This is a genomic window from Mesorhizobium sp. M6A.T.Cr.TU.016.01.1.1, assembly GCF_003952585.1.
Taxonomy (GTDB): domain Bacteria; phylum Pseudomonadota; class Alphaproteobacteria; order Rhizobiales; family Rhizobiaceae; genus Mesorhizobium; species Mesorhizobium mediterraneum.
The window spans coordinates 912949-968374 of sequence record NZ_CP034452.1 but is presented as its reverse complement, the minus strand read 5'-3'; the positions used below and the strand labels follow the sequence as shown (position 1 = coordinate 968374).

Sequence of the window (55426 nt, the reverse complement as noted above, 5' to 3'; positions counted from 1 at the left end):
GCCCGGCAGTGGCCGGGCCGGGCCTCAGCCGAAACGCTTCCGGCCGCACCATCAGCCGGGTCTTCTGGCCATGGCTGAAGTCCTGATCGATCCTGACGCCGGAGACGACCGAGCCATCGGCCAGGCGGATCGTGGCGGAGCCGTTGACGGTTTCAAGATGCTCAGCCGGCAGGAAATTGGAATTTCCGATGAAGCTGGCCACGAATTCGCTCGCAGGTCTCAGATAGAGGTCCTCACCGGTGCCGATCTGCTCGATGCGCCCGTCCCGAAACAGGGCGATGCGATCCGAAAGATGCAGGGCCTCGTCCTGATCGTGGGTGACGTAAAGGATCGTTACGCCGGTTTCGCGGTGGATGCGTCGTATCTCGGCCTGGATTTCCTCGCGCAGCTTCTTGTCGAGCGCCGAAAGCGGCTCGTCCATCAGAAGGATCGGCGGATCGTAGGCCAGCGCCCGGGCAAGCGCCACGCGCTGCTGCTGTCCACCGGATAGCGCGCCGGGATATCGGCCGCCGAAACTCTCGAGCCGGACCAGCGACAGCATCTCGGCGACTTTTCGGTTCACCTCGGCGTCCGGCCGGCGGCGCACGCGCAACGGAAAGGCAACGTTCTCGGCGACGGTGAGATGCTGGAACAGCGTGTAGCGCTGGAACACCATGCCGATATTGCGCTTGTGCGACGGCACCGACAGCAGCGACCTGCCTTCGAGAAGAACGTCGCCGGATGTCGGCTGCTGAAAGCCGGCGACCGCGTAGAGCGTCGTCGATTTGCCGGAGCCGGAAGGGCCGAGGAAGGTCAGGAACTCGCCCTTGGGTATATCGATCGTGACATCGTGCACGGCGACGAAGCTGCCGAATGTCTTGCGCAGGTAGCGAATGGAGAGAAACGGTTCGGTCATTTCGACAGTTTCCGCCGAATGAGTGCGGTTACGATCATCAGGCTCAAGGTCAGAAGTACCAGAAGGCTGGAGGCGGCGGCGATGACCGGGCTGAGATCCTGGCGCAGGCTGCCCCAGATCTTGACCGGCAAGGTCTGCAAGGTGGGGCTGGCCATGAAGATCGCGACCACCACCTCGTCCCACGAGGCGAGGAAGGCAAAGATCGCCGCCGAAAAAATCCCGATCTTGATCGCCGGCAAGGTGACCCGGAGTTTTGCCTCGAATGGGCTTGCGCCGCAGACGATCGCCGCATCCTCGATGGATTTGTCAAAACCTTCGAGTGCCGCGGTGATGGGAATGATGGCGAAGGGGAGTGCCAGGACTGTGTGTGCGATGACGAAGCCTGCCGTGGTGCCGCCGAGCCCGATCCGCAGGAAGAATGCATAGATGGCGATGGCGAAGACCACGACCGGCAGCACCATTGGCGTCAGCAGCAGGCCGCGAAGCGTGTTGCGCCCGCGAAACTGTCCCCTGACCAGGGCGAAAGAAGCCAGGAGCCCGATGACGACGGCAAGAATCGCGACCATGGTGGCAATGTGCGCGCTGGTCAGCGCTGCTTCGAGCCAGGCCGGATCGGCGAAGAGCTCCTCATACCATTTCAGCGTCCAGCCGGGCGGCGGAAAAGCCAGCCACCGCGACGATCCGAACGACAAAAGCACGATGAAGACCACCGGCAGCAGCAGAAACGCGGCAACCAGGCCGGTGAAACCCAGAAGTGCTGCGCGCAGCCAGCCCAGCCGGTCGTAGTCGAGCAGCATCTCAGATGCCTCCTGTCATGCGCTTGGCGCCGACGAGGCGCAGTTGCAGCGCGTAGAGGGCCATGGTCACCAAAAGCAGGATGAAAGCCGCCGCGCTTCCGAGCCCCCAGTTGAGCAAGGATTGGATCATCTGGGCGATCATTGCGGCGAGCATCATGTTGGAGGTGCCGCCGAGCAGCGTCGGCGTCACGAAATAGCCGAGCGACATGACGAAAACCATCAGGCCGCCTGCAGCGATTCCGGGAAGCGACAATGGCAGCAGGATGCGGCGGAAGGCGTCGAAGGGGCTCGCACCGCACAGGGCGGCGGCGCGCAGCGTCATCGGATCAATGGCGCGCAGGGTTCCGACCAGTGGCAGTATCATGAAGGGCAGCATGATGTAGACCATGCCGATGGTGACGCCGGTCAGGTTGTTGATCAGCGGCAGCGGCTCGCTGATCAGGCCAATATCCATCAGCGTCCGGTTGATGACGCCGGTGCGTTGAAGCAGCACCATCCAGGCATAGGTGCGGGTGAGCAGATTGGTCCACATCGACAGGATGATGATGCCGAAGACGATCGAGCCGAGGGCAGGCGGCATGATCGCCAGCATCCAGGCGACCGGAAACGCCACGATCACGGTGACGGCGGTGACGACGGTGGCGACCAGAAAGGTGTTGAAGAAGACCCGCGCATAAGTGCCGTCGCCAAACAGGATGGCGTAGTTCTGCAGGCCCGGTACGGGCTCGGTCACGCTGCGCAACAGCAACGCGACGACCGGCACCACGAAGAACAGGGTGATGAGGGTCAGCGCCGGCAAGGCGCCGCCGACGCCGTTTGGCCTTCGGAGGATTGGCTGTCGATGAAGCAAATTGCCCGACATGGCGATGATCCCGGCAGCTCAGGCGGGACGCCTAGCGGCGCCCCGCCGGTTCATGGGTGAGGTCGGCGGCTATTTGGCCTGCCAGGCGTACCAACGCTCCGCGATCGCGTCGCGGTTTTCAGCCCAGTAGTTCATGTCGAGGTTGATCTGCCCGTCGACATAGGCGTCCGGCAATGACTTGACGACATCGGCCGGCATTTCGGCCTTGGCTGCCGTGTTGATCGGCGCGTAGCCGCTTGCTTCAGCAAACATTGCCTGGCTTTTCGCGCTTGTCGCTGTGGCCAGGAATTTCATCGCGCTAGCCTTGTTCTTCGAGCCCTTGGGGATGACGAGCACGTCGGCGGCAGTCATGTTCTGTTTCCAGGATGCCCCTACATCGGCGCCGTCCTGCTGGAGGGCGAAGACACGCCCGTTCCAGAGTTGCCCGAAGGCTGCCTCACCGGAGGCGATCAGCTGTTGCGACTGCGCGCCGCTGTCCCACCAGACGATTTCCGACTTGATCGTATCGAGTTTCTTGAACGCCCGGTCGAGGTCGAGGGGATAGAGCTTGTCTGCCGGCACGCCGTCGGCCAGCAATGCGATCTCGACGACGCCTGGCGCCGACCATTTATAGAACGTGCGCTTGCCGGGAAATTTCGTCAGGTCGAACATGTCGGCCCAGCTGGTTGGCTCGCCCGACACCACCCCTTTGTTCCAGGCAAGAACGAAGGAATAGTAGAAGCTGCCGACCGCATGCTCGGTGGTGAAGCGAGGATCGAGATCGGCTTTCGGCACGACATTGAAATCGATCGGCTCCAGCAGGCCATCCTTAGCCGCCTTGATGGCGAAATCCATTTCGACATCGACGACATCCCAGGCAACGCTGCCGCCTTCCACCATGGCCTTCAGCTTGCCGTAGTCCGTCGGGCCGTCCTGCAGGACCTTGATGCCGGAATTGGCTTCGAACGGAGCAGCCCAGGATTTGGTCTGCGCCTCCTGGGTGGTTCCGCCCCAGCTGGTGAACACCATTTCATCGGCCCGTGCGGCGGTGGCTGCCAAGAGCCCGGCCAAAATGCCGGTCAAAATCAGTTTCATGTCATTCTCCTCTGTTGGTTGTTTTTGGTTTCTTGTTGTTATGAAATTGCGCGATCGCGGCGCTGCCCTCATCGCATGACGAACGGATCCGGGATCGGCTCGTCGGATATCCGTATCCAGACGGATTTCGAGCGCGTGTAATCGCGGATGGCGTCGAGCCCGCCCTCACGGCCGAGCCCCGACTGACCGTATCCGCCGAACGGCACGAGCGGCGAAACGGCGCGGTATGTGTTGACCCAGACGACACCGGCATGGATGTCGCGCGCCATGCGGTGCGCCTTGGCGAGATTGGTGGTGAACACGCCCGAGGCCAGGCCGAACGGCGTATCGTTGGCAAGCGCCAGGGCTTCGGCTTCCGTGTCGAAGGTGAGAACGCTGAGCACCGGACCGAACAATTCCTCCCGCACGCAGGGCAGCGCTGTATCCTCGGTGTCGATAATGGTCGGTGCGTAGTAGAAGCCGCGCGGATGCTCGTCGGGCCGTTTTCCGCCGGTGATCAACGTCCCGCCACTGGCGAGGCTCTCGGCAACGATCCTCTCGATCCATTCCCGCTGACGTAGTGTTGCCAGTGGTCCCATTTCGGTGGCCGGATCCTGCGGATCACCGATTTTGATGGCCTCGGCCTTGTGCTTCAGCCTGTCGAGGAACTCGGCCTTTATCGAACGCTCGACCAGCAGCCGGGAGCCGGCGACACAGCTTTGTCCAGACGCCGCGAAAATCCCGGCCACGACCGCGTTTGCCGCACTGTCCAGGTCTGCGTCGGCGAAAACGACAACCGGGCTTTTCCCGCCCAGCTCCAGCGTCGTGTAGGCGAGATTTTCCGCCGTGTTGCGGATAATCGCGCGAGCGGTCGAAGGTCCGCCGGTGAAGGCGACGCGTGAAACCAGCGGATGACTTGTCAGGCGCCGGCCGCAATCGTGCCCGAACCCGGCCAGTATGTTGACGCTTCCGGCGGGAAATCCGGCCTCGTGAACGAGTTCGGCGAAGGCCAGCAACGGCGCTGGGCCGTCTTCCGAGGCTTTCAAGACGACCGTGCAGCCGGCCGCCAGTGCCGGACCGAGCTTGACGGCCGAAAGGAAGAGCTGCGAATTCCACGGCACGACGGCAGCGACGACGCCGATCGGCTCGCGCCTGATGGTGACGTCCATATCGGCCTTGTCGATAGGCAGATGCGAGCCTTCATGCTTGTCGGCAAGCCCGCCATAGTAGCGGTAATAGTCGCCGACATAGGCGATCTGGGCGCGGGTCTCGCGGATGATCTTGCCGGTATCGCGCGTCTCCAGTTCCGCCAGGCGGCCGGCATTGGCGACGACCAGGTCGCCGAGGCGCGCCAGCAGCTTGCCTCGCGCCGTCGCCGTCAGCGATGCCCACGCGGCGGAGTGCAAAGTCCGGTGCGCCGCTTCGACGGCGCGGTCGACATCGGCTTCGGTTGCAGCGGGCATCGTCGCCCAGGGCGCTCCGGTGGACGGATCGATGCTTTCGAAGGTGGCCGTCGGCGTATCGAACGCTCCATCTATGAAGTTGCTGAATGCCACAAGGGTCATTGCGGCCTCCCATGCCCGAACGCCGGCATCACCTTGTCGACAAACAGCTGCAGCGACTTCTTCTTGCGTTCGTGCGGTAGGCCGCTGTCGATCCAGATCGAATATTGGTCGTAGCCGAGCGCCTCGTATGCCTTCAGCCGGGCGATCACCTCTTCGGCTTCGCCGATAACCAGGTTCTGTCGCATTTTGTCGGGCGCGTATTGCGGCATGGCCGCGATCTCGTCGCCGGTGAGCGCTTCCAATATGCCTTGGCGAACAGGCTTCTTGTTCTGGAACCACGCGCCGAACTGGCAGTAGAACAGCGACAGGTCCTTCGTCAGCTGCTCTGCATCGGCGGCGTCTTCGGCAACGAATGTGTGCATCAGCAGCATGATCTCGGGGCGGGCGATGTCCGGATGCGCCGCGCACGCCGCGTTGAAGCGCTCCATCAGGCTGGTTACCTCATCATCGCCCGAGGCGAGCGGCGTCACCTGGACGTTGCAGCCGTTGGACACGGCGAAGTCGTGCGAGTTCGGATCGCGCGCCGCCACCCAGATCGGCGGGTGCGGTTTTTGCACCGGCTTGGGCGACGAGGTGGTCGAGGGAAACGACCAGAACTCCCCGGACATCTCGAAGTCGCCCTCCCAGAGGCCCTTGATAGCGGGGATGATCTCGCGCATGCGCTGGCCCGCGCCCCAGGCATCGAGCCCCGGGAACAGGCGCTGGTATTCGTAGCTGTAGGCGCCGCGCGCGATGCCGATGTCGAGCCGGCCAGCCGTGACGACATCGGTCATTGCTGCCTCGCCGGCGAGCTTGATCGGATGCCAGAACGGCGCGATGACCGTTCCTGTGCCGAGCCGGATGCGCTTCGTCCTGGCGCCGAGATAGGCGATGTTGATGAACGGGTTTGGCGAGATGGTGAACTCCATGCCGTGGTGCTCGCCGATCCAGGCCGCCTCGAAGCCTGCCGCCTCGGCCATCAGGACCAGTTCCTCAAGCTCGTCGATGAGCTCGGCATGCGGCTTTGCCGGGTCCGAGCGTTCCATATGGACGAAGAGCGAGAACTTCATACCTGTTCACCCCGAAGTGTTCATGGATACCGGCTTGGCGAGCGGACGGACTTCACCTTCGACCTCGTTGCCGACATAGACTCCAAACGCATCCTCCCGACATTCAAGAACATAGCGGGCGAGCATAGAGCGCACAGCAGCGTCGGCGATGTTCAGTCCGGCAATCCTGTCGATGTCGACGAGCCGGACCTGGCGATTGCTGGAGTGGGGCGCGTCCACCGTGCCGCGGTAGTAGACATGCGTTCGCGATGGGTTTGCGGCGTCGTCCCAGACCGCAAACAGGAATCCGAGATGAGCCTCGATGGCTTTCGCAGCGAGGCATCCCTTGAGGCTTCGCGTGTCGCCGGGCGTTCCGAGCCCTCGGCCCGCCGGCAGTTCGAAAAAGCCGTCGACGGTTTCGAAAAACAGCACGCGGCCTTCGTCTTCGAGGATAGCGCCGACCTCCATGTCCGGAGGCGCGGCCGCCAGAGCTTCCTGGCTGAGACCGGGCGAGACATACGCCCCACGGCAATAGCCGAGGGGCTGCGATGAATTGTGGGAGAATTCGCGAACGCGGCCGATGAGGATCGAATGGTCGCCGGCGTCGACCAACTGCTCCATGTCACAGTCAAACGTCGCCACCGATCCAGCGAGCAGCGGGCTGCCGGTCGGGCCGAAGCGCCACTCGACAGCCGAGAACTTGTCCTGCGATTTCGAAGCGAAGACGCCAGACGCGGCTCGCTGTTCCTCCGAGAGCACGTTGACGGCAAAGCACTTCGAGGTCGAAAACACCGGATGGCCCAGCGCTTTCTTGGCGATGCAGACCAGCACAAGCGGCGGATCGAGCGAAACGGATGTAAACGAATTGGCGGTGAAGCCTCGAGGCTCTCCTTCCGGCCCGATTGCGGTGACGATGGTAACGCCGGTCAGGAAGGAACCGAGCGCCCGCCTGAATTCGCCCGCGTCGAAGGCTGTGTCTATCGCCGGTCGCGCCGGTGTGCTTGCGCCGTCGTTGCTCTCGAGAAAATCGACAATGCGCCGTGTGACCGTGTCAGGCGAGGCTACGGCCATCATATGTCTTTCGCCCTCCAGAACGGCGCAGCGACCGCGCGGCGCGAGGCGGGCCATCGCCGCCGACATCGCAGGCGAGGAATTCCTGTCCTGCGAGCCGGTCATGAACAGAGTCGGCATCGCTAGACCGGAAAGGCGATCGCCATGCGCCGCATCCGCATGGGCGAAAAGTCGATATGTGCGCGCATAGCCTTCCGGGTTGACGCTCTGCAGTGCCGCGCGCGTTGTCCTCGCCGCCTCGGCCAGGCTGTCGGGGACGGGGTTGCCGAACCAGCGCGCGATCGTTACGTCCGTCCCTGACGGGTTTTCCGCGCCATTCAATTCGGCGGCGCGCTCGCGCACTGCCTGCGCAAGGTCCGCCGGGCGGCGAAAGACCGCGTTGAGCGACACCATGCGGCGGACCCGTTCTGGTGCGTTGAGAGCGATTTCCTGCCCGACCAGCGCCCCCATTGAATGGCCAACGACCGAGACGGCATCCAGGCCAAGGTGATCAAGAAGCCGGATTGCCTGTCCTGCATAGTCGGCAAGGCTGGCGTCCTCGGGCGGTAGCGGCGACCGGCCATGCCCCAGCATGTCGATCGCGATCACATCCCATCTGTCCCGCATCAGCTCGATCTGGGGCCCCCAGATCGCCGCGTTCATGCCGACGCCGTGGATGAGGAGGACCGGCGCGCCGGATCCGGCCCGGATGAAGCCGGTGCCGTTAGGCGCCGTTTCGCGATGCCAGGCAGGCTCCGTCAGCTCAGCCATGCAGGTCGCCGACCTCCTTGAGATCCTGGTAGCGGTCGCCGATGCGATGATGCGGTCGTCCGCCGATCGAGGCGCCAAGCGCTACCACCAGCTCGTCCGGCGCCGGCGCGTCGCCGATCTGGAAATGCACAGTCAGGTAGTGCGAACGTCGGCCTTCATCGTGCTTGTCCATGAGCGGGATCATGATCGGCGTGTTCGGCCCGCCACGCATGTTGGTGAAGGCGAGATAGGTCTTGGCGCCGACGGCACGCCGATAGTGGTTGCCGAAATGCAGCGTGTGGATGAGCGCCGAGGCATGCTCGATCTCGCCCGACGTGCCGCAGATTGCGGCCTTGCCGTAGCCTTCGATGGCTTCGCCCGATCCCGCGACTGCGAGGATTTCGCGGGTGAGCATCTCTCCCAAAACCGGCGCATAGGCGCGGATCTCGGGAGAAAGGTCCTCAGTGAAACCGCGCTCGGCCCAAGGATTGTCGAGCACCGCCGCCACGCCGATCAGGCGCAGCGGCCGGGGGGCCACCTTGCCGCCTTCAATCAGCGTGTTCTCGACATAGGTGACGATCTTTCGGATGGCCGGCTTCATCGAATCCTCGGTGGTCGTCGGCCGAGGCATCCGGAAAAGCTCCCTTCCGCCTCGGTCATCTTATGGTATACCATACTATTGAAGACCAAATCCCTTGTCAACGGATCGTCGAATCTGTTTGTTTGCGGATGCTGGGAGTAGATGAATTGGCCGACGACACACTGAGGATCGAACGATCCACCAAGACGCTGAGAACGCTGGCGCTGGAGCGCATGCGCGACGCGATCATGGGGTTTCACTTCCAGCCCGGCGAACGGCTGGTCGAGCGGCCGCTTTGCGACCAGCTCGGCGTCAGTCGCTCGGTGGTGCGCGAAGTTCTGCGGCAGTTGGAGACTGAGGGCCTTGTTCAGATGATACCAGGCCACGGACCCGCGGTGGCCAGGCCGGATCTCAGCCGCACCGATGAGATTTATGAACTCCGCGCTTTGATGGAGGGCATCGCGGCGCGCGCCTGCGCGCTGACGGCGACTGAGGACCAGATCGCCGCGCTTGAGCGCGCATTCGATGTGCTGCTCACGGCGTGGGCCTCAGCCAATCCGATCGAGGTGATGCGGGCGACGACAAAATTCTATGAAGTGCTTTTCGATTCCGCCGACAAGCGCATCGCCTGGGAGATCGTCCAGGGTCTGAACGTCCGCATCAACCAGCTGCGCTCCATGACAATCGCTTCGGTGGACCGCCGCGATGCCGCAATTGCCGAAATGACCGACATCATGAACGCCATCAAGTCGCGCAACGGCGATGACGCCGAAGCCGCGGCCCGGCGACATGTGGAGCAGGCGTGGCGAATTGCGCAACAGACCCTTCGCAACAGCTGAAGCAAAACTTCACATTACGGAATCGCCCGTCGCCCTCGCACTGACGCACTGCAGGCAATTCCAACGCGCATCCCGATGATATAGCAGCAATGGCGTTGTTTCTGACGGCTGACGATAGCGCACTCTGGCTTTGCTGGTGTGGATGCCATTTCGAGCGTATTCTCTTCCTTAGGGAACAAGCCAGGTCGACTTCGATTGGCGGTCGCTTGCGCTCGGCTGCCCCGCTCGGGAGGAGCCTCTGATTGCGATGGCGCGCTTTGCTCACCTCGCCCTTCTCGCCGTTGCCTTGGGATTTTTGCCTGGAATTGCACTGGCTGGGGAGCCTTTCGTCCCGAGCTGGATCAAGAACGATCCTGCAGCCGAGACAGTGGCCATAGAGATTGTTGCCGATTGGAACCAAGTCGAGCGGTATCGCAGGGACAACATCCGGACCGACATTATCGACTTCAACGGTTACTGGGGCGGCAATCTTACCATCGTCGTACCAGCAGAATGGTCGGTAAAGATCGAGTTCATCAATGGCTCCTCGTCTTTCCGGCACAGCCTGATGCTGACCAGGGTCTACGCTCAGTCAGAGATGCCCGTGAAGTTGACGGCCGAGGATGCGATCTGGGGGGGGGTACACCGATCCGCCAGAGGGGATTAAAATCAATGAGAGGAGGCAACTCAACTTTGTTGCGCAGCAGGCCGGGAGCTATTTCCTCGCCTGCGGGAGGCAAACGCATCTGATGGACGGACATTGGATCGGTTTCGAGGTGAGAGACAGCATCGAGCAGGCCGTGGCAATCATAGACGAAAACAGATTTCCGCAGGAGCAGCCCCCAGGACGGCCTTAGGGGCTACGCGAGCAAGCCAGCGCCATGGCTTGGTCGTGGAGATCAATGCAAACCCAGGGCGGCTTACCGGAAATTCGAAAGTCTGGCGTGCCCGAGCAGCTGCCTTTGCTCGCCTAGCCACCAGCGGGCAATGCTTTCGCCACTATTTCAGCTGCCCTATGCCACAAGGGCAATTCTGTACGGCTTGGTCGTTCTGGGCGCTGTCATGGCGCTGCGCGAACGGCGGCTGCAATGAGAAAGGACAACACGATGAGCGCGACGGCAATGAGTAAAGGGGCACCGTCATCGGCGGACGATTTTCTGACCGGGTTGAAGGGGCAGCGCGTGCTGGTGACGGCAGGCGCCGGCGGTATAGGCTTTGCCATTGCCGACACGTTGTCGCGGCTCGGCGCGCGCATCGTCGTTTGCGACGTCTCCGACGAGGCGCTGGCCGCTGCTCCGGACAGGATAGCGCTCGTCGCCGCGGTCAAGGCCGATGTCTCGCGCGAAGACGACGTCGACCGGCTGTTCGAGACCGTCAAGGAAAAGCTCGGCGGCCTCGACGCGCTGATCAACAATGCCGGCGTTGCCGGGCCGACCGGTGGCGTCGATGAGATCGATCCGGCGGAGTGGCGGCGCTGCATCGACATCTGCCTGACCGGCCAGTTCCTCTGCGCCCGACGTGCCGTGCCGCTGATCAAGGCGGCGGGCGGCGGCTCGATCGTCTCGATGTCGTCGGCGGCCGGCCGCTACGGCTACGCTTTCCGCACACCCTATTCGGCGGCCAAGTTTGGCGTCATCGGTTTCACGCAGAGCCTCGCCAAGGAACTCGGGCCGCACGGCATAAGGGTCAACGCCATCCTGCCCGGCATCATCGAGGGACCACGCATCGACAAGGTCATCGCCGACCGGGCCAAGCAGCTCGGTGTGTCGAATGAGGCGATGACGGAGCGCTATCTCCAGAACATCTCGCTGCGCCGCATGACCAGCCCTTATGACGTCGCCTCGATGGTCGCCTTCCTGCTGTCCAATGCGGGGATCAACATTTCCGGCCAGTCGCTCGGCGTCGACGGCAACGTCGAAACGCTTTGAGGAACCGATCATGACAAAGGTCGCAATTGTCGGCAGCGGGTTCATCGGACGGGCCTGGGCGATCAGCTTCGCCCGCGCCGGCCACGATGTGCGGATGTGGGATCAGTCGCCGGCCGCGGCGGGCGGTGCGCATGATTACGTCGCCGGCGTGCTGGGTGACCTCGCCGCGAACGATCTGCTGCGCGGACAGGCAATCGATGCCGTGCGTGGCCGCATCGCCGTCGTTGCGGAGCTGGAAGAGGCGCTGGCCGATGCGGTCCATATCCAGGAGAACACGCCCGAAAGCCTCGACGTGAAGCGCGAGGTGTTCTCTCTGATTGATGCGTTGGCCGGTCCGCAAGCGGTGATCGCCAGTTCCACCTCGGCGCTGCTGCCGTCGAAATTCACCGATCATCTGCAAGGGCGGCACCGCTGCCTGGTCGTGCATCCGATCAATCCGCCCTATCTCATTCCGGCTGCGGAAGTCGTGCCGGCGCCATGGACCTCGCCCGAAACGGTCGAAAGGACCCGCGCCTTACTCGTCGCCGCAGGCCACGCGCCGCTGGTGATGAAGCACGAGCTCGACGGCTTCATCATGAACCGCCTGCAGGGCGCGCTGCTGGAGGAGACTTTTCGCCTTGTCGCCGACGGCTATGCCAGCGTCGAGGACGTCGATATCGGCATTCGCGACGGGCTGGCGCTACGCTGGTCGTTCATGGGTCCGTTCGAGACGATCGACCTCAATGCACCGGGCGGCGTGCGCGACTATGTCGAGCGCTATCAGACGATCTATGCCAACATTTTTCCGCAGACGCTGCGCCGCGTCGACTGGGCCGGCGAGGTCATCGAGACAGTAGAGGCCGACCGCCGCAAGCGGCTGCCGCGGGAAGAGCTCGGCGAACGGCAGGTGTGGCGCGACCGCCGGCTGATGGCGCTGGCGGCGCACAAGAGAAAATCGGATCAGGAGTTCGGACGATGACGGAAACGAACCGCAAGCCCAGCGCTCAGCAGGCCAAGGGCAAGGTTATCATCACTTGTGCAGTGACGGGGGCGATCCACACGCCGACCATGTCGCCCTATCTGCCGATCACGCCGGACCAGATCGCGTCCGAGGCGATCGCGGCGGCAGAGGCGGGTGCCGCGATCCTGCACCTGCATGCCCGCGACCCTGAGACCGGCAAGCCCGACCAGACGCCGGAGGCGTTCGCGCGTTTCCTGCCGCGCGTCAAGCAAGGCACCAACGCCGCCATCAACATCACCACTGGCGGCAGCCCCTACATGAAGGTCGAGGAGCGCGTGCGCCCAGCCGCTGAGTTCAAGCCGGAAGTCGCGTCGCTCAACATGGGCTCGATCAATTTCGGGCTCTATCACCTCGCGGACAAATACGAGACCTTCAAGTTCGACTGGGAAAAGTCGCATCTGGAAGCGACGCGCGACCTGGTCTTCCGCAATTCGTTCAAAGACATCGAATACATTCTTGCGACCTGCTACGACAACGGCACGCGCTTCGAGTTCGAGTGCTACGACATTGCCCATCTCTACAATCTCTCGCACTTTGCCGACCGTGGGCTGGTGAAGCCACCGTTCTTCGTGCAGTCGGTATTCGGGCTGCTCGGCGGCATCGGCACGCATCCTGAAGACGTCGCCCATATGAAGCGCACCGCCGACCGGCTGTTCGGCGACCAGTTCCGCTGGTCGGTGCTCGGTGCCGGCGCCAGCCAGCTTCGCATTGCCGCGCAGTCGGCGGCCCTTGGCGGCAACATCAGGGTTGGCCTGGAGGACAGCCTATGGGCCGGCAAGGGTAAGCTTGCCAAATCGAACGTCGAACAGGTGGTGCTTGCCCGCAAGATCATCGAAGGCCTCGGCATGGAGGTGGCGACGCCCGACGAGGCGCGCGAGATCCTGTCATTGAAGGGCGGCGACAAGGTCGCGTTCTGAGGCGGATCGCGAGATCTGGGCTTATGACTATGACATCGCGACTGGTGCTGCCAGCAACCGGCGCACTTTCGCCCGCGTCGACACCGGCCGGGGTGGCGCTGCGGCAGCCTGTTCGCAATAACCGGCCTTGGCATCAAAGGCGTTGCGGAACCACGCTTCGCCGGATGACGGCGGCGGCAAAAGGGGATAGAGGCGAATAAGGAAACGAGCGCTTGCTCGATTCCTAGACCATGGCGGCCACCTCGTTTCATCGCTGAGAGTTTGCCCATGAATTTCGATATTCCCGCTCGCACGGAAGATTACCGCGTCCGCATTGCCGACTTCGTCGAGCGTGAGATCCTGCCGCTCGAAGCCGACAAGACGTCCTATGACGCGCATGGAAATATCGCCTTGCCGCTGCTGGAGGGGCTTCGCGCCAAGGCGCGGATGGCGGGCCTGTGGTGCCTGCAACTCAAGCCCGAAACCGGCGGCGCCGGTCTCGGCAAGATGGACATGGCGGTCTGCTACGAGGAGATGAACCGGTCGATTTTCGGACCCGTGGTGTTCAATTCGGCAGCGCCCGACGATGGCAACATGATGGTTCTGGAGGCGCTCGGCACGCCAGCGCAAAAGGAAAAATGGCTGAAGCCGATTGTCGAGGGCAAGGTGCGCTCGGCCTTTGCCATGACCGAACCGCACCCCGGCGGCGGCTCGGATCCTTCGATGATCATGACGCGTGCGGAGCGGCGCGGCGACAAATATGTCGTGACCGGCCGCAAATGGTTCATCACCGGCGCTGAGGAGGCCAGCCATTTCATTTTGATCGCGCGAACCTCGGACGACCCGCGCCATGGTCTGTCGGCCCTGATGTTCCACAAGGACCAGCCAGGCTGGCGTATCATGCGCCGCATCGAGATCATGGGCCCGGAGGAGCATGGCGGGCATTGCGAGCTGGAGTTCGATGGGCTCGAAATCCCTGTCGAAGACATGCTGGTCGGCGAGGGTAGGGGCATGAAGGTGACGCAGGTGCGGCTCGGCCCAGCGCGGCTTACCCACTGCATGCGCTGGCTCGGACTGTCCAAGCGCTGCGTTGAGATCGCGCGCGCCTACGCTGCCGAGCGCCATGGTTTCGGCCAGCGCCTCGCCGACCGTGAAAGCGTTCAGCTGAAGCTCGGCGATCTCGCCATGCGCATCGAGATCGGCCGCATCCTGGTGATGAAGGCTGCGTGGGAGCTGGACCGCGGCGGCTTTGCCCGCAAGGAAGTGTCGATGGCCAAAGTGCAGGTCGCCAATGTGCTGCATGACGCGGCCGATGTGGCGATCCAGATCAATGGCGCGCGTGGCTATTCCAAGGACACGGTGCTCGAATGGATCTACCGCTATGCGCGCCAGGCGCGGCTGGTCGACGGTGCCGATGAGGTCCACAAGATGGTGCTGAACCGTTTCCTCAACGAGGAAGAGAAGGGCTTCTGGCGCTGGACTGTCGAAGGCGACGCATAAGCGACGCGCTGGCGTCTCCGGAGGAAAAGATGGCGCAGCCGTTGAATGCGGATTTCGATCCTGCGGCATTGAAGGGCTTTCTTGCGAACCGCTTCGGCGATGCCGCAATGACGCTGGAGCGGATCGGCGGCGGACAGTCCAACCCAACCTACTTCGTCGATTATGGTGCGCATCGCATGGTGCTGCGCAAGAAGCCGGCCGGGCCGATCCTGCGCGGGGCGCATGCCGTCGACCGCGAGTTCCGCGTGCTTGAGGCGCTCGCACCGACCGATGTGCCGGTGCCCGGGCCGGTGCTCTATCATGACGGTGTCGAGCCGCTCGGCACGCCCTTCTACCTGATGGAGCGGCTTGATGGTCGCGTCTTCCACGACTGTTCGCTGCCCTGCCTTTCGCCCGCGCAGCGACGCGGCATCTATTTCGGCATGGCCGAAGCGATGGCCAAATTGCATGCTGTCCGTCCCGACGAGGTCGGTCTCGGCGACTACGGCCGGCCCGGCAACTATTTCGAGCGCCAGATTGGCCGCTGGACCAAGCAGCTCAGGGAATCGCCGAGTGACAGAATTCCGGCACTCGAAGCGGTCGCCGACTGGCTGCCGCAGCACCTGCCCGCGGATGATGGGCGCGTGGCGATCGCCCATGGCGACTTCCGCCTCGGAAATCTGCTGTTCCATCCCGACAAGCCGGAGGTGATCGGCATTCTCGATTGGGAGCTGTCGACGATCGGCCATCCGCTCGCCGATCTCGGCTTTTGCTCGATGACCTGGCATTCGACCCCGGACGAGTATGGCGGCATCCTCGGCCTCGATCATACTGCACTCGGCATCCCCAGCCAGCGCGAGTTCCTCGACCATTATTTCGCGCATGCCGTGCCCACTGCGCCCCTGGAACGCTTCCACCTGGTTTTTTCGCTGTTCCGTTTCGCGGTGATCTTCGTCGGCATCGCCGATCGGGCGCGGGCAGGCAGCGCGGCGTCGGCCGATGCCGCCGGGAAATGGCCTCTCGCCGGCCGCTTTGCCGTGCGTGCCCAAGAGATCATCCAAGGAGCGAGACCGTGGAGTGGCTCCTGAGGGGAGCGTTCGCGCCTGGTCCTTTCCCTACCCCGCGGCGTCAGCAATCCAGTCCGAGAGGCTTCGCGAAAAGCTTCGCGGCACCATGAGTTCGCACGCGGTCTCGCCGGTGCGCAGGAAAAGCACGGGCACATGATGCAAGGATGTCAGCACGGCGCGGCCCGGGGCGGCAATCGGCGCGTGCCAGTCGACGGCGATGCATTTGGAGAGGATCCGCGCGACGTCGGCCCCAGCCATTGTGAAACGCACGCGACCCTCGCCGAGAGAAACCGAACAGCCGAAGTCCGGATCGATGGCAAGCGAAGGTGCCTGTGCGCCGTCGTCAAGTGCCAGCCAGAGACGGCGAGGGGCAACGCGGATGACAAGGAAACCCTTGTGGCGAACAGTCTCTCCAACCGAGGCAGGAAGCTTGGTGCCGAGCGACGTCGAGAGGCTCGATTCGAATTGCCCCAGCGTGCCGTCCCAGCCCTCGACCTGGATGAGCGGGCAATCGGCCACGGACAGGCTGAAATCCGGGCTAGCCATGTAGCCGCTCTCCCTGCGGATCGAGAAATACCGGCGAGACGATGCGGGCGCGCACCGTTTCGGTCTTCATCGGATAGACGGCCACGATCTCGCTTCCTTCGCTAGCGACATCGCCAGCAAGCAAGGCCAGCCCGACATAGCGACCGCGTTCAGGGCTGAAGGTGACGGAGGTCACGCGGCCGCGCCCGTGGCCGTAAGGTTTCTCACCCAGCAGGAACAGGATGGCGCCACCGCGAAGGCGTTTCCCCTCCTCGATGCATTCCAGTCCGACCAGGCGCTGCCGGTCGGGCGCCTGGAAGGCAGGGCGCCGCCGAAGGACGTCGCCGACGAAGCCGGTGCGCTTGCCGGCCATGCGGCCGAGGCCGAGATCGTCGAGCGTCGTGCGCCCATCGATTTCAGGTCCGGCGACATGGCCCTTTTCGACGCGCAGCGCGCCGAGTGCTTCGACGCCGTAAGGCTTCAGGTCAAATGCTCTGCCTGCTTCGAGCAGGCGGCTCCACAGCTGTTCACCGGCGGTTGCGCCGACATAGATTTCGTAGGCGCGCTCGCCGGAATAACTGAGACGCAGGATGCGGAGCGCATGGCCTTGCCATTCGCTTTCGAGCAATCCCATATGCGCAAGCGCTGCGTCGGAAACGTCGAGAGCGGGAAACGCCACACTCAGAATTGCGCGGCTTTTCGGTCCGGCAACCGACATCGCCGCCCATTCGTCGCTCACCGAGGTGACGGCGACGCGCAAATCCGGCCAGGCCGTATCGAGCAGGAATTCCAGACGCGACAGCACGTCGGCGGCCTTGGCGGTCGAGGTGGTCATGAAGAACCGGCTCTCCGCCAGCCGCGTCGTGGTGCCGTCGTCGAAGACGATGCCGTCGTCGCGCAGCATAACGCCGTAGCGGGCACGGCCGACCGGCAGTTTGGCAAAGCCGTTGGCGTAGACGCGGTCGAGGAAAATCGCCGCATCCGGGCCCTGGACGTCGATCTTGCCGAGGGTGGAGATGTCCATCAGGCCCGCAGCCTGGCGCACATTCCGCATTTCGGCGACATAGGCTTCGTTCACGTCGCGTCCGGATTGCCCGTAGAAATAGGGCCGCATCCAGAGCCCGACCTCCAGCATCTCGGCGCCGTTCGCCATGTGCCAGTCGTGCATCGGCGTGCGCCGGATCGGCTTGAAATGATGGCCGATGGCGCGTCCGGCAAGCGCACCGATGGCGACCGGCGTGTAGGGCGGCCGAAAGGTCGTGGCGCCGGTCTCGGGGATCGTTGCGCTGCGCAGAGCCGCCATCGCGGCAAGCGCCGGAAAATTGCTGGTTTTGCCCTGGTCGGTGCCCATGCCGAGGGTGGTGTAGCGCTTCAGGTGCTCGACCGATTCATAGCCCTCGCGATGGGCGAGCTCGATATCCCCGGTCGTCACGTCCATCTGGAAATCGACGAAGGCCTTTCCACGCCCAGCGGGCAGGACCTCGCGAAGCGGGGCTGCGGCGGTCTCGCCAAGATCGAGTTTCGATGGAGTGGGCGCCGGTCCCGACTTGCCGCAAAACGATGCCGCCTGGGTGCCGGCGCGGTGACCGTCCTCGATGGCACCGGCGGTCGAATAAGCTCCCATCATCGAGCCGGCGCCGAACCGGTCCGCCGCAAACGCGCCCGGCACGAAGCCGCCGATGTCGTCGCGGTAGGCAGGTTTGATGCCCAGATGCGAGGTGAGATGCACGGTCGGCGACCAGCCACCGGACACGCAGACCAGGTCGCAGGCGGCCTCGGATTGGCCGTCCGGCCCGTTGAGCGTTGCACGCCTGACGGCATGGCCGCCGCGCAGGTCGACGATGTGCGTTGCGGCCCGCACAACCACGCCGAACTGTGCGGCCTCCGCGACAAGTGCTGCGGGAGGTGATGCGCGCAGATCGGCAACCGTCACCTCTGCGCCGGCTGCGGCAAGGTCGAAGGCGGTGCGCCAGGCGCCGTCATTGCTGGTGGCGACGATGATTTTTTTGCCGGGCAGGACGGCGAAACGGTTGAGATAGGTCCGGGCGGCCGAGGCAAGCATGACGCCGGGCCGGTCGTTGTTCGAGAATACCATTGGTCGCTCGATGGCGCCGGTGGCGAAAACGATCGAGCGGGCGCGAAGCATGGTGAACGTCTGCCGCGCCTCGCCGACCGGCTGGCGATTGGTTGGGTCGCGTTGCTCGACCAGTCCGATGACATTGCCGTCATAGATACCGAAAGCGGTCGTCCGCTTCATCAAGGCGACGGTTTCGGAGCTCTCCAGCTCGGCTTCGGTCTGTCTCAACCATGCGGCCGCCGCGCTGTCGGACGGCTCCGCCAGGAGTTGGCCGCCGAGCAGGAAATCCTGCTCGATCAGCGCGACCCGCGCGCCGGCGGCCGCGGCAGCACGCGCCGCCGACAATCCCGCCGGACCGCCTCCGATGATCGCGACATCGGCAAACGCATGACGAACCTCGTAACGGTCGGGGTCAGGGTCGGTGCCGGCTCTGCCCAGCCCGGCCGCCTTGCGGATAAAATGCTCGTAGAACATCCAGGCACGGCGCGTCGGGCCCATGAAGGTCTTGTAGTAGAAGCCGGCCGAAAGGAACGGCGCCAGCAGGCCGTTGGCGCTTTGCACGTCAAAGGCAAGCGAGGGCCAGCGGTTCTGGCTCTCCGCGACCATGCCGTTTGTAAGTTCCAGCGTCGTCGCCGGCAGGTTCGGCTCGCGCCTGCCTGCGATTCCCTGCGTAGCCAGCGCGTTCGGCTCCTCCGGCCCGGCGGAAAAAATGCCGCGTGGACGATGATATTTGAAGCTGCGCCCGACCAGGGTGACGCCGTTGGCGAGCAGCGCGGACGCCAGCGTGTCGCCGCGACATCCAGCCAGCTTGCGGCCGTCGAAGGTAAAATCGATCGGCTGCTCGCGGTCGATACGGCCACCCATCGACAGCCGCTTATCGTTCGAACTCATGCTGGTGATTTCCTGGCCGATGGTTTCCTGGCGGGTGAATTCCTGGCCGACAATTTCCGGGCGAAGTCGACGGATGCGATGACGTGGTTGCGCGTGTCGCGTTCGACCATCAGCCACTGGCGGCAGCCGGTCACGTGCTGCCAGAATTCGCGATGCAGGCCGGCCGGGTTTGCTCTGGTATAAACGTAACGGTACCAGGCCTCCGGATCGGGATCGTCATGGGCCGGACGTGTGACGGAAGCATCGCCGCCGTAGCGGAACTCGTCATGGTCGCGCAGACCGCAGCAGGGGCATTCGATGCGCAGCATTGTCTTGCGCCTCCTATTGCAGCCAAGCGGAAGGGCCGGCGCCAGCCTCATCGAGCGTGTGGCCGGTGCGGAAACGATCGAGCCCGTAGGCCGCGATCAAGGGGTGCGGCTTGCCGGTGGCGATCGTGTGCGCGAAGCACCAACCGGAAGCCGGCGTCGCCTTGAAGCCGCCATAGCACCAGCCGCCGTTGAGATAGAGACCCTCGATCGGCGTCGGGCAGATGATCGGGCTGGCATCGGGTGTCATGTCCATGACGCCGCCCCAATGGCGCAGCAGACGGACGCGCGAAATGCATGGCATCAGCGCAATCGCCGCCTCCGCCACTTCGCGCACGACGCCGAGATTGCCGCGCTGGGCGTAGGAATTGTAGCCGTCGAGATTGCCGCCGAAGACCAGCCCGCCCTTGTCCGACTGGCTGACGTAGAAATGGTCGGCGCCATAGGCGACGACTTGGTCTACCAACGGCTTCAGCGGTTCGGTGACAAAGGCCTGCAGGACGTGGCTTTCGATCGGCAGTTCCAGGCCGGCCTTGGCACCGAGCACGGATGTATGACCGGCAACAGCGAGGCCGACCTTGTTGGCGCCGATCCGGCCTTTCGTCGTTTCGACGCCGACGATCCTGTCGCCGTCGCGGAGGAAGCCTGTCACCTCGCAGTTCTGGATGATGTCGACGCCATGGCCGTCGGCGGCGCGGGCATAGCCCCAGGCGACGGCGTCGTGGCGCGCCGTGCCCGCCCGGCCCTGGAAGATAGCGCCATGGATCGGAAAGCGGGCGGTGTCGGAAAAGTCGAGATAGGGCACCAGCCGTCGCACCTCGTCGTGGTCGAGGATATCGGCATCGATGCCGTTCAGCCGCATGATGTTGGCGCGGTGGTTAAAGCTATCGAGCTGGTCGGCCGAATGCGCCGTGACGAGCTGGCCGCGCTGCGAGAACATGACGTTGAAATTCAGCGCCCGCGACATGTTCTCCCAGAGCTTCATCGAGAATTCGTAGAACTGGGTGTTGCCGTCGAGCAGATAGTTGGAGCGGATGACGGTGGTGTTGCGGCCGACATTGCCGCCGCCGATATAGCCTTTTTCGAGCACCGCGACATTGCGGATGCCGTGGTTCTCGGCGAGGTAGAAGGCGGTAGCGAGGCCGTGACCACCGCCGCCGATGACGATCACGTCGTAGGACGGTTTTGGCTCCGCTGCCCGCCAGGCGCGCTGCCAGTTCTTCTGGCCTGACAGCGCGTTGCGGAAAATCGAGAATGCCGAGTAGCGCGCCATGCGTGCGGGCCTATCGAACGATCGGGCCGGCCGGCGTGCGGGTGAGCACTTCGGCGCCCGCATCGGTCAGAAGGACCGTGTTGGAGACGAAGTCATCGCCGCGACCGGTGCCCATCAGCCACGACAGGATGTGAAAGCTCATCCCCATCTCGATCTCGAGATCGGAATCGTGCCTCAAGCCTGTCACCGAATTGCCGCCGGTCCATGATGGCGGCTGTCCGGCGCCGACGAGGTAGCCGCAGTGATGGCGGCGATAGTGAGAAAGACCGGCCTCATCGGCGACGGCCTGCCAGGCGGCGTAGACGTCGCGCGCTCTGGCGCCGGGCCGCAGCGCCTCGACGACCGCGTTGAAGGCCTTGGCGGTCACTTCCGCCATCGCGGCATCTTCGTCGCTGATGTGGCCGATGTGAACGAGCCGGCCGAGCGGTGCGTGATATCGCGAGATGCAGCCGGACAGTTCGACGAAGACCGGCTCGCCCTTGCGATAGATCCCGTCACCCCAGGTCGTATGCTCTTCGCCCAGGCGCGCGGCCGGGCGGATGAACGGGCCGAAGCCCGGAGCATGACCGCCGGCGCGGATCATCGCCGCAACGCATTGGGCCGCGACCTCTTGTTCGGAGGCGCCGTCCGAGATCGCCGCGATCGCGGCGCCGGCGGCAGCGTCAGTCACTTGTGCCGCCTGACGCATCAGCGCCTGTTCCTCGGCGCTCTTCACCCGCCGCATTTTGTCGACCAGACCGGAGACATCGCTCCATCTGGCATCAGCCTGCGTTTGGAGTGCGATGGCAAGCCCATGGCTTAGGCCAGCCGTCCAGTATTCGAGGCCGATCCGCTCGCCGGACAGGCCGAGTTCCGCAAGCACGCGCGCGGCAAGATCGGCCGCCGTTTCGCTGTCGGAATGGCCGCGGAATTCCGCCGCGGTCACCTGTTTCTCGATCGTCACCTTTTCCATCGAGCGGGTGACCAGAACAGGTTTTCCTTCGAGCGGGACGATCAGCAGGTGAGGGGCAAAATAACCCCAGTGATCGAGCCCGGTGAGGTAGAAGACGTTCTCCGGCGACGCAAAGACCGCCGCGTCGAGCTCACGCTCGGCCAGCGCCGTGCGGACCTTGGCAAGGCGGCCGGCGATTTCGGCTTCGGAAAACGGATTACGGTCCATCAGGCGTCCTCGTGCTGGGTGCCGGTTTCGTTGCCGGCATGATCTTTCGTCAGTTCCGGGTTCCCGTCCTCATGGTCAGTCGATGACGATGAGTTCGCGCGCCACATCGCAGAGGCGTTCGCCGCCGCGATCCGTGACAACGAAGGATTCCGAGATGGCGATGCCGAAATCGTCGAGCCAAACGCCGGCCATGAAATGGAAGCACATCCCGGACTGCATCTGGGTGGTGTCGCCGGGACGGAGACTTGCGGTGCGCTCGCCCCAATCGGGCGGGTAGGCGAGCCCGACCGGATAGCCGACGCGGCTTTCCTTCTTCAGCCCATTCCTCCGCAGGACCGCCTGCCAGGCCGCTTCCACCTCTTCGGCGGTGGTGCCGGGGCGCGCCTTCTCAAGGCCGGCGTCGACGCCCTCGACGATCGCCTTAGCCATGTCGAGGATGGCTTGCGGCGGCTTGCCGAAATGCACGGTCCGCGTCAGCGCCGCATGATAGCGCCGCCGCACCCCGGCGATCTCCAGAATGGCGAGGCCGCTGTCCGGCAACGGCGCATCGGACCACGTCAGATGCGGCGTGCTGGTGCCCTCGCCGACGGGCATCAGCGGACAGATTGCAGCATAGTCGCCGCCCGCTCCGGGCACGCCCATGATCTGCGCGTGATAGATTTCCGCAATGACGTGGTTCTGAGGCACGCCAGGTCGCATTTTTTCGATGGCGTGGTTCATGGCGTGCGTGCAGATCGCACCGGCCTCGCGGATCAGCACCAGCTCGGCTTCGGATTTGACCAGTCGCGCCCAGTTGACGAGATCATGGTTGTTGGCGAAGTGCGCGTCGGGCAGCCCGCTGACGAGATGGGCGTGGCAGCGCGCGGTGTAATAATGCGCGTCCATCTCGACGCCGATGCGGGCCTTTCCCCAGCCACGCGATCGGATCAGATGGGCGAGTTCGTCATAGGGGTGTTCGACGGGCTGCTGCACCAGCCGTTCCGAGAACGGCACGATGTTTTTCTCCAGCAGGCCGGTGGTCAGGCGTGCGCTCCTGGCGTCCTGCGCCCTGCCGAACCAGATCGGCCGGTCCTCTTCCAGATGGACGAGGACGCACTGCGGAACGTAGAACGACCATCCGTCATAACCGGTCAGCCAGCACATATTGGCGGGATCCTGACAGACGATGAGGTCGAAGCCGGCCTTTTCCATGCGTCTCTTCACGCCAGCTAGGCGCTGCGCATAGTCCGCTTGCGTGAATGTCCCGAAACCGCTCGCGCTCGCCACCGAAATCCTGCCTTTACGGATGCGCTGTTTTGCCCTTTTCACACGGGCAACTTGCCTAAATTGTGCACAACTAGACAATAATTTGTCGTTTGACCGCGAATTATCGCCGAATTTCTAACGTTTTTATATCTTCACTTGCGCAATGTCTAGGGCAGTTGTATACGTCTTGTCAGGCGGGTGTCGACCTCGAAGAAGGCTGCGCCCTGGGAACCATTCATCAGTTGTTCAACGGGAGAAAAGCATGTTCAAATCATCGATATCGCGCCGGATGGTCGTCAAAGCCGCCGCCTGCCTCGCGCTCGCCGCCACGTCATTGGCGTCGTTGCCCGCTCATGCGGAAACCACTCTCGAACGGGCCAAGAAGGACGGCTACATCCGCGTCGGCTTCGCCAACGAGGCGCCGTTCGGTTTCGCCACGCCTGACGGCAAGCTGACCGGTGAGGCGCCGGAAGTCGCCAAGGCGGTGCTCGCCAAGATGGGTATCGCGCAGGTCGACGGCGTGCTGACCGAATTCGGTTCGCTCATTCCGGGTCTCAAGGCCGGCCGTTTCGACATCATCGCCGCTGGCATGTTCATCAATCCGAAGCGCTGCGCCGAGATCAATTTCTCCGAGCCGTCCTACGGCATCGGTCAGGCCATGCTGGTGGCAAAAGGCAATCCGAAGGGCGTGAAGGATTATTCCAGCATCAAGGACAATCCGGATCTCAAGCTCGCCGTGATGGCCGGCGCCGTCGAGGGCGGCTATGCCAAGGACGCCGGCGTCGCCGCAGGGCAGATTGTCGCTTTGCCCGACCAGTCCAGCCTTGTGGCCGCTGTTCAGGCTGGCCGCGCGGACGCTGCCGCACTGACCGCCCTCTCGATCGCCGACATGGCCAAGAAGGCCGACGGCGTCGAATCGACCAAGCCGTTCGGCGAGGTTGCCGGCAAGTCGGTGAAAGGCCATGGCGGCTTCGGCTTCCGCAAGGAAGATACCGATCTGCAGGAGGCGTTCAACGCCGAGCTGAAGACGTTCCTCGGTTCACCGGAGCACATCGCGCTGGTCGAGCCGCTCGGCTTCGGCAAGGACTATCTCCCCAACAAGACCACCGCGCAGCTTTGCGCGGGCGAGTAGGTTCCCAACTGCTGGCGGCGCGAAAGCGCCGCCCTTTTTTTCTAGGGGAATCGCATGGGAATCCGTACCCTTGTCACCCTGCTGATCGTCGCGCTTGGCGTGATCGCCGCCTTGGCTACGCAGGAAGCCTATAGCCTGTTTCTACCGGGGCTGCTGCAAGGCGCGGTCCTGACGATCGAGATCGCCATCCTCGGCAGCCTGCTGGCAATTGTCATGGGCGTGCTGGCAGCGCTGGCGCGGATGTACGGCCCGGCGCCGCTCAGATGGCTGGCCACGGTCTATGTCGAGATTTTCCGCGGCACGTCGGCGCTGGTGCAATTGTTCTGGTTGTTTTTCGTGCTGCCGCAATTCGGTGTCACCCTCAACGCATTTCTGGTTGCCGTTCTGGCGCTCGGCCTGAACGTTGGTGCTTACGGATCGGAAGTCGTGCGCGGCGCGATCCAGTCCGTCGCTCGCGGACAGTGGGAGGCGTGCACTGCGCTGAACATGAGCCGCCCCCAGATGCTGCGCCGGATCATACTGCCACAGGCTTTCGTCGCCATGATCCCACCTTGGGGCAATTTGTTCATCGAGCTTTTGAAATCGACAGCGCTGGTCTCGCTGATAACGCTCTCGGACCTCGCTTTCAAGGCGCAGCAGATGAACCAGAATACGTTCAAGACCATTCCGATCTTCACCCTCGTCCTGCTGATGTATTTGGCAATGTCGCTGGTTGTGACCATCGGCATGCGGCTTCTCGAAAGGCGAGCTTCGCTTGGGCTGGCGCGGGGGAAGGCAGCATGATCTGGGATTGGGCATTTGCTTTTGAAATCCTGCCGGTGCTCGCCCGCGCCGCCATCGTCTCCATCGAAGCGACGCTGATCGGCTTTGCGCTTGCCGCCTCGCTTGGCCTGGTACTGGCGGTCGTCCGCATTGCCGTGCCTTGGACCGGCTGGACGATTTCGGTGCTGGTCGAGCTGATCCGTTCTACCCCGCTGCTGATCCAGATATTCTTTCTCTATTTCGTCTTTCCGAAATTCGGTGTCGTGCTCGACGCCTTCACCGCCGGGGTGCTTGCCATCGGCATCCACTATGCCGCCTATTGCTCCGAGGTCTATCGCGCCGGTTTCGACAACATCCATCGCGGCCAATGGGAAGCCTCGATCGCGCTCAACCTGTCGTCCTGGACGACGTTCCGCGACATCATCATCCCGCAGGCGATTCCGCCAATCGTTCCGGCGCTCGGCAACTATCTGGTCGCCTTGTTCAAGGAGACGCCATTGCTTTCCGCGATCGCCGTGATGGAACTGATGCAGACCGCCAAGATCATCGGCTCCGATACCTTCCGCTACACCGAGCCGATGACGCTGGTCGGCCTGTTCTTCCTTGCCATGAGCCTGGTTTCGGCCGTGCTCATCCGTTCCCTGGAACGCCTACTCAACCGGAGGACCATGCGATGACGGAACAACCGATGGTCCGCTTCGACAATGTTTCGAAGCGCTACGGCGCGCTGACCGTTCTCGACGGGCTCAACCTGGAAATAGCGCGCGGCGAGAAGGTCTCCATCATCGGCCCGTCGGGTTCCGGCAAGACCACGGTGCTGCGCATGCTGATGACGCTGGAGACGATCAATGACGGCGTCATCTGGGTCGAAGGTCAGCCGCTCACCCACATGGAGAGGAATGGCAAGCTTGTTCCCGCCGATCTCGCACATATCCGCAAGATCCGCGCCAAGATCGGCATGGTGTTCCAATCCTTCAACCTGTTCCCGCACATGACGGCGATGCAGAACTGCATCGAGGCCCCGATAACCGTGCTCGGCATGAAGCGGGCCGATGCCGAGGCGCGTGCGGCCGAACTGCTCGACATGGTCGGCTTGTCGGAGAAGAAGGACCACTATCCCTCGCAGCTTTCCGGCGGCCAGCAGCAGCGTGTCGCCATCGCCCGCGCTTGCGCCATGCGGCCCAAGATCATGCTGTTCGACGAAGTGACCTCGGCTCTCGACCCCGAGCTCGTCGGCGAAGTGCTTGAAGTTATCCGAAAACTCGGTAGGGAACATGACCTCACCATGCTGATGGTCACCCACCAGATGGGATTTGCCAAGGAGTTCTCCGATCGCGTCTGCTTCTTCCATGCGGGCAAGATCTGCGAGCAGGGGCCGCCAGCCGAGTTGTTCGGCGCCCCCAAGAACGAGCGGACACGGCAGTTCCTGCACGCTGTCCTGGAGGCTGGATGACGCTTGAGACAGATGCCACGCCCATAGCCGTGACCGCCGCGCCGACGCGCCCGCTCTCGGCGCGGGAGCGGTTCGAGCGTATCTACCGGATACTGCGCGACCGCATCTGCCTGCTCGACTACGCGCCGGGTAGCCATCTCTCCGAGGAAGAACTTGCCCAGGAATTCCAGATCAGCCGCACGCCGGTTCGGCGTGTCCTGGCGCGCCTCGAATCCGAGGGGCTGGTTCAGTCAGTCCATGGCGTCGGCACGATCGTCACCGACGTCGACATCGAGGAATTGCAGCAGGTCTATCACTTGCGCCTGGAACTGGCGCTCCTCGTCGGCAAGCTTTCACCGATCCCGCGCACGGCGGACGACCTCGACCGGATCCGGGCGCTCATCGCGCGCTGCGATTCCGATGTGCTCAATCCCGACCAGCGCGCTTTCCTGCGCCTCAACATGGATTTTTTCTATGAGCTCACGGCGATGACCGGTAACCAGCCGCTGCGTGAGATCAGCGAGCGCCTGTATTTTCAAGTCGCGCGCGTCGTGCTGAAGTTGATGCCGCAGTTGGGCCTTGTCGAGGAGTTCACTGCGTTCCGTCGCGAAATGGAAGAGGTCCTTGCCGCCGCCGAAATCGGCGACTGGGAGTCCATCGGGCACATAAGACGCGCTCATATCTCAATGAGCTTTCGCCGCATGATGCGTCATGCAGGCGAGGCCAACATCGCCACGTAGGGCTACGCGAGGTCGCGCGCTAGATCGGTTCATCGTTCCAGGGAAACGCCGAACCGCTCTATCTCTTTGTTTTTGCGCAATCCCGGACGGAAAACCGTTTCACACTTTTCCTGGAATTGCTCTAGTTGCCGTTTGATCCGGCGAACGCCGGATCACGGCCGGCGGACAGCGCTTCGTCGGCTGGCAACCAGCTTCAGCCAAGGCGCCGAATGGAAGGCGCTCATCAGCAAGTACATGATGACCATTCCGCTCAGCGGCGAGGCATCTTCCGCAGCCGTGCAGACCATGTCCGCATCACCGGTAACGGCCGTCAGCAGCGCCATGATTGCGAAGGTTGGCGCGGCGGCCAGGGACAGCCAGTCGGCCGCGCCGCGGGCGGCGACGTTGTCGCTTGGGAAAGCGGCAGATCCGCTGCGTGCGGGCGGCGTCTTCAGCGCGTGGTCGGGGTGGAGTGTCATCGAGACGTCAGCCCTGGCCGTACTCGTCGTGGCGCCGCCACCAGACGCCCTTCTCGTTGCGCCCTCGAGGCGCGCGGTCGAGCCACTGATACATGCCCCAGAGGCCGTCCAATCCGCGCGCATAGGTGGAATAGGCGTGGTAGACGACGCCGTCCTCGAGCACGAACGTGCTCATGCCCGGCCTCTCGCGCGTGTAGGTGGCCGTGTCTGTTCCGCTCATCGCAGCGAACGTCGTGGAGCCGTCGGCAGTCGTGCGCGAGGGTATCTCGGCGAGAGGCGTCTCGCGCACATAGTTGTATTCGATGCCCCCCTCGCGCTGCTGCTCCTCGGTGAACGAGACGTCGAAGTCGAAATTGAAGTCGCTGCCGTGCGAGGACGCCCAAGGGAAAGTCCATCCCATCCGCCGCTTGTACGCCTGCAGTTTCGCGAGCGGTGCCCGCGATACCGCCGAAAGCGTGACGTCGTGGTTGGCGAGGTGGACGACGAAGCCGTCGAACCCGTCCGCGATCGCCGAGCAGGCCGGACACCCCGCCGTGTAGTCGGGCCCGAACATGAAATGGTAGACGAGGAGCTGCGAGCGCCCCCTGAAAAGGTCCGCCAGTGAGGCGCTGCCTTCGTCGGTCTCAAATCGGTAGTCCTTGTCGATCCGAACCCAAGGCAGCTCTTGCCGCCGCTGCGCCAGCTCGTCACTTTGCCGCGTGAGCTCCTTCTCCGCATCGAGCAGATCAAGCCGCGCTGCCAGCCACTGCTCACGTGGTCCGGTCTTGTGTGTCGGCATCGTTCTTCTCCTCTGTATCCTGCGTCGTTCGCACCGTTTTCCATGCGGCGCGCTGGCTGTTGGTCTTGAGATAGATTAGGACCGGATATCGAATGGTGAGAGTTACAAGTGTGACGGGATTCCGATGGACTCGCTGATCACCGCTGCGGCGCGCGCCCTCGCGACGGGTGATCCCCTCGGCGCATTGAAGCGGGTCGCCCTGCGTGACGATGCGCCTGCGCTCGCGCTGCGCGGCATTGCGATGGCGCAGCTCGGCGATTTCGTTCGAGCAAAGGCTCTCCTCAAAAGTGCTGCGCGCGCCTTCGGCCCGAAAGAGGCCGTGGCCCGCGCGAGGTGCGTCGTCGCCGAAGCCGAGATCGCACTCGTCTCGCGCGACCTGGGCTGGCCGGCGAAGGCACTCGACGCCGCGCGGTCGACGCTTGAAAAGCACGGCGACCACGTTAATGCCGCGCATGCGCTCAATCTCGAGGTCCGGCGGCTGCTCCTGATCGGACGCCTCGACGAGGCCGAGCGCAGGCTCGCCGGGTTCGACCCCACACCGTTCCCACCCGCGTCGAGGGCCGCCCACGAGATGGTGGTTGCGGGAATCGCGATCCGACGCCTCCAGACCAAGGCGGCGCGCGCTGCTCTGGTTCGCGCCGAGCATGCAGCGCGCGAGGCGGATATCCCGGCACTGACGGCAGAGGTCGAAGGCACATCCCTCGTGATGAACACGCCCGCGGCCCGCCTGATCGCGCGTGGCGAGGAGCGCCCGCTCCTGCTTGAAGAGGTCGAAGCGCTGCTGGCGTCGGAGGCGCTCGTCGTGGACGCGTGCCGCAATGTCGTGCGGGGCGCCGGCACGATCGTCTCGCTCGCGACGCGCCCGGTCTTGTTCGCGCTTGCGCGAACGCTGGGCGAAGCCTGGCCCGCAGACGTGCCGAGAAGCACGCTCGTCGCCCGCGCCTTCGGCGGCAAGCACGCCGATGAATCGCATCGCGCACGGTTGCGGGTCGAAATCGGGCGGCTTCGCGTTGAGCTGCGGTCGCTGGCGGATTTGAGCGCGACCAAGCGAGGCTTTGCGCTTAAGCCGCGCCGCGCGCCCGAGATCGTCGTGTTGGCGCCGCCCGTCGAAGAGCAGCATGCGGGGATGCTCGCCTTTCTCGCGGACGGCGAGTCGTGGTCGAGCTCGGCGCTGGCGATTGCGCTCGGAGCCAGCTCGCGCACCGTGCAGCGATCGCTCGAGCAGCTTGCTGCAGCAGGCAAGGTGCAGTCGTTCGGCCGCGGGCGAGCGCGTCGTTGGATGACCCCGCCCGTGCCGGGATTCCCGACAATCTTGTTACTCCCCGGCTCACTGTCGGGTTATTAGGATAGAAGCATGAAACGATCTGCAGCCGAAATCCTCCGTGAATATGGTCCCTTTCCGGGTGCCGACCAGGTAGCTGGGGTTACGTTCGACGGTCAGCACGTCTGGTTTGCGTCGGGAGACAGGCTGAACGCCTTCGATCCCGTGAGCGGTGAGACGGTGCGCACGATCGATGTCGCAGCCCACGCGGGAACAGCCTTCGACGGTCAGCACCTGTTTCAGATCGCCGAAGATCGCATCCAGAAGATCGATCCGAAGACCGGCCAGGTGCTGGCCACGATCCCGGCCCCTGGTGGCGGCGGCGACTCCGGGCTCGCCTGGGCCGAAGGGACACTTTGGGTGGGGCAGAATCGCGGTCGTAAAATCCACCAGATCGATCCCCAGACAGGGGCAGTTCTTCGCACGATCGATTCCAACCGTATCGTCACAGGGGTCACCTGGATCGACGGCGAACTCTGGCACGGCACCTGGGAAGGTGACGAGAGCGACATCAGGCGGATAGATCCCGAAACGGGAAAGGTTCTGGCGAAGCTTGATATGCCGCCTGGAACAGGTGTGTCGGGTCTCGAGTCCGATGGTGGCGATCAGTTCTTCTGCGGTGGTGGAAACAGCGGCAAGGTGAGAGTCGTCCGCCGGTCGAGGTGAGGCTCCGGCTCCGTAGTCCGGGCCGACCCCGCGAGCAAGTAGCCGAGGCAGCGCTCGCGGGCGAGCTTCCCCTTTTTTCGCTGAGACCGGCCAGCAAAGGTGCCCATCGACGTCGATCGCTGGGACCTTTCCTAGCCGACTGCCTGTCACTGCGCCTCCGCCCTTTCATGGCGGTAGCACAGATAGCGCCGTTCCGCGGCCGCGCTCCGGCTCGCGGGAAACAAAACAGTATACATTATAGACTTAAAATATCTTGCCAGGTGATCCAGCCTATGCTCCACTTGGGCCGGGAACATGGCTGACAGGTCAAATTCAGCCGACATATGGCTGCACTTCAAACGGGATGACCGCGAGAACACAGCCGTAACCATATACGAAATCTTCGCATGGGAAGGCGTGGATGGCGGAACCGATAGAGTTCAAACGGGTTGGCGAGGGCAATCTGCGTGCCCAGGTCTATCAGCAGATCCGCCTGACCATACAGCGCGGCGAACTGGCGCCTGGCCAGAAGCTCGTCGATGTCGATATTGCCGCCCAGCTTGGCATCTCCAGAATGCCTGTCCGCGACGCATTGATGCAGTTGGTGCATGAAGGCTATCTCGTCGGCACGACACGCGGCTTCACGCTGCCGACGCTTACCGCGAAGGATGTCGCCAACATTTTCGAGGTTCGACGCCTGCTCGAACCACGGGCCGCAGCGCACGCCGCGCGAACACTTGACGCCGCTGGCCTCAAGACGCTGGCAGCCGCGCTTCAGGAGGCAGAGGCAGCCGCCGCCGCCGGCGATGCCGCCCTCTTTTTCCAGGCCAATTCGGCATTCAGGAATTGCTGGCTCGGCGCTGTCGAGAACGATCGCCTTTCCCAAACGATTGCCCGCTTCGCCGACCACGTGCTCGTCGTCCGGTTAAAGACCCTGTCGCACCAGCCGACGCAGGCCGTCATCGTGGCCGGCATGCGCGCAATCTACGAGGCGTTCGCCAAGCGCGACGCCGTCGCGGCTTACGACCGCATGACCCACTTCATTCAGAACGCCGAGGAGCGTTTCATGAAGCTGAGCCCGCCGTTGCAACGTTTCGACGACGAAGCTGCGAGCATTCCGCGGCAGGGAAAATCATGATCAGAAAGCAGCATCCGCTGAAAGGGCCGAACAGATTCAAGCTCGGCGTCTTTTCGATGAACGCCGATGGCGGCCTGGCAATGACCACCGTTCCCGAGCGCTGGCGCGCCCGCTGGGAAGACAACCTCAATTCTGCCTGCATCGCCGATCGGGCCGGCCTGGAGTTTCTGCTGCCGATCGCGCGTTGGCGCGGCTTCGGCGGTCTGACGCATGTGCGGGAGTGGTCGTTCGAGACTTTCACCTGGGCGGCGGGTCTCGCCGTCGCCACGGAGAACATCGGTCTGTTCATGACGGTGCATGTGCCGCTGGTTCATCCGCTGCAGGCTGCAAAAGCGCTGGCGACGGTCGACCACATCTCTAACGGGCGTGCCGGCTTGAACATTGTCTGCGGCTGGAACCCGGACGAGTTCGCCATGTTCGGGCAGATGGTCGGCGACCGGACCTACGATCAGGCCGAGGAATGGATCAACATCATCGAGCGTGCCTACCAGTCCAGGGAGCCGTTCGACTTTGGCGGCGAATTCTATGATCTGAAGGGGGTCGTCAGCCGTCCGCCAAGCCTGCAGGCGCCGCGCCCGGTGACCATGAACGCCGCCTTCGGCGCGCCGGGGCGCAACTATGCGGCGCGCCACTGCGACTACCTCTTTTCTACTTTTTCCGAAATTGCCGATGGCCGCGCGCATGTGGTCGACATCACCAACCGGGCAGCTGAAGTCGGACGCGAAGTCGGCGTCTACACGGTTTGCCATGTCGTCTGCCGGGAGACCCAGCAGGAAGCCGAGGATTATTACCGGCACTACGCGCTTGAATGCGCGGACGAGGGCGCGGTCGACGAGCATATGCGCAAGAAGAAGGAATTCGCGAACTCGCATGACGCAAAAGCCTTCACCGAATATCGGCAAAGGTTCGCCGGCGGTGCTGGAACGTTCCCGCTCATCGGCACACCGGAAAAGATCGTCGACGATCTCACTGAGATCATGGACCAGGGCTATTCCGGCGCCGCTCTCACATTCGTCAACTACACCTACGAATTGCCCTTCTTCTGTGACCGCGTGCTGCCGCTGATGCGCCAGGCCGGGCTTCGCGTAAATTGATGCCGGCGGCCGCCATTCCGACGCCATGGGTGCATGGGCACGACGCCATCAATCCGCGCGCCTTCAAGCAGGCAATGCGGGCCGTGGCGGGCTCGGTCGCCATCCTCGCGTCGGAGCATGACGAGGTCGGCTTTTGCGGCATCACGGCGACAGCCGTCTGCTCATTCAGCGCCGAGCCGCCTTCGCTGCTGGCCTGCGTCAACCGCGGCAGCACCTTTGCCTCGGCCATTCGCGAAGGCGTGCCCTTTTCCGTCAATCTTCCGGCCGGCGACCAGGAGAATGTTGCGCGTGCCTTTGGCGGCATGACCAAAGCCAAGGGCGTGGCGCGGTTCTCGTCCGGATCATGGGTGCGCGGCGGAACCGGCGCGCCCTTGCTTGTCGGCGCGCGGGCAATGTTCGAGTGCCGGGTAGCCGAAATCATCGTTCGGGCATCGCACATGATCGTCATCGGCATCGTCTCGGGGGTGGCGCTGGATCGCGCTGGCCGATCGCCGGTCTTCTACGCGCATGGACGGTTCCTGACGGTAGGAGATGAGGCCAACTAGACGCCGTTCGCGCAGCGGCGCAGCGATTGCAATTTCAGATCGGCCCGATCGCGGGCCCAACATAAGCGAAGTGACCTATCAGAGGGAGTACGGCAATGCGCATTTGGAAGTCCCTTGTTCTGGCTGCACTCATGTCGGGTGTGGCGGGTATCGCCACGGCCGAAGAAGTTGTCCTCAACGCCGTGCATTTTACGCCTGCGCAGAACGGCTACGCACAGAGTTTCCTAAAATTCGTTCAGAAGGTGAACGAAAAGGGCAAGGGCGTGGTTCAGATCAATGTGCGTGGCGGGCCGGAGGTCGTTCCGCCGATTCAGCAGGGTGCGGCGCTCAAGAGCGGCCTGATCGACGTGATCGACACGCCGGCAGGTCAGTTCCTGGAGCTCGTTCCCGAAGGCGAGGTTTTCTCTGCATCGACGAAGACGCCCTGGGAGGTTCGCGAGAATGGCGGCTGGGATTTCATCAGCGGAATTTTCGAGAAGAAGGCCAATGCCCATCTGCTGGCCCACGTCGACGCGGGCTCGGGTTTCAACATCTTCACCATCGACGAACCAAAGCTCAATGATGAAGGCAGCATCGACTGGAGCAGCCTGAAGATACGTTCGTCGCCGCTCTATCGTGATTTCCTCGAATCCCTGGGCGCAACCGTCATCGTGCAAGCGCCGGGAGACGTCTACACCTCGCTTGAGCGCGGCGTCGTCAATGCCAACGCCTATACCGTGTTTGGCTATTCATCGTTCGGCTGGGACAAGTTCACCAAATACCGCGTCGACCCGCAATTCTTCAAAACCGATGTGCTGGTCTCGATCAACAAGGCGAAATGGGATGCGCTGTCGCCCGAGGCGCAGAAGCTGCTTGCCGACACTGCCGTCGAATACGAGCGAGAGAGCTACGACGCCAATCTTGCCGAGTCTGAAAAGCAGGCACAGGCGATGATCGACGGCGGGCAGAAGGTGATCAGCCTGACGGGCGCTGGCCGCGACAAATTCCTGGCGGCTGCCACGCAGGCGAGCTGGGCAAGAATGACCAAACGCGATCCCAGCAACATCGAGCAGTTGAAGAAATTCTTTCAATAGTCCGATAGGAGGGCGCCTTCGTGCGCCCTTTATCAAGGTGGGCATGAGGGCCGTCAGGAATGGACAAGTTGTTTGCAGCGATCGGGAAGCTGAGCCTTGCACTGGCGGCGGCGGCAAAGGTGGTGCTTGGCCTCATCATTGTCGCGGTGGTCGCCGATGTATGCGTCCGCAATCTGGGCCTGAGACCGCTTGCCTGGGCGGTGTCTGCGACGGAATATGGTCTGCTCTACGCGGCATTTCTGCCGATGCCCTGGCTGGTCCACAGCAAGGGCCATGTCTTCGTCGAGTTCCTGCGCAAGGCTCTGCCTGCACGGGCCCGGGCTGTGCTTGAAAAGCTGGTCTATCTCGCCTGCATCGGCGTCTGCCTCTACCTTGGCAGCGTCGCGCTCTCTTCCCTGATAAGCGCCGTGTCGGGCGGCGAATATGAGACGCGCAGCTTCGACATGCCGAAATGGCTGGTCTTTCTGCCCATCACACTCGCCTTCTACCTCTCGGCGCTGGAATGGCTCAGATATCTGCTGGGCCATGACACGCTGTACACGCTCGATCCTCTGGAAATGGAAGGGCTCTGATCGATGGCCTGGCTGTTTCCATTCGCCGTGCTTGTCGGCGCCATCCTTGTTTTGATGGGCCTTGGGCTGCCGGTCGCCTTCGCGTTCTTCGTCACCAATGTGATCGGGCTGTATTTGTTCTTCGGCGGCTCGATCGGCGTGACGCAGATGATCGCCAACTTCTCGGACGCCGTCTCGACCTATGCGCTCGCCCCGCTGCCGATGTTCCTCGTCATGGGCAGCCTGTTCTTCCGCTCCGGCCTCGGCGAGAAAGTCATCTACGCGCTCGACCTGTGCATCGGCAATCTGCGGGGACGTCTTGCCTATGTCGTGCTCGCCGCCGGCACGATCTTTTCTGCGCTGTCAGGCTCGAGCCTCGCCAATACCGGCATGATGGGCTCGCTGATGGTGCCCGAGATGCTTAAGCGAGGCTACAAGCCGCACATGGCCTACGGGCCGGTGCTTGGTGCCGGAAGCCTTGCGGTCATCATCCCGCCATCCTCGTTGGCTGTCTTGCTCGGCTCGCTGGCCCAGATCGACGTTGGCGCGCTGCTCATAGCAGGGGCTCTGCCTGGGCTGCTTCTCGTCGTCATGTACGCGATGCTGATCTTCGCACAGACGAAGATCGACCCTGACGCCGCTCCGCACTATCCGGTGCCCGCCGTTCCTGCGGCCGAGAAGGTGAGGGCGGTCGCCGTCAACATCATTCCGATGAGCGTCATCGTGTTCATGGTGGTCGGCACGATCATCCTTGGAATAGCGACGCCGACGGAGTCGGCAGGGCTCGGATGTGCCGCCGTCTTCGCGTTGTTGTTTGTATATCGAAGGTTCAGCTGGTCGGTTGTCTGGAAGTCGCTGGACGATGCGATGAAGGTCACGGGCATGACCTTCCTGATCATCTCGGCTTCGACGACGTTCTCGCAGATATTCGCCTTCTCCGGCGCGTCGAACGGCTTTATCCAGTTCATCGTGGGCTACGATCTTGGACCATATCCCATGCTGCTCATGATGGTGCTGGTCATCCTGCTGCTCGGCATGTTCATGGATCAGGTCTCGATGATGCTGATCACGCTGCCGATCTTCCTGCCGATCGCCCAGCAATTCGGGTACGATCCCGTGTGGTTCGGGTTGATCCTGCTGCTCGCCTATGAGGTCGGCTTCACCACGCCGCCCTTCGGTCTGCTGCTGTTCATCATGATCGGTGTTGCGCCGAAAGGCACGTCGCTCAAAACGGTTGCCATGTCCGCGGCGCCCTATATCGCGCTGACGCTTCTGCTGATCCTGCTGATTGTCCTCTTCCCGCAGATCGCCCTCTTCCTTCCGAACTTGATCTAGCCGAACTCGATCTCGCAGGTGTCTGCATGCGCTTTGCCTATCTCGCTTTCTTCCACGATGACCGCCAGACAAACCTGGCCATAGCCCGTGAAGACGTCGACGCTGCGCGGCGTTTAATCGTGACAACGCCGGGTCTTGCGCTTGCAAACATCTATCTGCCCGAAGTGGCGACGGACATGTTCAACAAGGATGGTCCACCGCCGGTCTTTGGCTTCCAGCTCTATTTCGACGAGCTGGCAGACATGGAGGCGGCACTTGCGCCGTCCGGCCATCTGCAGGCGCTCACCGCACCGGGTGTGCTGTCGAGCATCGCCGGGTCGAGGCCGACGCAGCAGGCAATGTGCGTGCGTCCGTTCCCCGTCGATGACGCTGGCCTGAAGACGTCTGGACTGCCCTGCAGCTATCTTGTCCACTATCCCGGGCCGGCCGAAGACATGAATGCCTGGCTCTACCACTATGTGACGCATCATCCGCAATTGATGCGGGGCTTCCCCGGCATTCGCCACATCGAGGTTCTGTCGCGACTGGACTGGTGCGGCTCGCTGCCTTGGCCGCGGGTCGATCACATGCAGCGCAACCGGGTCATGTTCGACAGTCCTGCGGCGCTGACGCACGCACTGCAATCGCCGGCGCGGCTGGAGATGCGCGCCGACTACAAGACCTTCCCACCCTTTTCAGGCGGCAGCCTGCACTTTCCGATGTCGACGGAAGCCGTGCATTCCTTGCCACGGGCCATCGCCACTTAACGCGAACAATTCTCGCGACGCCGAAAAACTGCTGGAGATTTCATGTACGACTTTCGAAAAAAATGTGTCTCTCTCGATCGCCTTATCGGCACCTTCTGCGCCATCCCGCATCCGGTGGCGGTCGAAGTGGCGGCCGCCAGCGGGGTCGACTTCCTGTGCATCGACTGGGAGCATTCGCAGATTGGCCGCGAACGGCTTGAGGATCTAGTCCGCGCCGCCGACGTTCACAAGGTTCCTGCGATGGTGCGTGTGCCGGGCCACACGCCGGAGTGGATTGCGGCCGCGCTCGACGCCGGCGCCTCAGGCGTCCTGGTGCCGCGCGTCTCGACGGCCGAGCAGGCGCGCATGGCGGTCATGGCCTGCCGTTACCCGCCTGTCGGTGCACGCGGCGTTGGTCCAGGCCGTGCCGCCGGTTATGGGTACAGGATTCCGGACTACCTCAAGTCGGCCAACGAGGCCCTGACGGTCGCGATCCAGGTCGAGACGGCCGAGGGCCTCGCCAACATCGACGACATTGTCCAGCTCGACGGCGTCGACGTGATCTTCATTGGTCCCGGCGACCTGTCGGTCTCGATCGATGCCATGGGGCCAGCCGGCCAGGACAAGCTCAATGCCGCCATTATCAAGATCGCGGCTGCGGCGCGCGCGGCCCGCAAGGCGGTCGGCATCTTTCGCCCTTCGGCAGACGATATCGGCAAATGGTCGAAGCACGGCATCAGCTTCTACATGCTGGCCAGCGACACGATGTTTCTTGGCGCCGGCCTTGCCGCCGGTGCGGCCTCTGCGCGCAGCGCCTGATAGCAAGAGATTGGCATGAAGATAATCAAGACCGACGGCGTGTTGTCCGTCGAGGCAGAGCAGCTGCGCTATCTCGACGGCTTGAACGCCGAGTTTATCGAAAAGACGCTTCTCACAGAGGATGCCCTGATCGAGCAGTGCCGTGACGCCGATGCATTGATGATATTACGGGAGCCGATCACGGCTCGCGTGCTGGCCGAACTGAAGAACCTCAAGGTCATCGGACGGTTCGGCGTAGGGCTCGACTCGATCGATATCGAGGCCGCCAGCCGTGCCGGTGTTCAGGTAACCTATGTGCCGGACGCCAACCTGGTGGAGGTCAGCACACATGCGATGGCGCTGATCCTGGCCCTGACGCGCAGGCTGAAACAGTTCGACAGCGCAGTCCGCGCCGGCCGCTGGGCCGCAATGACCGACGGCGCCGGCATCACGCGGCCGGACAGGCAGATCCTTGGCCTGATCGGCTTCGGCCAGATCGGACGTCTGACCGCCGAGCGGGCACGGGCCTTCGGCTACCATATCATCGCCTACGACCCATACATGCCGGCAGAGCGCATTACGGCCGGCGGTGCTGAACCGGTCGGTTTCGATGAGCTGCTCGCCAGGGCCGACATTGTCTCGCTGCACGTTCCAGCGACACCGGAAACCAGAAACATCATGTCGGCTGATGCCCTGTCGCGCATGAAGCAAGGGGCGATGCTCATCAACGTGTCCCGTGGCGGCCTGGTCGACGAGGTCGCGTTGGCGGATTTGATCCGGCGCAGCCATTTGGCCGGCGCCGGCATCGACACATTCGAGCAGGAGCCGCCTTCGCCCGACAATCCGCTGCTGGCGCTGGACACCGTCCTGGTCAGTCCACACGCGGCGCACTACTCGACCCAGTCCTACGCCGAGGTCCGCAACAAGGTGTTTGCCGATGTCGCATCGGTCCTGCGCGGCGGCAAGCCGGTCTATCCGGTCAACCGGATATGACTCCTCGCGGCTGCAAATAGCTTAGCCCCGCTTGGGCTTGTCGCGGCGCTCGACGATGTAGATGTGGTCGGCCGCCAGGACCACATCGCCATGCTGGTTGATCACCTCGCAGCGCTCGATGATCCGGCCCGAATCCGGTCGTTTCGGGTCGTCTTCTTTGGCCGAGATGGTGGTGCGGGTCTTGATCGTATCGCCGATGAACACCGGCTTGATGAAGCGCAGCCTGTCATAGCCATAGGAGAAGGCGACCGGGTTGATGATGTTTGCCGTCAGCCCGACGCCAACCGAAAAGACCAATGTGCCATGGGCGATGCGCTGACCGAACGGCGTCGTCTTCATGAACTCGGCGTCCATGTGATGGGGAAAAAAATCGCCCGTATGGCCGGCATGAACGACGAAGTCGGTCTCGGTGATGGTGCGTCCGCTGGTCATGCGCGACGAGCCGATCTGGTAGTCTTCAAAGTAGATCGTCTGCTCCATGTCAGGGCCTCGTTGCGATCGGTGTTGCCGGCGCCGCGTTCGATTGGTAGGCGGCTTCGACCAGCGCCATGGTGTTCCAGCCGTCCTCGACGGAACTGACAAGCTCGGTGTCCTCGCCTGATGCGTAGCGCTGGACATTGGCCATGCGGCCGACAAAGGCGTCCGGAAACCATTCGCCGACGAGCGGCACCGTAACCCAGTCGGAGCCGCCCCTGGGATAGATTTCAAGAATGTCCGGCTCGCCGCGTGGATAGTCGAGATTGAGCCCGAGTTTGAGATAGGCAGCGCCCTCGGTGCCGCAGATGCGGAACTCGCAGGCTTGGTGTCTTCGGCCAAATTTATGATCGTGATTGATCGACAGCGCACAGCGCACGGTGTCGCCATAGTCGAGGATCGCGCTGGTGCGCGTTTGCGCAACCTTGTGGCCGGGATGGCCGAGCGTCTTGGCGTGAATGCCTCTGGGATCACCGAGCAATTGCCGGATCAGGTCGAGATAATGGATCGAATGCATGGCGATCTCGACACGCGGCGCCTTCAGCAGGAAATCCCAGAGCTGCCAAGGTGTCGCCAGCGCCAGCCAGGCGTCGAAATCGACCACGTCGCCCAGCCAGCCCCTGGCGATCGCATCCTTCAGCGCCAACATCATCGGCGCGAAGCGGAGCTGAAAATTCACCGCGGCCTTCAGATTTTTGGAGCGGCAGATTTCGAGAATCTCGGTGGCCTCGGTAAGGTCGCCGCCCATCGGTTTCTGGATCAGCGCCACCGCCCCATCGGGCAACGCCCTGAGCACGCCGGCATGATGAGCCGGCGGCGTCGCCAGATCGAAGACGACGTCCTTGATCGCCGCGGCTTCCTCGACCGACCGGTAAGCGGTGACGCTCCATTTTGCGGCGAGCTTTTCTGCCTTGGCGCGGTCGGGATCGAAAACCCCGGCGACCGGAAAGCCGGCTTTCCCATAGGCCGGAAAATGCGCATCGCCGACGATCGAGCCGGCGCCGAAAATCACGATCGGTCTCGGCTTCGATGGCTGCGCCCAGGCCTGGGCGAGCGAGGCAGGATCGAAAACGCCATCAGTCATGATGGAAGACTTCGCCCATCGAGGCCCACCATTCGCCGTCCTTGCGTGTCGGCAGCGGCTCCTGGCAAGGCATGCACAGCGCCCACCATTCCTGCGTCGTGGGATCGGCGGCCATCTTCGCCATGTCGGCGGCATAGTCGGTGCCGTGGTATTCGAAGGTGCTGAACAAAAGGTGCTCCGGCTCCTTGAGATAGATCGAATAATTCTTGATGTTGCAGGCGGAGATCATGGCCAGCACGTCAGGCCAGACGGCAGCGTGAAGCCGCACATACTCGGCGACCTTTTCCGGCTTGAGGCCGAGCACCATTCCCATCCGCTGCATGTCCGGCTCCCTATTTCGTTATGTCGGTCGTGAATTCCGCAATGCTCTTCGCTTTGACCGCGTCCCAATCCCAGTCGATGCCGATGCCGGGCTCGTCCGGCGCCAGTGCGTGCCCGTTCTCGATGCGCATTTTCTTGCCGGTCAGGTCGTCAAGCTGGGGAATATACTCGACATATCGGCCGTTCTGAATGGCGCAGGTCAGGCTGACATGCAGTTCCATCAGGAAATGCGGGCAGACCGGGATGTCGAACGCCTCGGCCGCATGCGCCACCTTCAGCCAGGGCGTGATGCCGCCGATGCGGCCGACATCGACCTGCACGATCGAGCAGCCGCCTTTTTGCATATATTCGCGGAAATGGCGGATCGAATAGAGCGACTCGCCGATGGCGATCGGCGTCGACGTCGCATTGGACAGCCGCACATGGCCCTCTATGTCGTCGGCCGGCAGCGGCTCCTCGATCCAGGCGAGGTCGAGGTCGCGCAGCCGCTCCGCCCGACGGATCGCTTCGTCGACCGAAAAGCCCTGGTTGCAGTCGGTCATGATCTCGTAAGCATCGCCGACTGCCTGGCGCACCGCACCAAGCCTGGCAAGATCCTCGGAGCCGTGCGGCCTGCCGATCTTGACCTTGGAGCCGCGAAAACCCTTTGCCTTGGCGGCCAGCGCGTCCTCGACCAGCGCCTCGGTCTCGATATGCAGCCAGCCGCCTTCGGTCGTGTAGAGCGGGCAGCGGTCCTTGGCGCCACCGGCCAGCTTCCACAGCGGTAGCCCCTGTTTCTTCGCCCGCAGGTCCCAAAGCGCGGTATCGATAGCCGCCAGCGCGATTGCCGTTATGGCGCCGATCGTCGTGGCGTGGGTGGCGAATTCGAGCTCGTGCCAGATCGCCTCGATCATGTCTGCATCGCGCCCGATCAGCCGCGGCGCAAGGTGATCGGCCAACAGCCGCATCACCGAGGAGCCGCCGGTGCCGATCGTGTAGCTGTAGCCGGTGCCGACCGCACCGTCGGCATCGGTGATTGTGACGATCGGCGTTTCCTGGCTGACAAAACTCTGGATCGCATCGGTGCGCTTGACCTTCGGCACCAGGTCGACCATCCGCAGTTCGACTTTTTCGATCGTGGCCATGACGTCAACCTCGCAATGTCTTGCCGGTATCGGCAGAAAACAGATGGGCCTGCGACAAGTCCAGGCTCATTTTCACCCGGTCGCCGGCCTTCAGCGGTTTTGGATTGAGCATGCGCGATACCCAGTCACTGCCGTTGAATTCGGCGAACACCAGCGTCTCGTTGCCGAGCGGCTCGGTGACGGTCACCGGCAACTCCAACTGGTGGACATCGGCGTCCTCGCCGGAACTGATGCCGTGTCCCGTCGGATAGATATCGTCGGGTCTCAAGCCGAACACCACTCTGTCGCCGGTTCCGACATTGGCTTTGAACTGGCTGGGCAGGGGCAGTCTCTCGCCACTGGCGAACAGCAGCTGTCCGTCGTCAATCGCTGCCTCATGCAGATTCATCGGCGGCGAGCCGATGAAGCCGGCCACGAAGCGCGTCTGCGGCCGGCGGAAGACCTCGTCGGGGGTGCCGACCTGCTCGATGAAACCGTCGCGCATGATGACGATACGGTCGGCGAGCGTCATCGCCTCGACCTGGTCATGGGTAACGTAGATCACCGTCGACTGGACCTTGGCGTGCAGCTTCTTGATCTCGGTGCGCATCTGCGTTCGAAGCTTGGCGTCGAGATTGGAAAGCGGCTCGTCGAACAGGAAGACGTCGGGATCGCGCACGATGGCGCGACCCATGGCGACGCGTTGGCGCTGTCCGCCCGACAACTGTGACGGCCGGCGGTCGAGCAGTTGGTCGAGACCGAGAATACCCGATGCCTCGGCGACACGGCGATCCATTTCCTCTTTCGAGGCGCCCGCGATCTTGAGCGAGAAGCCGAGGTTTTCGCGCACCGTCATGTGCGGATAGAGCGCATAGGACTGGAACACCATCGAGATGTTGCGCGAGCGCGGCGGCAGATCGTTGACCATGCGGCCGCCGATCTCGATGACGCCGTCGCTGATCGCCTCGAGGCCGGCGATCATGCGTAGGGTTGTCGACTTGCCGCAGCCGGACGGACCGACCAGCGCGATGAACTCGCGGTCGGCGACCTCGAGGTCGATGCCATGCACGACCGCAACCGGGCCGTAGCTTTTGGTGAGTTTCTTCAGGGATACGGTTGCCATGTCAGCCTTTCACCGCGCCGGAGGTGAGGCCGCCGACGAGATGTTTCTGGACGATGAAGGTAAGCGTGAGCGCCGGTATGATCATGACGACGGCCAGCGCGCACATGCCGCGCCAGTCGATGGTGAATTCGGCCGTATAGTCGAGCAGGCCGACCGGCAGCGTCTTGGAGTTGATCGAGCGCGTCAGCTGCGAGGCCAGCGCGAACTCGTTCCACGAGGTGAGGAAGGCAAAGATGCCGGCTGAGGCGATGCCAGGCCCGGCAAGCGGAAACTCGACCTGCCAGAAGGCCTGCCAGCGCGTGCAGCCGTCGATCTGCGCCGCCTCGGCGAGGTCTTTCGGAACCTGGCGGAAAAAACCGTCGATCAGCCAGATGGTGAAGGGCACGTTGAGCGCGACATAGACCAGGATCAGCCCGAAATGCGTGTCGATTATGCCGAGCCGTGCAAAGACGAAGAACAGCGGCAGCGACAGCGCGATGCCGGGCACCGTGCGTGTCAGCATCAGGCCGAGGAACATCGCCGACTTGGCACGGAAGCGATAGCGCGCAAAGGCGTAGCCGCCGGCCATGCCGATGGCGATCGCGATCACCGTCGAGGTTACCGAGATGATCAGCGAATTGCGGAAATAGTCGAGCACCGGGATGCCGCCCTTGCCGACGCCGCTGAACATGGCGACGTAGGCGTCGAGCGAGAGCTCCTGCGGGATCCACACCGGCGGCTTGGCCATGATCTCGACGGTCGGTCGCAGCGACGACAGCACGATCCAGATGCCGGGCAGGCAGATGACCAGCATGGCCAGGAACAGCCCCACGCCGTGAGCGATGCCGAGCGCCTTGTTGCGGACGCGATGCAGGCTGTTCTGGTCCATGCTCACCACTCCGCCGCGATCTGCGTGCGCGCCGCGGCAAGCTTGCGGTAGAAATAGACGGTGAACAGGATCGAAAGCAGGATCGAGAAATAGGCCATGGCGTTGGCCATGCCCATCCTGGCGTCGCTGTAGGCGGTGCGAGCGACGAGCGTCCAGACGAGCTCGGTGCGGCCGGCGGGACCGCCGTCGGTCATGATCTTGACGATGTCATAGGCGCGCGCCACGTCGAGCGAGCGGATGGTCATGGCGATGAAGGCAAACGGCATGATGAACGGCCAGGTGACATAGCGGAATGTCTGCCATGGCGTGCAGCCATCGACGCGGGCCGCCTCGACCGGCTCGCGCGGCATCGCCAGCAACCCGGCAAGGATCAGGATCGCGAACACCGAAGTCGACGACCAGATCTCGGCGGTGAGGATGGCGATGAAGGCGAGGTTGCCGTCGATCAGCCACGGGATGGCGCGGTCGGTCAGGCCGAGCGCCTGCAGGGCGTTGTTCACCAGGCCGATATTGTCGTTGAACATGAATTTGAACTGGAAGCCGACCAGGATCGGCGAAAACATCATCGGAAACATCATGATGGTGCGCAGGATACGTTGTCCGCGCGACGCCTTCTCCACCAGCAGCGCCAGCCCCAGCCCGATCAGCATTTCCAGGTTGAGCGCGACCGTCAGCAGCACCACGGTGCGGGCGAAGGCAATCCAGAAATCCCCGTTGCTCAGGATGTTGACATAGTTGCGCGCGCCGATGAAGACCCAGAGTGTCTCCGGCTTGGTCAGCCGGAACGGCGTGAAGCTGGAGTAGAGCGAAAGCAGCAGCGGCAAGACCACCACCGCCGCCAGCACGATGACCGCCGGCAGCAGGAGCAGCAATGGCGGTGAGGGTCTCCGGCCTTTCATTTCGATCCGGTTCTGGTTAATGCCCGGATGCCGAAGGCCGCCATCGGCGAGCTGGGATCAAGACAAAGCGTGTTGTGCATGGTTCAAAAAAAGTCGGGGCGCCGCTCTTCGATGAGCGCAGCGCCCCGTGGAAAGATGTCAAAGTTTGCCAGCGTCTTCGAGGATCTGGGTGGCCTTGGCGGCAGCGTCGTCCAGCGCCTGCTTGGAGGTCTTGTCGCCGAGGATGGCCGCCTGCAACTCGGGATAGACGGCGTTGGAAATTTCGATCCATTCAGGTGTCTGCGGTACGGCGAATGCGTGTTTCGCTTGTTCCTGGAAAGCCGCCAGCACTTCCGTCTTGTAAGGATCGCCGGCCGCTTGCTGGATGTCCCAGTCCCACACCGCGGTGCGGGTCGGCAGTGGTCCGCTTGCTGCTTCAAGCTTCTGGCTGTCCTCGTTGGTCAGGAACCACACCAGCGACGCCGCAGCTTCCTTGCTGGCGCAGTTTTCGGTGACCGAAAATCCATGATGCCCCGACCAGCCGGTGCGAATGCCAGCCGAACCTTTCGGCGCCACCTTTACCCCGACATTGCCGGCGACCTTCGATGACTTCGGATCGTTGAAGAACCCTGCCCAGCCCGGCCAGTCGAGGTTGATGGCAACCGTGCCCGAGGCAAAGCCCTGGCCGAGATCGTCCCAGAGATAGTTGGTGGTGCCGGCCGGCACCGCCTTGGCCTTGTAGAGATTGACGAACCAGTCGAGCGCCTGCACGCCGGCCTCCGAGTTGAAGGCGGGCTTGCCGTCCTTGTCGAGATACTCGCCGCCCTCGGCGATGAGCATCTCGTAGAAGCGGCCGTTGATCGCCTCTTCCTTGCCAGCGAACTGGGTGCCGTAGAAATCCGGCGGGCTGGCGAAGAATTCCGCCTGCTGGGCGACCTCGTCCCAGGTGTCGGGCGGCACCAGTTCCGCGCCATACTTGGCCTTGTAGGCGGCCTTCTTGGCCTCGTCCTGATAAAGGCTTTTCTGGTAGTAGAGCGCGGAGACGTCGAACTGCGCACGCGGCAGCATCGCCAGCTTTCCGTCGAGCGTCGAGGCCTTGATCGTCGACGGCACGAAGGCGGCGACTTCCTCCTTGGGCAGCAGCGCGTTGAGATCGGTGTAGATGTCAGGATATTGCGGCGCGAAGGACGAATGGTTCGAGCCGACGCACCAGTTGATGCTGCCGGACGCGATGTCCGACTTGATTTCCTTGTCGAGTTCGAAGTGGTTCTTCTTCGAGATCACGTTGACCTTGGCGCCGGTCAGCTTTTCCCATTCGCCGATGCGCGCGTAGAGCCCTTCATATTGCTGGCCGCCAATCAGCTTGGCGTCGATGGTGACGCCGTCAAACTTGCCGGGCAGTTCGGCAGCAAAAGCAGCGCCCGCGCCAAGCGCAAGCAGCGCTACGCCGGCCGACAGGCCGTAAAACAGTCTGGTCATTTGGTTCCTCCCAACGGCGTGCGATGGCGACCCATATCCAGGACCCGATCTGCACGCTTCATTCATATACAAACAAAACATTTATGCGGTCGTCAAGTTGAAAGTTCTTTCCGGATGCTGGCCATTGTGCGTATATGAAAGCTGAAATTCACTGGGGAGCGATTATGGCGGAGGACGAGGACGATGACCGATATCGTGCCCCGGCGCTGGACAAGGGGCTCGACATTCTCGAGCTTCTGGCCGGCGTTGACGGTGGCCTGACGCAAGCGGAAATCGCCAAGAAGCTCGACCGCAGCCCCAACGAGTTCTACCGCATGCTGGACCGGCTGGTGCGACGGGGCTACGTCACGCGGCCCGACGGCGATCGTTATTCGCTGACGCTCAAGCTGTTTGGCCTGGCGCAGTTGCACGCGCCGGTGCGACGGCTGGTTTCCTACGCGACGCCGCTGATGCGCGAGCTTGCCGAAACCTCGCAGCAGGCAAACCAGCTCGTCGTCTTCGACCGCGGTTCCGCGGTGGTGATCGCGCAGCAGGAGGCGCCGGACTATTGGGGCATCTCGATCCGCGTCGGCTCGCATATCAGCCTGTTCGACACCGGATCGGGACATGTGCTGCTGGCCTTCCGCTCGCCGGAAGAGCGGCAGATGATGATCTCCGAACATCTGCGCAGCACCGACAGGCCGCCTCAGTCACCGGAGTTCTTCGCCCGCCTCGACCAGGTCCGCGAGCGCGGCTATGAGATGATGGCGTCGCTGCAGACCGCCGGCGTGTTCAATCTGACGGCACCCGTCCTTGGTTCGGACGGCAGGGCAATCGCGGCGCTGTCGATCCCCTATATAACGCTGGTCAATGCCCCCAAGGCGCCCGACATCACCCGGACAATCGAATTGCTGCGGGCGGCGAGCGAAAAACTCTCGCAACTGGCGGGATCGGCCGTCAACTCGAAGTGAATTCTTATTTGAATGAAGAACTTCTCCGTGAGATGATCCTGGAACGCCAGAGGAGGAGCGCGCCGTCATGATCTTCGATACCCATCTGCACCTGATCGACCAGTCGGTGCTGCGCTATCCCTGGCTCTCCGGCGTGCCGGCGCTCAACCGTGATTTTTCCCACGACGAATATGCAGTCCAGGCGCGCCGCGCCGGCATAGAGGGCGCGTTGCATATGGAGGTCGATGTCGATCCAGCTGACATCCAGGCCGAAACCAGTCATGTGAAAGCGCTGTCACAACAGAGGGATAGTCTGCTGCGCGGGGCAATCGCCTCCTGCCGACCGGAAGAGCCGGGCTTTGCCGCCTATTTGGAGGCGCAGCGCGCCGATCCCTTCGTCAAGGGTTTCCGGCGTGTGTTGCACGTCATGCCGGACGAGCTGTCGGAAGGCGCACTGTTCCGGGAGAACATCAAGCGGCTTGCCGGCACCGGCCTGACCTTCGATCTCGTCGTTCTGCCGCATCAAATCCCAAGAGCGATCGCACTCGCCGATCTCGCGCCGGATGTGCAGTTCGTGCTCGACCATTGCGGCGTGCCCGACATCAAAGGGGATGGTGAGCACCCATGGCGCGAGCATATGACGGAGATCGCGCGGCGTCCGAACGTCGTCGGCAAGATCTCCGGCGTGGTCGCCTATGCCGATGCCAGTTCCTGGACGGTCGAAACTCTGCGCCCCTATGTCGAACACACGCTCGGCTGTTTCGGCTGGGATCGCGTCGTCTGGGGCAGCGACTGGCCGGTCTGCACGCTTGGCGGCGGACTAGCGACCTGGGTGGCGGCCACGCATGCGTTGCTCGAAGGCGTAAGTGCCGGCGAACGGACGAAGCTTCTGTCGGCCAATGCCAAACGGCTGTGGCGTTTGTAGCTCGTCTCAGATTGTCGCCGATACGTGCCGCTCGCGACCGTAAAGCGAGACCAGCAGCACGATGACCAGACCAAGTGCAGCCTGCACGGTTGAGGGCCGGAAGCCAAGGCCGATCAGCAGCGTGTTGATCTCCGTCAGCACCAGCACGCCGGCGATGGTGCCGAAATAATTGCCGCGGCCGCCGACAAGGGCGGCGCCCCCGACCACGACCGCCGCGATGGTCTGGAACAGATAGGGCTGGCCGACATCGCCATAGGCCGAACCGGTGAAGCCGAGCAGCAGCACGCCAGCCGCGGCAGCAAAGAAAGCGCTTGCCGCGTAGGTCACCGTCCACATGCGGACCGGATCGATCAGCGCCAGCGGGGCTGCACCGGGGTTGCTGCCAAGCGCGTAAAGTCGGCGGCCGTAGGCCGTGCGCGCCAGCACCAGCGCCACCAGCAAGGTCAGCACCGCGACGCATGGCACCAGCGCCGGCACCGGTAGCGGTCCGACCGAACCGCCGATCGAGACGAAGGCGGAAACGGCTGCAGGCGCCGATCCGGACGGAAAGCCGCCGGTCCATAGCAAGACGGCGCCTTGCACGATCATGCCGACGCCGAGCGTGACGATCAGCGGGTGGATGTCGAGCCCGCGCGAGATCAGGCCGTTCAGCGCCCCGATCAGTATGGCGAGCACGCCGACAATGACGCAGACAAAAGCAAAATTCCAGCCGGCGCCGTAGAGCTGTGCCGCAACGACATTGGCGAAGCCGATGATGAAGGGGATCGACAGGTCGATGCCGCCGAGAATGACCACGAGCGTTTGGCCGATCGATGCCACCGCCAGCAGCGAAGCGATGACCAGCAGCGCACGGATGGCGAACGGCGCGGAATACCCCGGGATGAGCAGCGTGCCGACAATCTGCAAGGCGGCAGCGACCGCAAAGGCGCCGGCGACGCGGGCATTGGTGGACTGAAACCAGGTCTGGCTCATGCTTCTCAGCCTTTCCGTCCGGAGAGCCGTTCCTGCAGCGCCGTCATGATGACCGCTACAACCAGAATGACGCCATAGGCGATCTGCAGCACATAGGTGGAGACGTTGAAGGCGGTCAGCACGCTCTGCAGCAGGAAGATATCGATGGCGCCAATCGCGGCGCCCAGAAGACCGCCGCGTCCGCCGGCAAGGCTGACGCCGCCGAGCGCCACCGCGGCGATGGCGATCAACGTGTAGGTCGGTCCGATGTTGGGATCGGCCGAACCGATCAGCGCCGTCAGCATCAGGCCCGCGCAGGCGGCGAGAATGCCGGTCATGACATAGGCGATGAAACGAACTTTGGTGACCGGAACGCCGGCCGTGTAAGCAGCGCGGTCGTCGCTGCCCACCGCCATCAGCTGGTCGTAGTAGGGGGTCTGCCGCACCAGCCACCAGAACAGGAAGATAAGCGCCAGCGGCAGAGCCGACCAGGGCCCGGCCATCGCCTTCAGCCAGCCCGGCGCCGGGCCGATCGGCGCCGGCAGGATGGTCAGCGTCATCCCGGTCAGGATCAGATAGGTGCCAAGCGTCGCGACGATCGGCTGGATGCGAACGACGGTCGCCAGAAAGCCGTTGGCCGCCCCGACGATCGCGCCGATCAATAGCGCCGCCGGCACGATGACCAGCGGCGAAGTCATGCCGAGCTTGAGAAACAGCAGCTGGATGACGATCGCATTGACGAAGCCCATCAGCGGCCCGACGGAAATGTCGATGCCGCCACGCCCGGCCAGGATGACTGGAGCCGAGGCAAGTGCTGCGCCGATCAATGGCGCGGCGAGCCCGATCAGCGCGCCCCAGGCGGAAGGATGGAAGCGTGTCGGATTGAGCAGCAGATTGACCGCGATCAGGATGACCAGCAGCACGGTCGCGAAGCCCGCGCCACGCCATCGCTCCGCCATGCGCCGTAACCCGCTCATGCCGCGCGTCCGAACATGGCGGCGATCACCGTATCGCTTTTCATCTCGTCTCCGGTGATTTCAGCCGCCACCTGCTGTTCGCGGAAAACCAGCACGCGATGGCAAAGCAGGAGGATCTCTTCGATCTCGCTCGACAGGATGACCAGAGCCATGCCGTCCGCCGCCAATCCCCGGAAGACATCGTAGAGGACATGGCGCGTCGCCACGTCGACACCGCGCGTCGGGTCGTTGAGCAGCAGGATCGCCGGCTCCAGCGCCAGTGCCCTAGCCAGCAGCACTTTCTGCTGGTTGCCGCCGGACAGCGTGGTGATCGAGGCATCCGGCCGCGGCGCGACGATGGAGAGCTTGTCCCGGTAACTCTCGTAGCGCCGCCGCCGTGCGGCGAAGCTGAGCAGGCCGAAACGCATGTCACGCGACAGTGTCGAGACGGCAAAATTGTCGAGCACCGATTGGGTCGGAAAGATGCCGGTAGCGCGCCGGTCGCGCGGCAAATAGGCGATGCCGCTGGCGACCGCCTTGCGGAAGCTGGTGATCGCGCGGGCTTCGATGGTCACATCGCCGGCGGCCGGCCGTTCCAGCCCGGCCAGCACTTTCAGGAACCGCTCTTGTCCATGGCCGTCGAGGCCGGCAAGACCGACAATCTCGCCCGGCGCAATGGCTTGTGTCACGGGGCTTGCGCCCGGCGCGATCACCAGGCTGCGCACCGAAAGGGTAGCGCGATCAGCCATGCGCCAGCTCCGCCGCCGTGCGTGGCGCCATCGCCTTGAGAAGCTCGGAGGCGGTGGACGTGCCGCGTTCCTCGGTCGTCACCACGCTGCCGCCGCGCAGGACGGAAATCCGATCGGAAAGCGTCATCACCTCGTCCATGCGATGGGTGATGAACAGGATCAGGCAACCTTCGGAGGCAAGCTTGCGCATCATGGCGAAAACCGCCTCGCGGTCGGCGAAGTCGAGCGCCGCCGTCACCTCGTCGAGAATGAGAATGCGCGGGTTGCGAACCACGGCGCGGGCAAGCACCACAAGCTGCTGAACGGCCAGCGGCAATTGCCCGGCCAACTGGTCGAGCGGGATCTCGGTAACCGCGAATTGTTTCAGCACCGCTTGCGCGCGCTGGTGCCGCTCGGCGCGCGGCACGGTGCGCGTCAGTAAGCCATCGAGGCCGAGCAGGATGTTGTCCGTCACTGAACGGTCAGGTGCGATCAGCACTTCCTGGAACACGGTGGCGAAACCGGCGGCCTGGAACGCCGCCGGTCCGAAGCCGGCAAAGGGCGACCCATTGAGCAGGATCGTGCCGCTGTCCGGCTGGACAATTCCCGACAGCAGCTTGACCAGGGTGCTCTTGCCCGAACCGTTCTCGCCCAGGATGGTGTGGATCGTGCCGGCGCGGAACGCGATGGAGGCATTCGCGAGAGCGACCGTTTCGCCATAGCGTTTCGAGACACCCTGGACTTCCAGCATGAGGGATTCCTGATAGGGAAAAGCCGGCTCTGCCTGAGCGGAGCCGGCGTTCATGAGCTTACTTGGCGCAGGCGTCCGGCACCTTCGAATAATCCCAGCCCTTGGTCGGCGCGGGATTGGCGAAATAGGCATCGAGCCATTCTTCCGGCATCGGATCCTCCGGCGGAACCGGGAAGATCGAGACTGCGTCCGCCGTCATACAGTCCTTGTACCAGGTGCCCAGGTCGGCGTTGTGGACCGGCGGAATCGGGATCAGCAGCGTGTTGAGCTTCGGCTTTTGCCCGTCGAGCATACGCGCCCCAATGCGGAACAATGTCTCGGCGGTCCAGTGCGGCAGAACCGCATGGCCTTCGAAGCGATATTTGTCCGGATTGGCTTTCCAGTAGCCGAGCGCGTCGCCGGTGATCGAGCCGGTGATGAGCGGGGCAGGGCGGCCGGCCTCGGCAAAGGCCTCGGCGACGACGCGGCTTTCGCTGCCCGTCGTCCACACCGCATCGATCGGCGCCGGATTGGTGGCGATCGCCTGCAATACCGTCGTCTTGGTGACGTTGGCCGTCCAGTTGCCGTTGACGCTGCGCGAGACCTTGAGCTTGGGGTTCTCGGCCAGCGCCTTGTCGGCGCCCTGACGCTCCTGCACGACGATCGGATGACCTGCGATGCCTTCGACCAGAAGTATGCTGCCGCCACCCGGTATTGCCTTGCCGATCGCCGTCATCATGTCGTAGCCCCAGCGCGCATAGTTGGAATCGACGTTGATGGCATTCGGGCTGGTCACCGACCCAGCCGCCGTGATGAAGGGAATGCCGGCCTTTGCGGCGGCATCGATGGCATCATCCAGCGCCGTCGCCGAGCCGGGGATCGAGGTGATGATCGAACATTTCTTATCGATGAAGGCGCGGATCTGGTTGATCTGCTGGCTGGCATCGTTGTTGGAGTCCGACACTTCGAAGCTCGCCACCGTGCCGTCGGCGATCAGTCCGTCGACAAGCCGCTTCAACTCCTTGGTGACGGTGACCCGCCACGGATTGCCCTGGTAGGATTCCGAGTGGCACCATTTCCACGGCTTCGCCGGCGGCGTGAAATTGTCCCACGCCGATGGCAGGATCTTCTGCGGCGCGCCGTCATATTGCGCCTTCAGTTCAGTTGGCAGTCCAGCGATCACGCCCGAAACGTCCTGGGCGCAGGCAATTGTCGTGATCGATGCAAGGGCGGTCGCAGCCATAAGGCCGCGGATCAGGCTGTTCATAGTCTCCTCCATTCGTTGTTTCAGGCTCCTCCACCGGCAGTGCCGGACACCCGTGCCGGGAAACTCTCCAGAAACAGGCGATTAAGATCGGCGACGACGCGGCCGGCATCGTGCTTTTCGGTCAGGCCGAGATTGATGCGATCGGACGCCGCCTGCTGGAAGGCCATGTAGCCATCGTGGCGTGGCCTGACCCAGGCGCCTTCGAGTGTGGCGCGCGTATCCTTGTAGAAATTGCCGGCGGCTGCATTGACGGCGGCATCGTCCCAGGCTGCGGCGTGGCCAGGCTGGCCGCCGGCCAAAGCATAGGGGCCGCGCTGCACGTCACCGCTGGCGATCCAGTAAGCGAAGTCGATGGCCGCCTGCTTGGCCTTCGAAAAGGCCGACACGGCGATGCCGGTGCCGCCGAGCGCCGAGCCGACCGGACCGGCATTGCCCGCAGCCGGGATGTCCGCGAAGGCAAGGCGGTTGGTCCGGAATCCGGCAATGGCATAGGAGACATAGCCATAGATCAGCGGCGCGCAGGCGATCCGCGAGCCGGATCTGGCCATTTCCTCCAGGACGTCGATCGGGTCCATGCCGAGGCAGGCCGGGTCTACGAGAGCCGCGATCTCGCGCATCATCTCGAAAACGCGGCTGCCCACATCAGCGTTTACGTGAGCGCCAGGCTCCTCGACGGCGGGCCGGCCGAGATTGCCGGCAAGCGTGTAGAACACCATCAGCGAATGCGGCGGCCTGAGCGGCAACAGCATGTGGCCTTGCCGCGCCAGATCGAGCATTTCGCTCCAACTCGCCGGCTGAGCGGAAAGCATATCAGGCCGCCACGCTTGCACCTGGCTCGCCGTATCGATCGGAAACGCCCACTGCCGGCCTTGCCAGTTGTAGCTCGGATAGGACCGGCCGACGCTGCCCGCCGCCAGCGTCGCACGTTCCGCTTCGCGGCCCGCGACGTCGAGCGGCGCCAGGCAATTCTCGGCGGTGATCTGGCCGACATGCGGATGATCGATGACGATCAAATCATAGGCACGGGCCAGTTCCTCGACCGGGAAGGATTCGAAATCCTGCAGCGAGCGCTTGTCCCATTCGATAGTAACGCCAGTCCGCTGCTTCCACAGTGCCGAACAGGCGACCATCGGGTCGTAGCCGCGCGGATGGCTCCAGGTCATGCCTTTGAGCCTCACGTCGCTCACAGCCCGAACTCCTTGCGGATCTTTGCGCTGTGCTCGCCGATGCGTGGCGCGGCGCGCTCGACCTTCGCACGCACACCATCGACCCGGAGCGGCGAGCGCGTGGTGAGGATCGAGACGTCATCCTCGCGCGTCACCGTCTGCAGCATGTCGAGAACCTGGAAGCCTTCGCTGGCCATCATCTCCGGCCAGGTCAGCACCCTGGCGCACCAGATGTCGGCAGGCTCGAGGATGGCAAGCCACTCGTCGACCGTCTTCGTCGCGATTTTTTGCGCGATGATCGCCTTGATCTCGTCGCGGGCGGTGAACCATGTCGACGGCTGGTCGCGGTAGGGCGCAAGCTCTTCGAGCCCCAGAAGATCGGCCAGCTTCGGGATCGGCGTCATGGCGATCGCCAGATAACCGTCCTTGGCCGGATAGACGCCGTAAGGCGCCGATAGATAGGCATGGGCGCTGCGGAAGGCCGATCGCCGCGGCAGGCGGCGCCCGTCATTGAGATGCGTGGTCAGCACCTCGAACTGGAAGTCGACCAGCGCTTCGAGCAGACTGGTTTCGACATGGCTGCCCGTGCCGGTCACGCCGCGCCGCACCAGCGCGGCAAGAATTCCTTGCGCGGCGGCGGAGCCCGCCAGCATGTCGGCAATTGCCAGGCCGAAGGGCACCGGTCCCTGGTCCTCGTCGCCGTTGAGCCACATCACGCCCGAGCGTGCCTGCGCCAGCAGATCCTGCCCCGGTCGCTTGACCCATGGACCTTCCTCGCCATAGCCGCTGATCGAGGCGTAGACCAGACGAGGATTGATCTTTCGCACCGCCTCGTAGTCGAGACCCAGGCGCTCGATGACGCCGGGCCGGAAATTCTGGATCAGCACGTCGGCCTTGGCCAGGAGCCCGCGCAGCGCCGCAAGGTCGGCTTCGTCCTTGAGGTCGATGGCGAGACTTTCCTTGGCCCGGTTGATGGCGTGGAAGATGGTGGAATCGCCGCCGATCTCGGTGTCGCTGAGATAAAGCCGGCGCGACAGGTCACCGCCGTCCGGCCGCTCGATCTTGATGACGCGGGCACCGAGGTCGAGCAGCCTCAGCGAGCAATAAGGGCCCGACAGGAACTGGCTCATGTCGACGACGACGAGCCCGGTCAATGGCAATTCGGCAATGGCGGCCATCGCCTATTTCTCCGTCTTGCCGGCGAAATCGGCGGGATTGCGGTATTTCACCGTCTGCAGGTGCTCGCAATAAAGCACGAGTTCTCCTTCACCCTTGAAGACTTCATAGCTGGCGCGGATCAGCCCCATCTCCTTGTATTTGGGTTTCTTGTCGAGGTTGGAGCGGATCGAATAAATCGTGTCGCCGATGAACACCGGCTTGATGAAGCGCAACTTGTCGTAGCCATAGGAAAAGGCGTTGACGCAGTTGGTGGCGACGAGGCCGAGCCCGGCCGAGAACACGAAGGCGCCGGCGACCAGGCGCTTGCCGAATATGCCTTCCGTTTCGGCGAACATCTGGTCCTGCACGTAAGGGTGGATATCGAGCACCAGCGCGTTGAAAAGGTGGCTGTCGCCCTCGGCCATGGTCCTGCGCAGCGAACGGATCTTCTGGCCGACCGGCCAGTCCTCGTAGAACCAGTTCTCCGCGTTCCAGACCGGGAGATCGGCGTGGTCCTTCGGCA

At 63.3% G+C, this 55426-nt stretch carries 57 protein-coding genes (2 of these 57 running past the window's edge); 25 read left to right on the top strand and 32 right to left on the bottom strand.

Going from position 1 to position 55426, the window contains the following annotated elements; genetic code table 11:
• The 8 genes from EJ075_RS04505 to EJ075_RS04470 form a co-directional block, all read right to left on the bottom strand.
• On the bottom strand, nt 1-895 hold the 5' portion of the coding sequence (locus EJ075_RS04505; protein ID WP_126103535.1) for an ABC transporter ATP-binding protein. It extends 182 nt beyond the left edge of the window; only the first 895 of its 1077 coding nucleotides appear in the window; the start codon lies at nt 893-895; its stop codon lies off the left edge, out of view.
• Complete coding sequence (locus EJ075_RS04500) at nt 892-1692, bottom strand: ABC transporter permease (RefSeq protein WP_126103534.1); 801 nt, start codon at nt 1690-1692, stop codon at nt 892-894. Before EJ075_RS04500 ends, EJ075_RS04505 begins: the two co-directional genes overlap by 4 nt.
• A gap of 1 nt (nt 1693) precedes the next feature.
• Nucleotides 1694-2554 carry an ABC transporter permease gene (locus EJ075_RS04495; RefSeq protein WP_126103533.1) on the bottom strand — a complete coding sequence of 287 codons (861 nt, stop codon included), beginning with the start codon at nt 2552-2554 and terminating at the stop codon, nt 1694-1696.
• A gap of 69 nt (nt 2555-2623) precedes the next feature.
• Nucleotides 2624-3628, bottom strand: a complete 1005-nt coding sequence (locus EJ075_RS04490; RefSeq protein ID WP_126103532.1) for an ABC transporter substrate-binding protein — start codon at nt 3626-3628, stop codon at nt 2624-2626.
• A gap of 68 nt (nt 3629-3696) precedes the next feature.
• The gene (locus EJ075_RS04485) at nt 3697-5172 is read right to left on the bottom strand and encodes an aldehyde dehydrogenase (protein WP_126103531.1); all 1476 of its coding nucleotides are present in this window, start codon (nt 5170-5172) and stop codon (nt 3697-3699) included.
• Nucleotides 5169-6221: an LLM class flavin-dependent oxidoreductase gene (locus EJ075_RS04480; RefSeq protein ID WP_126103530.1), complete on the bottom strand. Its 1053-nt coding sequence runs from the start codon at nt 6219-6221 to the stop codon at nt 5169-5171. The genes EJ075_RS04485 and EJ075_RS04480 overlap by 4 nt, the downstream gene beginning before the upstream one ends.
• Nucleotides 6222-6227: 6 nt before the next feature.
• Nucleotides 6228-8021, bottom strand: coding sequence for an alpha/beta fold hydrolase (locus tag EJ075_RS04475; RefSeq protein WP_126103529.1), 1794 nt, complete (start codon nt 8019-8021; stop codon nt 6228-6230).
• Nucleotides 8014-8601 (bottom strand): amino acid synthesis family protein, encoded by a 588-nt coding sequence (locus EJ075_RS04470; RefSeq protein WP_126107234.1) that lies wholly within the window; start codon nt 8599-8601, stop codon nt 8014-8016. The genes EJ075_RS04475 and EJ075_RS04470 overlap by 8 nt, the downstream gene beginning before the upstream one ends.
• Before the next feature lie 146 nt (nt 8602-8747).
• Here EJ075_RS04470 and EJ075_RS04465 point away from each other — a divergent pair, with 146 nt between their 5' ends.
• The 7 genes from EJ075_RS04465 to EJ075_RS04430 all read left to right on the top strand — a co-directional run bounded on the left by EJ075_RS04465 (nt 8748) and on the right by EJ075_RS04430 (nt 15789).
• Nucleotides 8748-9419, top strand: a complete 672-nt coding sequence (locus EJ075_RS04465) for a GntR family transcriptional regulator (protein WP_126103528.1) — start codon at nt 8748-8750, stop codon at nt 9417-9419.
• A gap of 247 nt (nt 9420-9666) precedes the next feature.
• Nucleotides 9667-10065, top strand: coding sequence for a sulfocyanin-like copper-binding protein (locus EJ075_RS04460; protein WP_245458100.1), 399 nt, complete (start codon nt 9667-9669; stop codon nt 10063-10065).
• A 454-nt stretch (nt 10066-10519) separates the two neighbouring features.
• A complete protein-coding gene (locus EJ075_RS04455; RefSeq protein ID WP_095483997.1) occupies nt 10520-11326 on the top strand; it encodes an SDR family oxidoreductase in 807 nt (268 codons plus the stop codon).
• A gap of 10 nt (nt 11327-11336) precedes the next feature.
• Complete coding sequence (locus EJ075_RS04450; RefSeq protein ID WP_126103527.1) at nt 11337-12284, top strand: 3-hydroxyacyl-CoA dehydrogenase; 948 nt, start codon at nt 11337-11339, stop codon at nt 12282-12284.
• Complete coding sequence (locus EJ075_RS04445; protein WP_126103526.1) at nt 12281-13243, top strand: 3-keto-5-aminohexanoate cleavage protein; 963 nt, start codon at nt 12281-12283, stop codon at nt 13241-13243. The genes EJ075_RS04450 and EJ075_RS04445 overlap by 4 nt, the downstream gene beginning before the upstream one ends.
• A gap of 267 nt (nt 13244-13510) precedes the next feature.
• Entirely contained in the window at nt 13511-14722 is a 1212-nt protein-coding gene (locus EJ075_RS04435) for an acyl-CoA dehydrogenase family protein (RefSeq protein WP_126103525.1), read from the top strand.
• Nucleotides 14723-14751: 29 nt separating this feature from the next.
• Nucleotides 14752-15789, top strand: a complete 1038-nt coding sequence (locus EJ075_RS04430) for a phosphotransferase family protein (protein ID WP_164547035.1) — start codon at nt 14752-14754, stop codon at nt 15787-15789.
• Between the two features lie 27 nt (nt 15790-15816).
• Here EJ075_RS04430 and EJ075_RS04425 read toward each other — a convergent pair whose 3' ends face one another.
• The 6 genes from EJ075_RS04425 to EJ075_RS04400 form a co-directional block, all read right to left on the bottom strand.
• Nucleotides 15817-16314, bottom strand: a complete 498-nt coding sequence (locus EJ075_RS04425) for a sarcosine oxidase subunit gamma family protein (protein WP_126103524.1) — start codon at nt 16312-16314, stop codon at nt 15817-15819.
• Nucleotides 16307-19261, bottom strand: coding sequence for a sarcosine oxidase subunit alpha family protein (locus tag EJ075_RS04420; RefSeq protein WP_126103523.1), 2955 nt, complete (start codon nt 19259-19261; stop codon nt 16307-16309). Before EJ075_RS04420 ends, EJ075_RS04425 begins: the two co-directional genes overlap by 8 nt.
• Nucleotides 19258-19569 carry a sarcosine oxidase subunit delta gene (locus EJ075_RS04415; RefSeq protein WP_126103522.1) on the bottom strand — a complete coding sequence of 104 codons (312 nt, stop codon included), beginning with the start codon at nt 19567-19569 and terminating at the stop codon, nt 19258-19260. The genes EJ075_RS04420 and EJ075_RS04415 overlap by 4 nt, the downstream gene beginning before the upstream one ends.
• A 13-nt stretch (nt 19570-19582) precedes the next feature.
• Nucleotides 19583-20839 (bottom strand): sarcosine oxidase subunit beta family protein, encoded by a 1257-nt coding sequence (locus tag EJ075_RS04410; protein ID WP_126103521.1) that lies wholly within the window; start codon nt 20837-20839, stop codon nt 19583-19585.
• 10 nt (nt 20840-20849) lie between these two features.
• Entirely contained in the window at nt 20850-21998 is a 1149-nt protein-coding gene (locus EJ075_RS04405; protein ID WP_126103520.1) for a Xaa-Pro peptidase family protein, read from the bottom strand.
• 75 nt (nt 21999-22073) lie between these two features.
• Entirely contained in the window at nt 22074-23201 is a 1128-nt protein-coding gene (locus EJ075_RS04400; protein ID WP_348627376.1) for a M24 family metallopeptidase, read from the bottom strand.
• A 304-nt stretch (nt 23202-23505) separates the two neighbouring features.
• Between EJ075_RS04400 and ehuB the strand changes: the two genes are divergently transcribed.
• The 5 genes from ehuB to EJ075_RS04375 are packed head-to-tail and all read left to right on the top strand — an operon-like array spanning nt 23506 to nt 27309.
• Nucleotides 23506-24375, top strand: a complete 870-nt coding sequence (gene ehuB / locus EJ075_RS04395) for an ectoine/hydroxyectoine ABC transporter substrate-binding protein EhuB (protein WP_095483716.1) — start codon at nt 23506-23508, stop codon at nt 24373-24375.
• Between the two features lie 54 nt (nt 24376-24429).
• Nucleotides 24430-25158: an ectoine/hydroxyectoine ABC transporter permease subunit EhuC gene (gene ehuC, locus EJ075_RS04390; protein ID WP_095483717.1), complete on the top strand. Its 729-nt coding sequence runs from the start codon at nt 24430-24432 to the stop codon at nt 25156-25158.
• A complete protein-coding gene (gene ehuD, locus EJ075_RS04385) occupies nt 25155-25814 on the top strand; it encodes an ectoine/hydroxyectoine ABC transporter permease subunit EhuD (RefSeq protein WP_095483718.1) in 660 nt (219 codons plus the stop codon). Before ehuC ends, ehuD begins: the two co-directional genes overlap by 4 nt.
• Nucleotides 25811-26590, top strand: coding sequence for an ectoine/hydroxyectoine ABC transporter ATP-binding protein EhuA (ehuA, locus tag EJ075_RS04380; RefSeq protein WP_095483719.1), 780 nt, complete (start codon nt 25811-25813; stop codon nt 26588-26590). The genes ehuD and ehuA overlap by 4 nt, the downstream gene beginning before the upstream one ends.
• On the top strand, nt 26587-27309 hold the full coding sequence (locus EJ075_RS04375) for a GntR family transcriptional regulator (protein WP_095483720.1): 723 nt from the start codon (nt 26587-26589) through the stop codon (nt 27307-27309). The genes ehuA and EJ075_RS04375 overlap by 4 nt, the downstream gene beginning before the upstream one ends.
• 152 nt (nt 27310-27461) lie before the next feature.
• Here the strand turns inward: EJ075_RS04375 and EJ075_RS04370 are convergent, their stop codons facing one another.
• Both EJ075_RS04370 and EJ075_RS04365 read right to left on the bottom strand, forming a co-directional pair.
• Nucleotides 27462-27767, bottom strand: a complete 306-nt coding sequence (locus EJ075_RS04370; RefSeq protein WP_245458099.1) for a hypothetical protein — start codon at nt 27765-27767, stop codon at nt 27462-27464.
• A gap of 7 nt (nt 27768-27774) precedes the next feature.
• A complete protein-coding gene (locus tag EJ075_RS04365) occupies nt 27775-28545 on the bottom strand; it encodes a thioredoxin family protein (protein WP_126103518.1) in 771 nt (256 codons plus the stop codon).
• Between the two features lie 124 nt (nt 28546-28669).
• Between EJ075_RS04365 and EJ075_RS04360 the strand changes: the two genes are divergently transcribed.
• The 11 genes from EJ075_RS04360 to EJ075_RS04310 all read left to right on the top strand — a co-directional run bounded on the left by EJ075_RS04360 (nt 28670) and on the right by EJ075_RS04310 (nt 38763).
• A complete protein-coding gene (locus tag EJ075_RS04360; RefSeq protein ID WP_126103517.1) occupies nt 28670-29890 on the top strand; it encodes a helix-turn-helix domain-containing protein in 1221 nt (406 codons plus the stop codon).
• Between the two features lie 9 nt (nt 29891-29899).
• A complete protein-coding gene (locus tag EJ075_RS04355; RefSeq protein ID WP_126103516.1) occupies nt 29900-30532 on the top strand; it encodes a PQQ-binding-like beta-propeller repeat protein in 633 nt (210 codons plus the stop codon).
• A gap of 400 nt (nt 30533-30932) precedes the next feature.
• On the top strand, nt 30933-31649 hold the full coding sequence (locus EJ075_RS04350) for a GntR family transcriptional regulator (RefSeq protein WP_126103515.1): 717 nt from the start codon (nt 30933-30935) through the stop codon (nt 31647-31649).
• Nucleotides 31649-32743 (top strand): LLM class flavin-dependent oxidoreductase, encoded by a 1095-nt coding sequence (locus EJ075_RS04345; protein WP_126107231.1) that lies wholly within the window; start codon nt 31649-31651, stop codon nt 32741-32743. The genes EJ075_RS04350 and EJ075_RS04345 overlap by 1 nt, the downstream gene beginning before the upstream one ends.
• Nucleotides 32743-33288 carry a flavin reductase family protein gene (locus tag EJ075_RS04340; RefSeq protein WP_126103514.1) on the top strand — a complete coding sequence of 182 codons (546 nt, stop codon included), beginning with the start codon at nt 32743-32745 and terminating at the stop codon, nt 33286-33288. The genes EJ075_RS04345 and EJ075_RS04340 overlap by 1 nt, the downstream gene beginning before the upstream one ends.
• A gap of 95 nt (nt 33289-33383) precedes the next feature.
• A complete protein-coding gene (gene dctP, locus EJ075_RS04335; protein WP_095483727.1) occupies nt 33384-34361 on the top strand; it encodes a TRAP transporter substrate-binding protein DctP in 978 nt (325 codons plus the stop codon).
• A 59-nt stretch (nt 34362-34420) separates the two neighbouring features.
• On the top strand, nt 34421-34933 hold the full coding sequence (locus EJ075_RS04330; RefSeq protein ID WP_126103513.1) for a TRAP transporter small permease: 513 nt from the start codon (nt 34421-34423) through the stop codon (nt 34931-34933).
• 3 nt (nt 34934-34936) lie between these two features.
• Nucleotides 34937-36247, top strand: coding sequence for a TRAP transporter large permease subunit (locus EJ075_RS04325; RefSeq protein ID WP_126103512.1), 1311 nt, complete (start codon nt 34937-34939; stop codon nt 36245-36247).
• 26 nt (nt 36248-36273) lie between these two features.
• Nucleotides 36274-36993 carry a hypothetical protein gene (locus tag EJ075_RS04320; RefSeq protein WP_245458098.1) on the top strand — a complete coding sequence of 240 codons (720 nt, stop codon included), beginning with the start codon at nt 36274-36276 and terminating at the stop codon, nt 36991-36993.
• 42 nt (nt 36994-37035) lie between these two features.
• Entirely contained in the window at nt 37036-37791 is a 756-nt protein-coding gene (locus tag EJ075_RS04315) for an aldolase/citrate lyase family protein (protein ID WP_126103511.1), read from the top strand.
• 15 nt (nt 37792-37806) lie between these two features.
• Complete coding sequence (locus EJ075_RS04310) at nt 37807-38763, top strand: C-terminal binding protein (RefSeq protein ID WP_126103510.1); 957 nt, start codon at nt 37807-37809, stop codon at nt 38761-38763.
• Nucleotides 38764-38784: 21 nt separating this feature from the next.
• Here EJ075_RS04310 and EJ075_RS04305 read toward each other — a convergent pair whose 3' ends face one another.
• From EJ075_RS04305 to EJ075_RS04270, 8 genes are all read right to left on the bottom strand, one after another.
• Complete coding sequence (locus tag EJ075_RS04305) at nt 38785-39243, bottom strand: MaoC/PaaZ C-terminal domain-containing protein (protein WP_126103509.1); 459 nt, start codon at nt 39241-39243, stop codon at nt 38785-38787.
• A 1-nt stretch (nt 39244) separates the two neighbouring features.
• Entirely contained in the window at nt 39245-40321 is a 1077-nt protein-coding gene (locus EJ075_RS04300; RefSeq protein WP_126103508.1) for a Gfo/Idh/MocA family oxidoreductase, read from the bottom strand.
• Nucleotides 40314-40643: an L-rhamnose mutarotase gene (locus EJ075_RS04295; RefSeq protein ID WP_126103507.1), complete on the bottom strand. Its 330-nt coding sequence runs from the start codon at nt 40641-40643 to the stop codon at nt 40314-40316. The genes EJ075_RS04300 and EJ075_RS04295 overlap by 8 nt, the downstream gene beginning before the upstream one ends.
• A gap of 10 nt (nt 40644-40653) precedes the next feature.
• Nucleotides 40654-41766 (bottom strand): mandelate racemase/muconate lactonizing enzyme family protein, encoded by a 1113-nt coding sequence (locus EJ075_RS04290; RefSeq protein WP_126103506.1) that lies wholly within the window; start codon nt 41764-41766, stop codon nt 40654-40656.
• 4 nt (nt 41767-41770) lie between these two features.
• A complete protein-coding gene (gene ugpC, locus EJ075_RS04285) occupies nt 41771-42868 on the bottom strand; it encodes a sn-glycerol-3-phosphate ABC transporter ATP-binding protein UgpC (protein ID WP_126103505.1) in 1098 nt (365 codons plus the stop codon).
• A gap of 1 nt (nt 42869) precedes the next feature.
• Entirely contained in the window at nt 42870-43736 is an 867-nt protein-coding gene (locus EJ075_RS04280; RefSeq protein ID WP_126103504.1) for a carbohydrate ABC transporter permease, read from the bottom strand.
• 2 nt (nt 43737-43738) lie between these two features.
• The gene (locus EJ075_RS04275; protein WP_126103503.1) at nt 43739-44635 is read right to left on the bottom strand and encodes a sugar ABC transporter permease; all 897 of its coding nucleotides are present in this window, start codon (nt 44633-44635) and stop codon (nt 43739-43741) included.
• A gap of 138 nt (nt 44636-44773) precedes the next feature.
• On the bottom strand, nt 44774-46093 hold the full coding sequence (locus tag EJ075_RS04270) for a sugar ABC transporter substrate-binding protein (RefSeq protein WP_095483740.1): 1320 nt from the start codon (nt 46091-46093) through the stop codon (nt 44774-44776).
• A 164-nt stretch (nt 46094-46257) separates the two neighbouring features.
• On the opposite strand from EJ075_RS04270, the gene EJ075_RS04265 reads away from it, so the two are divergent.
• Entirely contained in the window at nt 46258-47043 is a 786-nt protein-coding gene (locus tag EJ075_RS04265) for an IclR family transcriptional regulator (protein WP_126103502.1), read from the top strand.
• 67 nt (nt 47044-47110) lie between these two features.
• Nucleotides 47111-47947: an amidohydrolase gene (locus tag EJ075_RS04260; RefSeq protein ID WP_126103501.1), complete on the top strand. Its 837-nt coding sequence runs from the start codon at nt 47111-47113 to the stop codon at nt 47945-47947.
• A 6-nt stretch (nt 47948-47953) separates the two neighbouring features.
• On the opposite strand, the gene EJ075_RS04255 is transcribed toward EJ075_RS04260, so the two are convergent.
• The 8 genes in view from EJ075_RS04255 to EJ075_RS04220 are tightly spaced (at most 58 nt apart) and all read right to left on the bottom strand, a layout consistent with a single transcriptional unit that may run on beyond the window.
• Entirely contained in the window at nt 47954-48919 is a 966-nt protein-coding gene (locus EJ075_RS04255) for an ABC transporter permease (protein ID WP_126103500.1), read from the bottom strand.
• A 5-nt stretch (nt 48920-48924) separates the two neighbouring features.
• Nucleotides 48925-49875: an ABC transporter permease gene (locus tag EJ075_RS04250; protein ID WP_126103499.1), complete on the bottom strand. Its 951-nt coding sequence runs from the start codon at nt 49873-49875 to the stop codon at nt 48925-48927.
• Nucleotides 49872-50603, bottom strand: a complete 732-nt coding sequence (locus tag EJ075_RS04245; RefSeq protein ID WP_126103498.1) for an ATP-binding cassette domain-containing protein — start codon at nt 50601-50603, stop codon at nt 49872-49874. Before EJ075_RS04245 ends, EJ075_RS04250 begins: the two co-directional genes overlap by 4 nt.
• Nucleotides 50596-51333 (bottom strand): ATP-binding cassette domain-containing protein, encoded by a 738-nt coding sequence (locus EJ075_RS04240; RefSeq protein ID WP_095484000.1) that lies wholly within the window; start codon nt 51331-51333, stop codon nt 50596-50598. Before EJ075_RS04240 ends, EJ075_RS04245 begins: the two co-directional genes overlap by 8 nt.
• 58 nt (nt 51334-51391) lie before the next feature.
• Nucleotides 51392-52579, bottom strand: coding sequence for an ABC transporter substrate-binding protein (locus EJ075_RS04235; protein ID WP_095483745.1), 1188 nt, complete (start codon nt 52577-52579; stop codon nt 51392-51394).
• Nucleotides 52580-52599: 20 nt separating this feature from the next.
• A complete protein-coding gene (locus EJ075_RS04230; protein WP_126103497.1) occupies nt 52600-53766 on the bottom strand; it encodes an extracellular solute-binding protein in 1167 nt (388 codons plus the stop codon).
• The gene (locus EJ075_RS04225) at nt 53763-54923 is read right to left on the bottom strand and encodes a CaiB/BaiF CoA-transferase family protein (protein WP_126103496.1); all 1161 of its coding nucleotides are present in this window, start codon (nt 54921-54923) and stop codon (nt 53763-53765) included. Before EJ075_RS04225 ends, EJ075_RS04230 begins: the two co-directional genes overlap by 4 nt.
• Before the next feature lie 3 nt (nt 54924-54926).
• Nucleotides 54927-55426, bottom strand: partial view of a MaoC family dehydratase gene (locus EJ075_RS04220; RefSeq protein ID WP_095484001.1) — the 3' portion only. 52 nt of this gene lie beyond the right edge of the window; 500 of the gene's 552 nt are visible here — the last part of the coding sequence; its start codon lies off the right edge, out of view — the gene reads right to left on this strand; the stop codon is at nt 54927-54929.

Bases quoted from the DNA above. Each gene is read 5' to 3' on its own strand.
- ehuD (WP_095483718.1), top strand. From the start codon at position 25,155: ATGATCTGGGATTGGGCATTTGCTTTTGAAATCCTGCCGGTGCTCGCC.
- EJ075_RS04360 (WP_126103517.1), top strand. From the start codon at position 28,670: ATGGACTCGCTGATCACCGCTGCGGCGCGCGCCCTCGCGACGGGTGAT.
- EJ075_RS04365 (WP_126103518.1), bottom strand. From the start codon at position 28,545: ATGCCGACACACAAGACCGGACCACGTGAGCAGTGGCTGGCAGCGCGG.
- EJ075_RS04485 (WP_126103531.1), bottom strand. From the start codon at position 5,172: ATGACCCTTGTGGCATTCAGCAACTTCATAGATGGAGCGTTCGATACG.
- EJ075_RS04310 (WP_126103510.1), top strand. From the start codon at position 37,807: ATGAAGATAATCAAGACCGACGGCGTGTTGTCCGTCGAGGCAGAGCAG.
- EJ075_RS04275 (WP_126103503.1), bottom strand. From the start codon at position 44,635: ATGAAAGGCCGGAGACCCTCACCGCCATTGCTGCTCCTGCTGCCGGCG.
- ehuA (WP_095483719.1), top strand. From the start codon at position 25,811: ATGACGGAACAACCGATGGTCCGCTTCGACAATGTTTCGAAGCGCTAC.
- EJ075_RS04225 (WP_126103496.1), bottom strand. From the start codon at position 54,923: ATGGCCGCCATTGCCGAATTGCCATTGACCGGGCTCGTCGTCGTCGAC.
- EJ075_RS04245 (WP_126103498.1), bottom strand. From the start codon at position 50,603: ATGGCTGATCGCGCTACCCTTTCGGTGCGCAGCCTGGTGATCGCGCCG.
- EJ075_RS04340 (WP_126103514.1), top strand. From the start codon at position 32,743: ATGCCGGCGGCCGCCATTCCGACGCCATGGGTGCATGGGCACGACGCC.
- EJ075_RS04250 (WP_126103499.1), bottom strand. From the start codon at position 49,875: ATGAGCGGGTTACGGCGCATGGCGGAGCGATGGCGTGGCGCGGGCTTC.
- ugpC (WP_126103505.1), bottom strand. From the start codon at position 42,868: ATGGCAACCGTATCCCTGAAGAAACTCACCAAAAGCTACGGCCCGGTT.
- EJ075_RS04405 (WP_126103520.1), bottom strand. From the start codon at position 21,998: ATGGACCGTAATCCGTTTTCCGAAGCCGAAATCGCCGGCCGCCTTGCC.
- EJ075_RS04460 (WP_245458100.1), top strand. From the start codon at position 9,667: ATGGCGCGCTTTGCTCACCTCGCCCTTCTCGCCGTTGCCTTGGGATTT.
- EJ075_RS04280 (WP_126103504.1), bottom strand. From the start codon at position 43,736: ATGGACCAGAACAGCCTGCATCGCGTCCGCAACAAGGCGCTCGGCATC.
- EJ075_RS04295 (WP_126103507.1), bottom strand. From the start codon at position 40,643: ATGCAGCGGATGGGAATGGTGCTCGGCCTCAAGCCGGAAAAGGTCGCC.
- EJ075_RS04260 (WP_126103501.1), top strand. From the start codon at position 47,111: ATGATCTTCGATACCCATCTGCACCTGATCGACCAGTCGGTGCTGCGC.
- EJ075_RS04300 (WP_126103508.1), bottom strand. From the start codon at position 40,321: ATGACTGATGGCGTTTTCGATCCTGCCTCGCTCGCCCAGGCCTGGGCG.
- EJ075_RS04290 (WP_126103506.1), bottom strand. From the start codon at position 41,766: ATGGCCACGATCGAAAAAGTCGAACTGCGGATGGTCGACCTGGTGCCG.
- EJ075_RS04315 (WP_126103511.1), top strand. From the start codon at position 37,036: ATGTACGACTTTCGAAAAAAATGTGTCTCTCTCGATCGCCTTATCGGC.
- EJ075_RS04445 (WP_126103526.1), top strand. From the start codon at position 12,281: ATGACGGAAACGAACCGCAAGCCCAGCGCTCAGCAGGCCAAGGGCAAG.
- EJ075_RS04270 (WP_095483740.1), bottom strand. From the start codon at position 46,093: ATGACCAGACTGTTTTACGGCCTGTCGGCCGGCGTAGCGCTGCTTGCG.
- EJ075_RS04240 (WP_095484000.1), bottom strand. From the start codon at position 51,333: ATGCTGGAAGTCCAGGGTGTCTCGAAACGCTATGGCGAAACGGTCGCT.
- EJ075_RS04350 (WP_126103515.1), top strand. From the start codon at position 30,933: ATGGCGGAACCGATAGAGTTCAAACGGGTTGGCGAGGGCAATCTGCGT.
- EJ075_RS04490 (WP_126103532.1), bottom strand. From the start codon at position 3,628: ATGAAACTGATTTTGACCGGCATTTTGGCCGGGCTCTTGGCAGCCACC.
- EJ075_RS04470 (WP_126107234.1), bottom strand. From the start codon at position 8,601: ATGAAGCCGGCCATCCGAAAGATCGTCACCTATGTCGAGAACACGCTG.
- EJ075_RS04370 (WP_245458099.1), bottom strand. From the start codon at position 27,767: ATGACACTCCACCCCGACCACGCGCTGAAGACGCCGCCCGCACGCAGC.
- EJ075_RS04435 (WP_126103525.1), top strand. From the start codon at position 13,511: ATGAATTTCGATATTCCCGCTCGCACGGAAGATTACCGCGTCCGCATT.
- EJ075_RS04500 (WP_126103534.1), bottom strand. From the start codon at position 1,692: ATGCTGCTCGACTACGACCGGCTGGGCTGGCTGCGCGCAGCACTTCTG.
- ehuB (WP_095483716.1), top strand. From the start codon at position 23,506: ATGTTCAAATCATCGATATCGCGCCGGATGGTCGTCAAAGCCGCCGCC.
- EJ075_RS04475 (WP_126103529.1), bottom strand. From the start codon at position 8,021: ATGGCTGAGCTGACGGAGCCTGCCTGGCATCGCGAAACGGCGCCTAAC.
- EJ075_RS04455 (WP_095483997.1), top strand. From the start codon at position 10,520: ATGAGTAAAGGGGCACCGTCATCGGCGGACGATTTTCTGACCGGGTTG.
- EJ075_RS04415 (WP_126103522.1), bottom strand. From the start codon at position 19,569: ATGCTGCGCATCGAATGCCCCTGCTGCGGTCTGCGCGACCATGACGAG.
- EJ075_RS04450 (WP_126103527.1), top strand. From the start codon at position 11,337: ATGACAAAGGTCGCAATTGTCGGCAGCGGGTTCATCGGACGGGCCTGG.
- EJ075_RS04430 (WP_164547035.1), top strand. From the start codon at position 14,752: ATGGCGCAGCCGTTGAATGCGGATTTCGATCCTGCGGCATTGAAGGGC.
- EJ075_RS04330 (WP_126103513.1), top strand. From the start codon at position 34,421: ATGGACAAGTTGTTTGCAGCGATCGGGAAGCTGAGCCTTGCACTGGCG.
- EJ075_RS04420 (WP_126103523.1), bottom strand. From the start codon at position 19,261: ATGAGTTCGAACGATAAGCGGCTGTCGATGGGTGGCCGTATCGACCGC.
- EJ075_RS04375 (WP_095483720.1), top strand. From the start codon at position 26,587: ATGACGCTTGAGACAGATGCCACGCCCATAGCCGTGACCGCCGCGCCG.
- ehuC (WP_095483717.1), top strand. From the start codon at position 24,430: ATGGGAATCCGTACCCTTGTCACCCTGCTGATCGTCGCGCTTGGCGTG.
- EJ075_RS04305 (WP_126103509.1), bottom strand. From the start codon at position 39,243: ATGGAGCAGACGATCTACTTTGAAGACTACCAGATCGGCTCGTCGCGC.
- EJ075_RS04235 (WP_095483745.1), bottom strand. From the start codon at position 52,579: ATGAACAGCCTGATCCGCGGCCTTATGGCTGCGACCGCCCTTGCATCG.
- EJ075_RS04320 (WP_245458098.1), top strand. From the start codon at position 36,274: ATGCGCTTTGCCTATCTCGCTTTCTTCCACGATGACCGCCAGACAAAC.
- EJ075_RS04265 (WP_126103502.1), top strand. From the start codon at position 46,258: ATGGCGGAGGACGAGGACGATGACCGATATCGTGCCCCGGCGCTGGAC.
- EJ075_RS04495 (WP_126103533.1), bottom strand. From the start codon at position 2,554: ATGTCGGGCAATTTGCTTCATCGACAGCCAATCCTCCGAAGGCCAAAC.
- EJ075_RS04425 (WP_126103524.1), bottom strand. From the start codon at position 16,314: ATGGCTAGCCCGGATTTCAGCCTGTCCGTGGCCGATTGCCCGCTCATC.
- EJ075_RS04410 (WP_126103521.1), bottom strand. From the start codon at position 20,839: ATGGCGCGCTACTCGGCATTCTCGATTTTCCGCAACGCGCTGTCAGGC.
- EJ075_RS04255 (WP_126103500.1), bottom strand. From the start codon at position 48,919: ATGAGCCAGACCTGGTTTCAGTCCACCAATGCCCGCGTCGCCGGCGCC.
- EJ075_RS04325 (WP_126103512.1), top strand. From the start codon at position 34,937: ATGGCCTGGCTGTTTCCATTCGCCGTGCTTGTCGGCGCCATCCTTGTT.
- dctP (WP_095483727.1), top strand. From the start codon at position 33,384: ATGCGCATTTGGAAGTCCCTTGTTCTGGCTGCACTCATGTCGGGTGTG.
- EJ075_RS04480 (WP_126103530.1), bottom strand. From the start codon at position 6,221: ATGAAGTTCTCGCTCTTCGTCCATATGGAACGCTCGGACCCGGCAAAG.
- EJ075_RS04355 (WP_126103516.1), top strand. From the start codon at position 29,900: ATGAAACGATCTGCAGCCGAAATCCTCCGTGAATATGGTCCCTTTCCG.